Here is a 56,979-nt window from a genome sequence, read left to right on the forward strand (position 1 = left end):
AGTTCACCGAGCGGTCGCCGCTGCCGTTGGTGATCTCGCGGCCGTTGAACTGGGTGCTGCTGAGGAACGCGCCCAGGCCGCGGATGGAGATCTCCGAGGCGCCGGTCTTGTCGCGGGTGGAGGCCGCGCCAGTCAGGGTCTCGATCGCGTCGGCCAGCGACGGCGCCGGCAGGTCGCCGATGTCCTCGGCCGAGAGCACGTCGGAGATCACCGTGTCGTCGCGCTTCTTGTTGATCGAGGACTGGATCGAGCCGCGGATGCCGGTGACCTGGACCTGGTCCAGCGTCGTCGCCCCGCTTGCCGGCGCCGGCGCCGTGGCGGTCGTGGCCGCAGCGGCGGGCGGCTCCTGCGCCCAGGCCGCGCCGCTGGTCAACGAGGCCGCGATGGCGCACGCCAGGACGCTGCGCAACGAACGCGCGCCGGCGCGCTTGGCGGACGGGGCCGCATAGGGGTGCCGCATGGTCTCTCCTCCCGAGTGAACGCCGTAAGGGCTACGACTTGGGAGCGGAGCCTTCACCGGTCCCCGACCAATGTCAACAAATTGGTAGAAATATCCGTCCAGGCCAATTGGTACGTGCAATTGATCTTATTTTATGTGCGCTTGCAGCACGAATTCCGCGCCAAACTACCTTTCCAGATAAATGATTTTTGGTATGCAGATCTGGTTGACGAGCGTTCGACCTCTGCTACCATCCGGCCCACGGCGGCGCCGCCACGGCACGCATCGAGAGGAGGCAGACCATGGCATCGAACGCCCCGTGCAACCGCTTCGCCCTGCTATTGCTCGCCCTGGCCGCCGGCCAGGCCGATGCCGCCGACATCCTCGTCGCCACCCCGGCCGAGTACCGTGCCGCCACCGGCTCCCTGCAACCCGGCGACCACGTGATCCTGGCCAACGGCGAGTGGCGCGACTTCCAGATCGTGTTCGCCGGCACCGGCACCGCCGCGCAACCGATCCGCCTGAGCGCGCAGACCCCGGGCCAGGTCATCATCACTGGCCAGTCCAATCTGCGCATGGCCGGCGCCTATCTGGTGGTCAGCGACCTGGTGTTCCGCGACGGCTACAGCCCGACCGAGGCGGTGCTGTCCTACCGCGTCTCCAGCAAGGAGCGGGCGCGCCACAGCCGCATCACCCGGGTCGTGGTCGACCGCTTCAACCAGCCCGAGCGCAGCCGCTCGGACAACTGGGTGGCGATGTACGATAGCCACAACCGCTTCGACCATAACCAGCTGGTCGGCAAGAACAACGCCGGCCCGACCATGGTCGTGGTCCGCGATGCGGTGCAGGGCCTGGACAACCGCCACCGCATCGACCACAACTGGTTCGGCCCGCGGCCGAACCTGGGCGCCAACGGCGGCGAGACCCTGCGCATCGGCACCAGCAACGACGCCAGTTCCGATTCCAACTCGCTGGTCGAGAACAACTGGTTCGAAGGCTGCGACGGCGAAGTGGAGATCGTCTCCAACAAGTCCGGCGGCAACACCTACCGCGGCAACGTGTTCAAGCGCTCGCGCGGCGCGCTGGTGCTGCGCCACGGCGACGGCAACCTGGTCGAGAACAACGTGTTCTTCGGCGACGGCAAGGACGACACCGGCGGCATCCGCGTCATCAACCGCAGGCAGACCGTGCGCAACAACTACCTGGAAGGGCTGGCCGGCGACGGCTATTCGGCGGCGCTGAGCATCATGTACGGCGTGCCCGATTCGCCGGCCAACCGCTACGTGCAGGTGCAGCAAGCGCTGATCGAGCACAACACCTTCGTCGCCGGCAAGCAGCTGTTCTTCGGCGCCGGCAAGGACGACGAACGCACCGCCGCGCCGATCGACAGCGATTTCGCCGACAACCTGATCGTCGCCGAGCACGACCCGGTGCGCGTGCTCGGCGACCTGTCCGGCATCGCCTTCGCCGGCAACCTGCAGAGTCCGGCCGCCTCGCCGCGGCTGCCTGGTGGCGTGACCGGCCGTACGCTGACGATGACGCGCGCCGCGACCGGCCTGCTGGTCGCGGCGGACGCCGGCGGCATCGGCGCCGACCCTGCGCTGACCTATGTGCCGCGCGACGACGTCGGCGTGGCCTGGTATGCGAAGGAGACGGTGCCGGTGGCGCTGGACAGCGGCCGCCGCCAGCGCGTGCGGCCCGGCAACGACACGCTGGCGCACGCGGTGGCCGCCGCCGGTGCCGGCGATCGCCTGCAACTGGACGCCGGCCGCTACCAGGTCGACCAGGTGCTGGCGCTGCGCCATCCGCTCAGCGTCGAAGGCCCGGCCCGCGGCCAGGCGCAGATCGCGTTCTCGCGCGCCACGCTGTTCCAGATCGAGGCCGGCGGCGCGCTGAAGCTGGCGCGGCTGCAGATCGACGGCAGTGCCGCGCCGGACGAAGTGGGCAATGCGGTGGTCCGCACCGCGCCCGGTTCCAATGCCGCCAACTACGACCTGATCGTCGAGGACAGCCGCATCCACGGCCTCACCGTCAACCGCGGCTTCGACGTGATCGCGCTGGGCAAGGGCACCCTGGCCGAACGCATCGCGCTGCGCCGGGTGGTGGTGGAAGACGTCTCCGGCGCGGTGCTGTCGGCGCATGCGGAAACCGACGACCGCGGCACCTACAACGCCGCGTACGTGGAGATCGCCGACTCGCAGTTCCGCCGCATCGGCGGGCCGGCGGTCGATCTGTACCGCGGCGGCCGCGACGAGAGCACCTTCGGCCCGGTGTTGACGATCGACCGCTCGCGCTTCGAACGCGTCGGCGGCGCCGATGCGCCGTCGCTGCGCCTGCACGGCGTGCAGCGCACCTTCCTGCGCGACAACCACTTCATCGACAGCGCCGCGATCAGCGACGTGCGCACCACCGGCACACCGCACCTGATCGCCACCCGCAACCAATTCCTCGGCACCCCGGCCCTGCCGGCCGATGCCGGCGCGGAGCCTTTGCTATGACCCGATCCACTCGCCTGATGCTGCTGGTGCTGGCCGTCGCCGCCAGCGCGCCCGCCGCCTGGGCCGCGCCTGCCGCGACGCCCGCGGCCCGGGCCGCGAGCGACAATGCCGCCAGCGACGCCGCCCCGGTGCTGGTCACCGCCGCGCAATGGCGGCAGATGGCCAGCGATGGCGCGCGCTATCCGCTGTTCGCGCGCGAGCAGGCGCGCGCCGAAGCCAGCCTGCGCAAGGCGATGCAGGCCGGCATCGACGTGCCGCTGCCGAAGGACCCCGGCGGCGGCGCCAGCCACGAGCAGCACAAGCGCAACTACCAGGCGATCCAGGCCGCCGGCGCGCTGTACCGGCTCACCGGCGAGCGCGCCTACGCCGACTACGCGCGCGACCTGCTGCTGGCCTACGCCACGCTGTACCCGACCCTGGGCGCGCATCCGGCCGGGCGCGGCCAGGTGCCGGGCCGGCTGTTCTGGCAATCGCTCAACGACTCGGTGTGGCTGGTCTACGCCGCGCAGGGCTACGACGCGATCCGCGACAGCCTCACCCCTGCCGATCGCGACACCATCGACCAGCAGGTGTTCCGGCGCATGGCGCACTTCCTGTGCGACGAGAGCGCGGACAACTTCGACAAGATCCACAACCACGCCACCTGGGCGGTGGCCGCGGTCGGCATGACCGGCTACGTGCTGCGCGACCGGACGCTGGTCGACAAGGCGTTGCGCGGCAGCAGGCAGGACGGCAACGCCGGCTTCCTCAAGCAGATCGATCAACTGTTCTCGCCCGACGGCTACTACGCCGAAGGCCCCTACTACCAGCGCTACGCGTTGGCGCCGTTCGTGCTGTTCGCCAGCGCGATCGAACGCAACCAGCCGCAGCAGAAGATCTTCCAGCGCCGCGACGGCGTACTGCTGAAGGCGGTCGATACGCTGGTGCAGAGCAGCTACGCCGGCTACTTCTTCCCGATCAACGACGCGATCCTGGACAAGGGCCTGGACACCGAGGAACTGGTCGCCGGCCTCGGCATCGCCTACGCGCAGACCCACGACGCGCAGCTGCTGTCGATCGCGCAACGCCAGCAGCGCGTGCTGCTGACCCCCGAGGGCCTGGGCGTGGCCGTGGCGCTGGCGCAGGACAAGGCCAAGCCGTTCGCGTTCAGCTCCGCGCTGCTGCGCGACGGCGCCGACGGCGATCACGGCGCGCTGGCGATCCTGCGCGCCGGTGGCGAGGACGGCCAGACCCTGGTGATGAAGAACACCTCGCAGGGCATGGGCCACGGCCACTTCGACAAGTTGAACTGGCTGTTCTACGACAACGGCCAGCGCGTGGTCACCGACTACGGCGCGGCACGCTTCCTCAACGTGGAAGCCAAGTCCGGCGGCATCTACCTGCCGGAGAACACCAGCTGGGCCAAGACCACGGTGGCGCACAACACGCTGGTGGTGAACGAGCGCAGCCACTTCGATGGCGACTGGCGGGTGGGCGAGGACTACGCGCCGACGCCGCTGCTGTTCGCCCGCGACACCGACACCCAGATCGTGTCCGCGCGCATGGATCACGCCTACGAAGGCGTCAGCTTCACCCGCACCCAGGCGCTGCTGACGCATCCGGATCTCGGCCTGCCGATCGTGATCGACCTGCTGCGCGTGCACGGCGCCAAGCCGGCGCGTTACGACCTGCCGCTGCATTTCAACGGCCACATCATGCAGGTCGGCTTCGACGCCAAGCGCGCGCTGGCCGAACGCCCGGTGCTGGGCAAGGCCAACGGCTACCAGCACCTGTGGGTGGACGCGAGCAGCGACGCGTCGCCGGCGCCGCGCAGCCTGAGCTGGCTGCTGGACGGGCGCTTCTACACGTATCGCTTCAGCAGCAGCGCGCCGTCGCGCGCGATCCTGGCCGAGAGCGGCGCCAACGATCCGGACTTCAACCTGCGCCGCGAACCGATGCTGCTGCAGCGCGTGGACGGCCAGGCCGACGTGAGCTTCTTCGGCGTGCTGGAACCGCACGGCGAATACAACGGCACCGCCGAATACGTGCACGGCGCCGACAGCCGCATCCGCGCCATCGCCCGCGTGCGCGGCGACGATGCCGAGGTGATCGTGCTGACCCTGGCCTCGGGCAAGACCCTGGCGCTGGCGGTGGCCGACGATGCCGCCGCCGAGCGCGAACACAGCGTGCAGGCGCAGGGCCAGCGCTACACGTGGCGCGGCGGCTACGCGCGCTTCGACCGCGCGGCGGGCGGCAAATGAGCACGCCCATGTCCGGTGCAGGCGCGGCAAGACCAACCAAGCGCAGCGCGGTGCGCTGGATGATCGTGGGCCTGATCGCGGTGGCCACGGTGATCAACTACATCGACCGCAACGCGCTGGCGGTGATGTGGCCGGCGATCTCGCAGGACATCGGCGCGACCAAGGAAGACTACGCGCTGCTGGTGACCATCTTCATGCTGTTCTACGCCGCCGGCCAGTTCGTGTTCGGGCGCCTGTTCGACATCATCGGCACGCGCATGGGCTTCGCGCTGTCGATCGCGGTGTGGTCGATCTCGATCGCGCTGCATGCGCTGACCCATTCGATCGTCTCCTTCAGCATCGTGCGGGCGATGCTCGGCATCAGCGAGGCCGGCGCCTGGCCGGGCGCGGTGAAGGCCAACGCCGAGTGGTTCCCGGCGCGCGAGCGCGCGCTGGCGCAGGGCATCTTCAACGCCGGCGCCTCGATCGGCGCGATCGTGTCGGCGCCGCTGATCGCGCTGCTGTTCCTGTGGCTGGGCTGGAAGGGCACCTTCGTGCTGGTCGGCGCGCTCGGCTTCGTGTGGCTGCTGCCGTGGCTGGTGATCTACCGCGCCGGCCCCGACAAACACCCCTGGGTGGATGCCGCCGAACGCGCGCTGATCCTGGACGCGCCGGCCGACGGCAGCGCCGCGGACAAGCCGGCCTACCTGCCGAGCCTGCGCCAGATCATGTCGCACCGGCAGAGCTGGGGCATCGTGCTGTCGCGCTTCTTCATCGACCCGATCTGGTGGCTGTTCGTGTCGTGGCTGCCGATCTACCTGGCCGAGACCTTCCATTTCGACATCAAGCAGATCGGCGCGTTCGCCTGGGTGCCGTTCGTCGGCGCGATGCTCGGCAGCCTGTCCGGCGGCTGGCTGTCCGGGCGCCTGATCGCGGCCGGCTGGAGCGTGGATCGCGCGCGCAAATGGACCATCACCCTGGGCGGCGCAATCATGGCCCCGGCCCTGCTCGGCGCGGTCCTCGCCGCCGATCCGACCATCGCGGTGCTGACCATCGCCGCGGTGCTGTTCGGTTTCCAGATCGCGATCGGCAACATCCAGACCCTGCCCGGCGACCTGTTCGACGGCAAGTCGGTCGGCTCGCTGGCCGGCATCGGCGGCATGGCCGCGGTGGCCGGCACCCTGATCACCACCTGGCTGGTGCCGGTGATGACCGCCCACTCCTATGCGCCGATGTTCATTCTCGTCGCCGCGCTGGTGCCGGCCTCGCTGGCCGCGCTGTGGCTGGTGACCGGCCGCATCGAAAAACTCGACGATCCCGCCACCGGCGGCTGATCGCATCCCCTTTCCCCACAACGCAAGGACTCATCGCGCATGCAATTCCAAGACAAGGTGGCCATCGTCACCGGCGGCGGCCGCGACATCGGCCGCGAGGTTTCGCTGAAGCTGGCCGCGGCCGGCGCCAAGGTGTGCATCAACTACGCCAACGACGCGGCCAGCGCGGAGGAAACCCTGCGCCAGATCCAGGCCGCCGGCGGCCAGGCCATCGTGCACCGCGCCGACGCCGCCGACGCGCAGGCCGTGGCCGGGCTGGTCGCGGCGACGCAACAGGCGTTCGGCCAGCGCATCGACGTGCTGGTCAACGTCGCCGGCGGCATGCTCGCGCGCAAGCCGCTGGCCGACATCGACGAAGCCTTCTTCCACCAGGTCATGGACCTCAACCTGAAGTCGGTGTACCTGACCACGCAGGCGGTGGCGCCGCACATGGCCGAAGGCGGCGCGATCGTCAATTTCGCCTCGCTGGCCGGACGCGACGGCGGCGGTCCCGGCGCGGCGATCTACGCCACCGCCAAGGCCGCGGTGATGACCTTCTCGCGGGCGATGGCCAAGGAACTGGGCCCGCGCGGCATCCGCGTCAATGCGCTGTGCTGCGGCATGATCGCCACCCGCTTCCACGACGACTTCACCAAGCCGGAAGTGCGCGCCTTCGTCGCCAACGCCACCCCGCTGCGCCGCGAAGGCCGTGCCGAGGAAGCCGCCGACGCGGCGCTGTACCTGGCCTCCGATGCCGCGAGCTTCATCAATGGCGCCAATCTCGACGTCAACGGCGGCGTGTATTTTTCCTGACCCGAACGCGTAGGAGCCACGCTCATGTCGTTGCGATTCCCGCCCTTGCGGCCGTTGTTGTGGAGGGGCGCGGTCGCCGCCGCGCTCGCGCTGTGCATGGCGCTGCCGGCGGCGGCGCAGCAAGCCGCGCATTGGCTGCCGGCGTGGATCGCCTCGCCCACGCCGGACCGGCTCGACGGTCCGGCCGGCAGCTCCTTGCAGTTCGAGCGGCAGAGCGTGCGCCAGGACATGCGCCTGGGCACCGCCGCGCAGGCCTTGCGCTTCCGCATCAGCAACGAACTGGGCACCGCGCCGCTGAAGATCGGCGCGGCATCGGTGCGCCTGGCCGGTGCCGCCCGGCCGGCGCAGCCGGTCCTGTTCGACGGCCGCCGCGAGATCGTGCTGCCGCCCGGCGGCGTCCTGCTCAGCGATCCGGTGGCGCTGCGCGCGCCGGCCTTGGCCGAGATCGCGCTGACGCTGTATTTCCCGGAGGCCACGCGGCCGGCGGTGCGCCGCACGGCGGTGCGCGTGGCCGAGGGCGATGTCGACGTGAGCGACGCCACCGCGCTGAGCTACCGGCAGAACGTGGTGTCGGCGGTGTATGCGCAGACCACCGCAGCGCCGCGGGTGGTGGTGGCGCTGGGCGATTCGATCACCGAAGGCGCCACCGCCGCGCGCGGCAGCAACGGCGACTGGCCGGCGCTGCTGGGCAAGCGCCTGGAGCAGGCCTGCCCGGGCCAGGTGGTGGTGCTCAACGCCGGCATCAGCGGCAACAAGCTGCTCGACGCCGGCCGCAGCCCCAGCGCCCTCGCGCGCCTGGACCGCGACGTGCTGGCGCTGCCCGGCGTCGACCAGGTGCTGCTGTTCGAAGGCATCAACGACATCCGCCACAGCGGGCCGCCGGCGTTCGCGCCCGGACGCACCGCGGCGGACATGCAACTGGGCTACCGGCAAGTGGTCGAACGCCTGCGCCAGCACGGCATCGCCACGATCGGGGCGACGCTGACCCCGTTCGGCGCATCGGAACGCTACGAACCCGTGTCCGCCGCCACGCGCCAGGCCTTGAACGCCTTCATCCGCGACGGCAAGACGTTCGATGCGGTGATCGACTTCGACGCGATCCTGCGCATGCCCGACAACCCCGAATCGCTGCCGGCCGCCATCACCCGCGACCACCTGCATCCCAACGACGCCGGCTACGCGCGCATGGCCAACGCCATCGACCTGTCGCTGTTCGGCTGCAAGGTGCGCTGACGGCGGCGCCGCTTCCGCGACCGGGGCCTGTCGGCAAGCGTTTTTTTACAGAGATCCCCGACACTGTGGGAGCGACTTCAGTCGCGACGGGCATGACCGACCAAGCCCTTCGCGAGCGAAGACCCGAAATCACCGGCAGACGCCCGCACAGACGACATCGATCTGGATCGAGCAAGCGCTGAGGCCCGTCGACGCGATCGGGATAGGCTATGCGCATGACAATGCACACCCAGCCCTGCCCGCTCGGCCGCACTCACGTCGCGCTCCCGCCCCTCCCGCGTCGTCACGGCCCCTGCGCGAACGGAACGCGCCACCAGGCAGCCGCGTCATGAGCGCCGCGCACTTCCGCGTACTGGACCACGCCGCGCATGCCTGGTTCCTGCTGCAATCCGGCGCGGAGCGCTTTCTGGACGTGAACTGCAGCGCGTCCGCGTTCGGCTACTCGCTGTTGATCCGGCTCGACCCCGACGAATGCGCACAGGTGCAGCAGGGCGGACACGCCGCCTGCGACGCCCTGGCCACGCGCATCCGCGACACCGCGTCGCCGCGGCACCCGCGCGATGTGTCGCGCGATCACGGCGAAGCGGTATCCGATGCCATCGCCCGCTGGCGCGAGGAAAGCGGCCACTGAGGCCGCGCCGCGGCCGCCGCGAGCGGATCCGGTGGTGCATTACCATGCGCGTTCCCGCCCGCGGATCCAGCCCATGCCCGACAGCCTCCACGACCTGCAAGCCGCCCAGCGCGCGTTCGCCGACGCACGCGACTGGGGCCAGTTCCACACCCCGCGCAATCTGGCCGCGGCGCTGTCGGTCGAGGCGTCGGAACTGCTCGAGCATTTCCAGTGGCTCACCGACGAGCAGAGCCGGCAACTGTCGGACGACAAGAAGGCCCAGGTCGGCAGCGAAGTCGCCGACGTGCTGCTGTACCTGCTGCAGCTGTGCGACAAGCTGGGCATCGACCCGATCGAAGCGGCGCGGCAGAAGATGCAGGTCAATGCCGCCAAGTACCCGGTGGACCGCGCCAAGGGCCGCATCACCAAATACACCGAATTGTAGGCGCCGCCTCACGCCCGCCGTTGTAGGAGCGGCTTCAGCCGCGACAGGCTCTGTCCGTAGAGTCTGTCGCGGCTGAAGCCGCTCCTACAAGAGAGTGAGGAATTGAAAGAAGCCTCCGCCAAGGCCTTTGCCCCCTACCGCGCAGCGGCCTTCTTCGCAGCACGCTTGCGCGGCGCGCGCTTCGTGGCCGCCGTCTTCTTCGCCGCAGGTTTCCTTGCAGTGGAGGCACCGCTCGCGGCCTTCTTCGCCCGCGTCCGCGCCGCCTTCTTCGCCGCGCTCTTGCGCACGCTGGCGCCCTTGGTCTGTGCGGCTTTCTTCGCCGCGGCCGAACGGCTGCTGGCGGTGCGCTTCTTGGCCGCCGTCTTGGCCTGCGTGGACAAAGCCTTCTTGCCCACGGTCCGCGTGGCGGTCTTGCCCTTGCTGGCGGTCTTCAGGGCTTTCTTGGCACCGCGCGAACGCGTCGGCGACGGCGCGCCGGCCTTGCCGCCCTTCGCCTCTTCCTGCGCGACCTTCTTCTTGGTGGACTTGGAAGCGGTCTTGGACGCACCGGTCTTGACCCCGGCACGGCGCGCCTTGGACAGGCCGATGGCGATCGCCTGCTTGGTCGATTTCACCGTGGTCTTGCCCTCGCGCACCCGGTCGATCTCCTCGCGGACGAATTCGCCGGCCTGGGTGCTGCCCGCCTTGCCTTCGCGCTTGGCGCGCTTGGCGCGGGCGGTGGTGGATTGCGTCGGCATGTCGTTCTCCTGCATGCGGCCGGAACTGGCCATCGCCACAGGTGTAACAAGCAAAAAGTAAAGAACCGGCATAAACCATGCGAAGCCGATGTGCACTGCGCGTGGTGCGCTTTGCGGGTGCGCAGCGGTGCGATGCCGCGAGCACACGCCGGCCGACACGTGCGCGCGCGGCTCGACATGCCCGGACGATACGCAAGACAGACCGCACTTGCGTTCGAACGTGCCGCTCACCCGCCCTGGCAAGACGCGATACACGCCGCCATGTCGCCACCGCAGCGCGGTTCGTCAGATCCGGCGGCCACGCTGCGCGCGCATCGCATTGCCGGTGCCGCGCGACGTTTCCTGGGCGATGTTCCCGAAGTCGTCATCCCTGGCTGCCGGCAGATCTCGCGCTTCGTCCGCGCCGGACGTCGGCCAGCGCACCAAGCGCCTGGCATTGCCTGACGATCGGACTCCCGCGCGCCGCTGCCGGCGCGCGCACCGCTCCTGGTGCAGCGAGCTACTGGCGACGCACGCGTCGGGTTGGCGCATCGCCGGCGGCACTCGCCGCGTCGGCCGGAGCAGGCTCCCAGCCGAACACGCTGCGCCCGCCGTACCCGTGCGACGCGCGCCGCTCCTCGGCGATCAACGCCTCCACCGACGGCCCGCGCGCGTGCGGCTCGAGCAGGCGCGCCTGCGCATCCAGCCGGCGGATCGCCTCCAGCTTTTCCTCGCGGCCCAGCTTGGCCTGCGCCACCGCGGTCTTGAGCACACCGATGGTGTGGTCGTAGACGCGGGTCGGCACCGGGAACGGATGCCCATCCTTGCCGCCATGCGCCATCGAGAACCGTGCCGGATCGGTGAACCGGCACGGCGCGCCGTGCAGCACCTCGGCCACCAGCGCCAGTGCGCGCACGGTGCGCGCGCCGACGCCCGGGACCTGCAGCAGTTCGGTGAAATCCTGCGGCCCGCATTCGGCCGCCGCGGCCAGGTTGCCGTGCAGGCGCCGGGTCACGATGTCGCTGCCACGCACGTCGTGGTGGTCGGGCAGCGACAGGTGCGGCAGACCGGGCGGCCTGCGCGCCGGCATCGCCTCGGGCGTGGCGGCGAACAGGTCGCCGCTCGGCGCGAACAGCGCGTCGGCCGCCACGTTGCGCGCGCCCGGCGCCGCATGCGCGGCGGCCATCGCACCGTGCACCGAGTTCGCGCCGGCGACTGTCGGCGCACGCGGCGCGGACGCCGCCGCGTTCGCCGAAGACGCTTGCAACGCGCCGTATTCCTGCGCGATCCGGTCCGGCCCCAGCGCCTGCAGCAGTTCCACCTGCGCCGCCCGCGACGCGGCCGCGCGATGGTCGGCGAGATTGACGATGCGGCCCTGCCCCGGCCCGTCGATCGCCGCATGCGGCGCATCGACGAAGCTGCTCAGCCCTTCGGACAGCCAGTGATAGCGCCGTGCCTGCTTGCTGGCCCCGTTCATGCCCTGCTGCACCACCACCCACTGCCCGTCGTCGCTGACGATGAAACCGTGCAGATACAGATCGAACCCGTCCTGCACCGCGGCGCTGTCCACCTTCGCCACCAGCCGGCTGGCGCGCGCCAGGCCGACGCCGTCCAGCCCGGTACGCTCGCCCACCGCGCACAACTCATCGGGCGTGGCGCGCGAATGCCGCCCGCGCCCACCGCACACGTGGATGCCCAATTCGGCGGACAGCGGCGTCAGCCCGCGCTTCAGCGCGCCCAGCACACTGGTGGTGATGCCCGAGGAATGCCAGTCCATGCCCATCACCGCGCCCAGCGACTGGAACCAGAACGGATGCGCCAGGCGCCGCAGCAGTTCGTCGCGGCCATAGCTGTGCACGATGGCCTGGCACATCACCGCGCCGAGCCGGGTCATGCGCTCGCCCAGCCAATGCGGCACGCGGCCACCGTGCAGGGGCAGATCGGCGCTGCCGGAACGTCGGCTCATGCACGGAACTCCGAAGAAAAACGGATCGCCAGCGTAGCCAGGCCGCGTCTCATCGCGCGACTTGCGACCGCAGCAAGACTGAGCAATTCAGCGAAGAAGCCGCGCGATCCCCACCACCCTGCAGTCGGGGCTGAAGCCCCTCCCCCAATGCACACCGCCAGCCCACCGCAAGCCCCTGTAGGAGCGGCTTCAGCCGCGACAAACCAAGCAGCGCGCCTATCAGCCTGTGATGGATGAAAGACCGGCCGCGACTCCACCACAAACCTCCACCGCAACACAAAAGCCAGGAAGCCGCGCGACTTCCAGCCTCATGCAGTCGGGGCTGAAGCCCCTCCCACAGTGCACCCAGCCAGCTCGCCGCAAGCCCCCCTGTGGGAGCGACTTCAGTCGCGACGAACGAAGCGGCGCACTTCACGGCTTCGAACAGGATCGGCGCCGAAGCCTTGCTTACTCGAAGAAAAAGCCCGCAGCGCAGATCGCGATGATCCAACGCCCACCGACTCAGCCGCCGCCACGCTTCCGCTTCGCCGACGCCGACGCCGACGCCGACGCCACCACAGGCTTGCCTGCCCCCTCCCCCGCGCGCACCGTCGCCAGCGTCATCGCGATCAGCCCGCCGATCAAACGCCGCAAATCGCCCTCGTTGTCGGCCGAGGCCTTCAGGCTGGTGGTGGCCAGGCGCAGGATGTAGGCGATGTCCGCCGCCGACATCGCCGCTGGCGCATGCACTTCCGGCTGCAGCGTCGCCACCAGTTGCGCCTCCAGCTCTGCGTACAGCGCGGCCAGCGCCTCCGGCGCGTAGTCGCCGCACTTGGCCAGCAGTTCGATGCCGTTCTCCGAATCGATCACCGAGGCCGTCGGCTCCAGCACCCAGATGTCGAACAGCTGCCGCAGCCGCGCTTCCAGATCCTGTCCAGGCCGCAAGCGCGCAGCGGATTCGGCCAGGCAGCGGTCGCGCTGACGCAGCACCATCGCCGCGAAGATCGCCTCCTTGTTCGGGAACGACGCGTACAGCGACGGCCGCGACATCTGCGCCGCCTCGGCGATGTCGCCGATGCTGACCTTGCGGTAGCCATGGCGCAGGAACAGCTGGAAGGCGGCATCCATGATGCGCGTCTCCTTGCTCGGCAGAGCCGCAACGGGCGAAGCGGATTTTACACTTGACATAATTTGTAAAGTTGTCACTCTTACATTTCCAGCCAAATTGTAAAGCACCGGAGCCCCTCATGAACGCGATCGCCCTACCTGCCCAGCCCCGCCCCACCCGCGCCTACGCCGCCCTGGAAAAAGGCGGCGCGATGGTGCCGTGGCATTTCGAGCGCCGCGCGGTGCGCGAACGCGACGTGGCGGTAAAGGTGCTGTTCGCCGGCGTCTGCCATTCCGACCTGCACTCGGTGAACCACTGGGGCGGCGAATTCCCGCTGGTCCCCGGCCACGAGATCGTCGGCGAAGTAGTGGAAGTGGGCGCGGCGGTGTCCGAGTTCGCGGTCGGCCAGCGGGTGATGATCGGCACCATCGTCGACTCCTGCCGCGTGTGCGAACCGTGCCGCGCGCAGATGGAGGTGTACTGCCGCGAATTCCCCACCCTCACCTTCGACGGCACCGACCGCATCGACGGCAGCCGCACCCGCGGCGGCTATGCCGAGTACTACGTGGCCGACGCGCACTTCGTCTATCCGCTGCCCGAAGGCCTGGATCCGGCCGCGGCGGCGCCGCTGCTGTGCGCGGGCATCACCACCTACTCGCCGCTGCGGCACTGGCAGGTGGGTCCCGGCAGCACCGTGGGCGTGGTCGGCATCGGTGGGCTCGGCCATCTGGGGGTGAAGTTCGCGCGCGCGCTGGGCGCGCACGTGGTCGCCTTCACCACCTCGCCGAAGAAAGCCGCCGAAGCGCAGCGCCTGGGCGCGCACGAAGTGGTGCTGTCCACCGATCCGGCGCAGATGCAGGCGCAGGCGTACCGCTTCGATTTCATTCTCGACACGGTGTCCTCGGCCTACCCGATGGACGCGATGCTGTTGGCATTGAAGCTGGACGGCACCTTGTGCGCGCTGGGCATGCCGGACCATTTGGAATTCCGCCCGGTGATGTTGGCGATGGAGCAGATCAACGAAGCCTTCGCGCGGCTGCAGAAAGGCGACGTGCACTATCGCTTCGTGATCGACATGGCGCGCTCGGCGCTGTAGTCGGGGGTGGCCTGCGGCGGCGGCGTTGCACGGCAAAACGTCGTAGCGGGCCGGACGCGCGAGCGGGCGCCCCCAACACTGTCCGCGCGGCAGCGCCAGCGCGGGGAAATCGGAGCGCCCGCGCCTGGCTTGACCGCCCCCGCCACGCAGGCGATGCTCGACGCGGCGGCCGATGCCGCCGCACCGCACCCGCGCAGTCGACCACGCTGCGCGACCGTCCTGGGCCACGCCAACAAGGAAGAATCCTGATGTCCGCCAACAAAACCGTCGCGCCCGCTCTCTCCGGCGCCATCAGCCTGTTCGTGGTACTCGGCCTGTGCGTTAGCCCGCTGTACTTCAGCGCGGCCCTGGTCTGCCTCGCCATCCTGGCGCTGCACAACGACACGCGCCAGGGACAGCTGTACGCCGGGCTCGTGCTCCTGTTCCTGCTCGTCGCCTTCGGCTACGGCATCGGCAAGGACCTGGCGCAACGCGACAATGCGCGCGACGCGCAGGTTGCGGCAAACGACCGGCGGTAGCGCGCGCCAACGCGCCAGGTCGCCGCGCGAGGCACCTGCGTGGCGGCACGCGATCGCGCGCCAAGTTCGCGCGCCCGTGACCAGCGCAATCGCCCCCGGCAGCGCATCTGCGTACACTTCCGCAGTGATGAAACAAGCAACGTACGTGGCATTGCAAGCCACCTGGCCGCGGCAGGGCCGCCACATCCTGGCGCACTTCGACGCCGAGTCGATCGTCGTCTACCAGGCGTACCGCCCGTCGATCGCGCAGTTTGCGGTCGCGCAGCAACGCTTCGGCGGGGAATTCAGCTACGAACGGATGAGCTGGATCAAACCGAACTTCCTGTGGATGATGTATCGCTCGGGATGGGCGCAAAAGGAAGGACAGGAACGGATCCTGGCGGTGCGTCTGCCGCGTGCGTTCTTCGATGCGCTGTTGCGCGCGGCGGTTCCTTCCGCGTTCGATCCGTCGCGCTTTTCCAGCCACGGCGAGTGGCAGGCCGCGATCCGCCATTCCGACGTGCGCCTGCAATGGGACCCCGACCATGCGCCCGACGGCACCCCACTGGAACGTCGCGCATTGCAACTGGGCCTGCGCGGCGAGGCGCTGCGCCGCTACGGCGCGCAGCAGGCCATGACGATCGCCGACATCACCGACTTCGTGCACGCACAGGCCGCCAACTTGCGCCACGGCGAGGCGTCGCTGTGCTTGCCGCACGAACGGGTCTATATGCCCGAAGCGAGCGCCGCGCGCGCCGTCGGCCTCGACTTCTGAGGGAAGCGGATAGCCGCGGCGTACGCCACGCGCGGCGCGGATGCACGCAGCGCGACAATACGGCGCTGCACGACCGCGCACCGCGCCTGGCACACCGCGTGCGCGGGCATACTGTCGGCCATCCCGACTGCCGCAGGAAACCGATGTCCTACACCGCGCTTCGCACCCTGCTCGCCCCCTGGGGCGAGCTACGCCCGCAACCGGCGTCCGACTGGCAGGGACCGATCCCGCTGCCGGCGACGCTCGCCGATTTCTATGCGCAGGTGGGGCCGTGGGGCGAGACCTACCACGCGCACGTGGGCCCGACCGGCGTGTCGCTCGACATCGGCGGCAACCCGGTCGACATTCCGCCGCTGCACAAGCTCTGGCAACTGCAAGCCGGATACCGGTGGAATGCCGTCAGCGGCGAACGCCTTGCGGACTGGAGCGAACAGTGGCTGGTGGTCGCCGACCAGGGCGCGGATCCTTTCATTCTCGACGTCGCCAGCGGCGAGGTGCTGTTCGCGTTTCACGGTGCCGGCGCGTGGCAACCGAAGCGGCTGGCGGCCAGCCTGGACAGCGCATTCGGCGGCCTGGCCACCATCGCCAACGCCATGGCGGAACTGGGCGACGACGCGTTCGACGACACCGACGAACTGCTCGCAACGGCGCGAGCGGCGGTCGTCTCGTCCCTGGCGTCGTATCTGGGCAGCGCCGCGCAGGCCGCGCAATTTCTGGATGCGTTGGAGTGGTACCAGGCTTGAACCCGCCCGAAAGAGGGCTGTTGCGAGACCGCATCGCAAATGCCGGCGACAGCAGCGAGCCCTGGTGCAGCGAACCACACATCGTCGTGGCGCTTCCGGGCCAATCGCCCAGCATCCTGGGACCGCCTGACGCCGCTGCCCATCGTGCACCGCATCACAGCTTTTCCTGGTCGATCCGTTAGCGTTGCGTCTGGACTGACGGGGAGTCGCACATGGCGTTTCGCACCACGCGGCGCGGGCTGTTGCTCGGCGCCGGTTCGTTCGCGTTGCTGTCGCAGGTGCCGATGGGCTTCGCCTTGCCGCGCAACGCGGCGAAGACCCCGGCCTTCATCGATGCGCTGATCGCGCGCATGACCGTGGAGGAGAAGGCCGGGCAGCTGACCCTGTCCGGCTCGGCGCAGCAGACCGATGCCGCGGCGGCGGCCAATCCGGTCAACGTGCGCCCCACCGCCGAAGGCCAGCTGGCCGCGGCGCGCGCCGGGCGCCTGACCGGCATCTTCAACGGCTCCAATGTGCGCTGGCACCAGCAGCTGCAACAGGCCGCGCTGCAGAGCCGGCTGCAGATCCCGCTGCTGTTCGCCGCCGACGTGATCCATGGCTTCACCACCGTGTTCCCGGTGCCGCTGGCCGAAGCCGCCAGCTTCGAGCCGGAGCTGGCGCAGCGCACCGCGCGCGCGGCGGCGCTGGAAGCCAGCGCGGTCGGCATCGACTGGACCTTCGCGCCGATGGTCGATATCGCCCGCGACGCGCGCTGGGGCCGCGGCGTGGAGGGCAGCGGCGAGGACGTGCTGCTCGGCCGCCGCTTCGCCCAGGCACGGGTGCGCGGCTTCCAGGGCGAGGGCATCGGACACGCCGATGCGCTGGCCGCCTGCCCCAAGCATTTCGCCGCCTACGGCGCGGCCGAGGCCGGGCTCGACTACAACACCGTCGACATCTCCGAGCGCACCCTGCGCGAGGTGTATTTCCCGCCGTTCCAGGCCGCGTTCGACGCCGGCGCGGTGACCACGATGGCCGCGTTCAACGAGATCGCCGGCATTCCCGCCACCGCCAACACCTGGCTGTTGAGCGAGGTGCTGCGCGGCGAATGGAATTACCGCGGGCTGGTGGTGTCCGACTACACCGGCGACCAGGAACTGATCGCGCATGGCTTCGCCAAGGATGCGCGCGATGCGGCACGGCTGGCGTTCCTGGCCGGGGTGGACATCAGCATGCAGAGCGGACTGTACCTGCAGCACCTGCCCGGCCTGGTCGCCGATGGCGCGGTGACGATGGCGCAACTCGACGCCTCGGTGCGCCGCGTGCTGCGGTTCAAGGCCGACCTCGGCCTGTTCGACGACCCGTTCCTGCGCATCGTGCCCGAGCGCGCGCAGGCGCGGCAGCGGCGCCCGGAAACGCTGGCGCTGGCGCGCGAGGCGGCGCGCAAGTCGGTGGTGCTGCTGAAGAACGACGGCGAGCTGTTGCCGCTCAAGCGCCGCGGCCAGCGCATCGCGCTGATCGGGCCAATGGCCGCCAACTGGGTGGACAGTGCCGGCCCGTGGACGTTGTTCGGCGGCGACGACAGCGGCAACGACCTGGCCACCGCGCTGCGCGCGCAACTGGCCGACCACGACGCGCTGCAGGTGGTGGAAGGCTGCGCGTTCGAACACAGCCTGCCCGGCGGCGTGCAGGCCGCGGTCGCCGCCGCGGTCGGCGCCGACGTGGCGGTGCTGGCGATCGGCGAACCGCTGCGCTATTCCGGCGAAGCGCAGTCGCGCACCGAGATCGTCATTCCGCCGGCGCAGCAATCGCTGCTGGCCGCGGTAGCGGCGACCGGCACGCCGGTGGTGGTGGTGCTCAGCAACGGCCGCGCGCTGGTGCTCGACGGCGCGGTGCTGGAAGCGCCGGCGATCCTGGTGAGCTGGTTCCTGGGATCGGCTTCCGGCACGGCGCTGGCCGACATCCTGTTCGGCACGCACGGTCCGTCCGGGCGCCTGCCGGTGAGCTTCCCGCATGCAGCCGGGCAAGTGCCGTACAGCTACACGCACAAGCCCAGCGGCCGCCCCGACCCGCGTCCGGACGCGCTGCAGCCGTACAAGACCCACTACCGCACCGCGCCCAACGCCGCGCTGTTCCCGTTCGGCCACGGCCTGACCTACGGCCGCATCGAATACGGCGAACTGGCGCTGAGCGATGCGCGACTCGCCGCCAACGGTACGCTGCGGATCAGCGCGCGCATCCACAACCGCGGCACGCGCGATGCGGAGGAAGTGGTGCAACTGTACGTACGCGACCGCAGCGCCAGCGTCACCCGCCCGGTGCGCGAACTGAAGGATTTCCGCAAGGTCGCGGTGGCGGCCGGCGGCAGCGTCGCCGTCGAATTCGTGCTGCGCCGCGAGGATCTGCTGTTCGTCGGGCAGGCGTTGAAGCCGACTGTGGAGCCGGGACTGTTCGATGTGTGGGTAGCGCCATCTGCCGAAGCTGCTGGCGTGTCCGCCAGCTTCGAATTGATAGGCTGAGAAGCGGGAGCGTTTCGCGACGGTGAACCCTGTAGGAGCGGCTTCAGCCGCGACAGACACCATCCGTAAAGCCGGTCGCGGCTGAAGCCGCTCCTACAGGATGCAACGTGGAAGATCTGCTGTTCTTCGGGTAGACGCTAAAGCCGACTGTGGAGCCGGAACTATTCGATCTGTGCGTGACCTGATCGGCCGAAGCCGCCGGCGTGTCCGCCAGCTTCGAATTGGTAGGCTGAGAAACGGGAGCATTTCGCAACAGTGAACCCTGTAGGAGCGGCTTCAGCCGCGACAGACACCATCAGTAAAGACCGTCGCAGCTGAAGCCGCTCCTACAGAGGCAACGCGCTATCACTGCAACGCCTGCGCCAAGAACGGCGCAGTGCGACTTCCCGCATGCCGCCCGAACAGCATCGGTTGTGCATGTCGGCGGCAGCTGCGTTGGCGATGCGATGCACTTGCGCTAGTCACTTGCGCGAGCCATCCGCAGCAGACACACCATTGTGGGAGCGACTTCAGTCGCGACGGGCTCTACCGGTAACGCCCGTCGACTGAAGTCGCTCCCACAAGGTTCACCGCCTGCAACAAATGAGAGAGAAGGCGCGCTAGCCTTGCATCGCCTCGGCGAGAAATGGCGCAGTCCGGCTGCCCGCATGCCGCGCCACCGCTTGCGGCTCGCCGGCGACGACCACCTTGCCGCCTTCATCGCCAGCACCAGGCCCCATATCGATGATCCAGTCGCTGGCCGCGGCCACGCGCATGTCGTGCTCGACCGCCACCACCGTATTGCCCGCCTCCACCAGACCATGCAGCTGACGCAGCAACGTGTCCACGTCGGCCGGATGCAGGCCCGTGGTCGGCTCGTCGAGCACGTAGACGGTGTCGCGGCGCTGCGCGCGCTGCAGCTCGGTGGCCAGCTTGATGCGCTGCGCCTCGCCGCCGGACAGCTCGGTGGCCGGCTGGCCCAGGCGCAGATAGCCGAGCCCCACCTCGCCCAGCACCTGTAACGGCCGCGCGATCGCCGCATCGTCGGCGAAGAAGTCCGCCGCCTGCGCCACGGTCATGCGCAAGACTTGCGCGATGTTGTGCCCACGCAATTCGATCTCCAGCGTCTTGGCGTTGTAGCGCGCGCCATGGCAGGTGGGGCACGGCGCGTACACGCTGGGCATGAACAGCAATTCCACGAACACCGCGCCCTCGCCTTCGCAGGTCTCGCAACGGCCCTTGGCGACGTTGAACGAGAAGCGGCCGGCGTCGTACTTGCGCTTGCGCGCCGCGGGCGTCGCGGCGAAGCGCTTGCGCACATGGTCGAACAGGCCGGTATAGGTGGCCAGGTTCGAGCGCGGCGTGCGGCCGATCGGTTTCTGGTCCACCTGCACCAACCGCCGCACGTGTTGCAGTCCATCGGCGATGCGTCCATCGGTCGCCGCTTGCGTGCTGCGTTCCAGCGGATCCACGCCTTCTTCCGGATCGACGCGCTCCTGGCCGAGATGCGCGCCGAGCAGTTCCACCAATGCCTGGCTGACCAGCGACGATTTCCCGGAGCCGGACACACCAGTGACCGTGGTGAACACGCCCAGCGGGATATCCACGTCCAGTGCGGCGACGTTGTTGCGGCTGATCCCGCGCAACTGCAGCCACGCGCCCGGCGCGCGCGGCGCATGCGCGATCGGCGCCTGCTCGGCGAACAGGTAGCGGCGCGTGGACGAGGCGGCGATCTGCGCCAGCCCCGCCGGCGGACCGCTGTACAGCACCTGCCCGCCCTGCTCGCCCGCGCCGGGACCGACATCGACGATCCAGTCGGCATGGCGGATCACGTCGATCTCGTGCTCGACCACGAACAGCGAATTTCCCGCGGCCTTGAGCTGGTCCAGCGCGGCCAGCAGCGCCTGCGCGTCGGCCGGATGCAGGCCGGCGGACGGCTCGTCCATCACGTAGACCACGCCGAACAGCTGCGAGCGGATCTGCGTGGCCAGGCGCAGCCGCTGCAGTTCGCCCGGCGACAGCGTCGGCGTACTGCGTTCCAGGGTGAGATAGCCCAGGCCCAGCTCCTGCAGGATCTGGATCCGCGCCAGCAGATCCTGGGCGATGCGCTGCGCGGCGATGGCCTGCTCGGGATGGCGCTTGGCGCCGCGGGTGCGTCCCTCTGCAGCGGGATGCAGCAGTTCGGCCACCTGCGTGAGCGGACGCTGCGACAGCGCGCCGATGTCGAGTCCGGCGAAGGTCACCGACAGCGCCTCGCGGCGCAGGCGCTTGCCGTCGCAGGTCGGGCATGGCGTGCTCAGCAGATACTGCGACACGCGCTTCTTGATCAACGCGCTCTGGGTGCTGGCGAAGGTGTGCAGCACGTAGCGGCGCGCGCTGCTGAAGGTGCCCATGTAGGCCGGCTCCTGCTTGCGCCGCAGCGCGCGCTGGGTCTCGGCGAGGGTGAAGCCCGGATACACCGGCACCGTCGGCTGCTCGTCGGTGTACAGGATCCAGTCGCGGGTCTTCTTCGGCAGCTTCGCCCACGGCACGTCGACGTCGTGGCCGAGCGTGGTGAGGATGTCGCGCAGGTTCTGTCCGTGCCAGGCCGGCGGCCACGCGGCGACGGCGCGCTCGCGGATGCTCAGCGTGCGGTCCAGCACCATCGACGCCTCGGTGGCATCGTAGATGCGGCCCAGGCCGTGGCAGGTCGGGCAGGCGCCGGCCGGCGTGTTCGGCGAGAAGCCGTCGGCATAGATGATGGCCTGCCCCGGCGGATAGTCGCCGGCGCGCGAGTACAGCATGCGCAACGAATTGGAGATGGTGGTGACGCTGCCGACCGACGAGCGCGTGCTCGGCGCGCCGCGATGCTGCTGCAGCGCCACCGCAGGCGGCAGACCTTCGATGGCATCCACTTCCGGCACGCCGGCCTGGTCGATCAGGCGCCGCGCGTAGGGCGAGATCGAATCCAGATAGCGCCGCTGCGCCTCGGCGAACAGCGTGCCGAACGCCAGCGAGGACTTGCCGGAGCCGGACACGCCGGTGAACACCACCAGCGCATCGCGCGGCAGCTCCACGTCCACATCCTTGAGGTTGTGTTCGCGGGCGCCGCGGACGCGGACGAAACCGGAGGCGGGGGAAGCAGGCGGTTTTGGCATTGGCTGGAAGACACATCTGCGAGAACGCGGACAAGCTTAGCGGGTCGGTTGGCTGTGCCGTGTATGGGCCGGCGCGGTGCATGCGGCATCGCCTCCAACATGATGCCCACCAGCCAATCGAGACGCCGCTGTAGGAGGGCGTCGGCCCCCAACACTATCGGCAGTCGTCAAATGCACCGCTTCGCTCGTCGCGACTGAAGTCGCTCCCACAGGGACTTGCGGTGAGCCGGCTGGGTGCACTGCAGGAGGAGCTTCAGCCCCGACCGGGATTGTCGACATCCACGCTGCCTGTCGCGGCTGAAGCCGCTCCTACAGGGACTTGCGGCGAGCCGGCTGGGTGCACTGTAGGAGGGGCTTCAGCCCCGACCGGGATTTGTCGGCACTTCATGCGGCCTGTCGCGGCTGAAGCCGCTCCTACAGGGGACTTGCGGCGAACTGGCTGGGTGCGCTGTGGGAGGGACTTCAGTCCCGACGCTGTCCGCAGCCGTCAAGTGTCCCGCTTCGCTCGTCGCGACTGGAGTCGCTCCCACAGGGATTTGCGGTAATTCGGCTGGGTGCACTGTAGGAGGGGCTTCAGCCCCGACCGGGATTGTCGACACCCACGCTGCCTGTCGCGGCTGAAGCCGCTCCTACAGGGGACTTGCGGCGAACTGGCCGGGTGCACTGTGGGAGGGACTTCAGTCCCGACGCTGCCCCCTTCCGCTACACGTAGCGCGGAATCGGCCCCAGCTGCGGGGTCTGGTCCGGCAGTTCCACTTCGGTGTCGTCCACATAGCACCAGCCCCAGCCTTCGGGCGGGTCGTAGCCTTCGATGATCGGGTGTGCGGTCTGGTGGAAATGCTTGGTCGCGTGGCGATTGGGCGAATCGTCGCAGCAACCGACGTGACCGCAGCTGCGGCACAGGCGCAGGTGCACCCAGGGGCTGCCGATCTTCAGGCATTCCTCGCAGCCGCGCGCGCTCGGCGTGACCTCGACGATGGTGGAAAGGTGGGAACAACGCGCACTCATGGGCTGGCCCTCTCGATGGGGGCGGGCGCACTGCGCCGCGCCAGGAACTGATGGATCTGCGCGACCACCGCCGCGCCCTCGCCGACCGCCGCGGCCACGCGCTTGACCGACCCGGCGCGCACGTCGCCGATCGCGAACACGCCCGGCCGGTCGGTCTCCAACGGCAGCGCAGGCACCTGGCCCGCCATGGGGTCGGCGCCGGTGACGACGAAGCCGGCGTGGTCCAGCTGCACGCAGCCGTCCACCCAGGCGCTGTTGGGATCGGCGCCGACGAACAGGAACAGATGGTGCAAGGCGCAGCGATGCGTGGCGCCGCTGGCGCGATCGCGGAACTCCGCGCTCTCCAGCCGCTGCGCGGCATCGCCCTGCAGCGACACCACCTCGGTGCCGGTATGCAATTCCACGTTCGGCAACGCGGCGATGCGCTCGATCAGGTAGCGCGACATCGACGCCTCCAGCCCCGCACCGCGCACGATCAGGTGCAGGCGCTTCACCTTCGGCGCCAGGAACACCACCGCCTGGCCCGCGGAATTGCCGCCGCCGACCAGGGCCACCTCCTCGCCTTCGCACAGCCGCGCTTCCACCGGCGAAGCCCAGTACGACACGCCATTGCCCTCGAACGCGGCCAGGTTGGCGATGTCCGGGCGCCGGTAGCGCGCGCCCGACGCGATCACCACGGTACGCGCCTGCACGCGCAGGCCGTCGCGCATCTGCAACTGCAGCGGCGCGGCACTGCAGTCCTCGGCGGTGGCCGCGTCGCAATGCAGCTGCGCCACTTCCAGCGGCAACGCCAGTTCGGCGCCGAACTTCAGCGCCTGGTTGTAGGCGCGCCCGGCCAGCGCCTGGCCGGAGATGCCGGTGGGAAACCCCAGGTAATTCTCGATCCGCGCCGACGCACCGGCCTGGCCGCCGATCGCGCGCTGGTCCAGCACCAGCACCGACAGCCCTTCGGACGCGGCATACACCGCGGTCGCCAGGCCGGCCGGGCCGGCACCGACGATCACCACGTCGTAGCGCTTGTCGGGGTCCAGCTCCGGGGTCATGCCCAGGCAATGCGCGGCCTCGGCATCGCTGGGACGGCGCAGCACGGTGCCGCTGGGGCAGACCATCAGCGGCAGTTCGTCGTGATGGATGCCCAGGCGCTCGACCAGCGCGCGGCCCTCGTCGTCGTTGGCCGCATCCAGGAAGGTGTTGGGATAGCCGTTGCGGGTCAGGAAGCCCTGCAGGCGGGTCAAGCGCGCCTCGCCCGGCTCGCCGATCAGCACCGAGCCGGCGGTATCGCCTTCGATCAGTCCGACCCGGCGCAGGATCAACGCACGCATCACGATCTCGCCGACGTCGGCCGAACTGATCATCAGCGAGCGCAGATGCGCCGCATCGAACGGCACCGCCACGCAGCCCTGCGCTCCGGCACGTCCGCCGGCCAGCGACGCACGGCCGGCCAACTGGCTGACCTCGCCGGTGAACTGCCCGGCGCCATGCTCGGTGACCGGCTTCTCATGGCCCAGTCCATCACGGCGCACCACCGCGATCGTGCCCTGCAGCACCAGCCACACCGGCGCCGGATGGTCGCCGACGGCGAAGACTTCCTCGCCCGGCGCGAACGTGCGCGGCGCGCCGCTGGCGAAACGGCGCGCGGTCTCCACCTGCGCCGGCTCGAGCACCGGGAACATCTGATGGCGACGGGTATCGGCCAGGCTCATCGGCATCCTTGTGGGCAGCGGGCGACAACGCACAGCATGCGACGCGTGGGCGCGGCGGGCAATCACCCATTCTGGGAAGAGGCGCGTGCGCGGCAGCGGTGCGGCTACGCTCTCGGCGAGGGCGGAGGGGCGCGTCTCGCGCACTTGGTCGGCGAGGCGCTTCGCGCCCGTACCCTCACCCCAACCCCTCTCCCGAGGGGAGAGGGGCTCAAGCGCTGCGGCTGTTCCCTTCTCCCGCCGGGGCCATGGCCCCCCTTTTGGGCGAGGATGGTCCGCAGAGCCGGATGGGGCGACGGACGAAGCCTCGCGATCACCGCACACGCCTATCTTTCGTCGCGACGCAGCACCGCCATCGCGCAGCCAGTACGCGCGGGTATGGCGCGCGCCGCACCCGGCTGCCGCGATGGCGGCCCTTGTGTTCGATCCGCAATCCCCCATCCAGTTCGTGCTGCGCCGTCTTCGGCGTCCGTCCCGCCCCTATCGTCCTCAAGGAAACCGCCCATGTCTGTCTCGATGTACCGCCTTACCGTCCCGGTGTTCCTGCGCGGCTTGGACGTGCTGCAGCACTACGTGGACCTGGCCGAGCGCCATGCGCAGGACCAGGGCCTGGATCCGCAGACGCTGGTCGACGCACGCCTGGCGCCGGACATGTTCGGCTTCGCCGCGCAGATCCAGCGCGCCTCGGACACCGCGAAGAACACCATCGGCCGCCTCAGCGACATCGCGCCGCCGAAGATGGCGGACGACGAAACCACCCTCGCACAGCTGCGCGAGCGCATCGCCGCCACCCAGCGCTTTCTGCACAGCGTGGAGGCTGCCGCCCTGGATGGAGCGCAGGACCGCGCGGTGTCGCTGAGCGCCGGCAAATTGAAGGCCGACTTCAACGGCAGCGACTACCTGCTGACCTTCGCCCTGCCGAACTTCTTCTTCCATGTCGCCACCGCGCACGCGATCCTGCGCCAGCAAGGCGTGGCGGTGGGCAAGCTCGACTACCTGGGACCGTTCGACACGGCAGAAACCGAGCGCGCATAAGCCCCTCTCCCGTCGGGAGAGGGGTTGGGGTGAGGGTACGGCGCGAAAGCGACTCGCGGATCCAGACGCACGAGGCTTCGCCCGTACCCTCATCCGCCCCTGCGGGGCACCTTCTCCCGACGGGAGAAGGAACAGCCACAGCGCCTGAGCCCCTCTCCCCTCGGGAGAGGGGTTGGGGTGAGGGTAAGGCGCGAAAGCGACTCGCTGATCCAAGCGCACCAGGCTTCGCCCTTACCCTCATCCGCCCCTGCGGGGCACCTTCTCCCGACGGGAGAAGGAATAGCCGCAGCGCTTAAGCCCCTCTCCCCTCGGGAGAGGGGTTGGGGTGAGGGTACGGCGCGAAAGCGACTCGCGGATTCAGACGCACGAGGCTTCGCCCGTACCCTCATCCGCCCCTGCGGGGCACCTTCTCCCGACGGGAGAAGGAACAGCCGCAGCGCCTGAGCCCCTCTCCCCTCGGGAGAGGGGTTGGGGTGAGGGTACGGCGCGAAAGCGACTCGCTGAGCCAAGCGCACGAGGCTCCGCCCGTACCCTCATCCGCCCCTGCAGGGCACCTTCTCCCGACGGGAGAAGGAACAGCCGCAGCGCTTGAGCCCCTCTCCCCTCGGGAGAGGGGTTGGGGTGAGGGTACGGCGCGAAAGCGACTCACTGATCCGAGCAAACGAGGCTGTACCTGTCAGCGTCGGAGGCCGCGCCTGTCGGCGCCAGGCGATTAGGCCAACGAAGGCACCGCAAACGCCCCAGCATCGTCCGCCGCAAACGCCACGCCAGCCAACGCATGCATCCGCGCCACCGTCGCCGCGAACGGCCGCAGCACCGCCACGCCGCGTTCGGCGAACACCGCATGCAGGGCGGCGTAGTACCACAACGTCCCCTCGCGGCCGGCAGTGAAACGCGCGAACACCTCGGTGCCCACCGCGGGGTCTTCCAGATCCGCGACGATGCTGCGCGCGTTGTAAAGCTTGTCGCAGGCCGACACCAACAACACCGCATCCGGCGCCTCGCGCAGATGCGCCAGATACGCCTGCTTGCGGGTGCGCCAGTCGCGGCGCCTGGCCGGCACGTCTTCCTGCGCCGCCTTGTGCTCGGCGCTGGCGTCGGTGCAGCCCATCACGATCGCCGCCACCGCATCGCCGAACTGCGCGCGGATCACCGCCTCATGACCCGCGCCGCAGTCCTCGACCACGTCGTGCAGCAACGCCGCGATCGCCTGGTCTTCATTGCCTCCAGCCTCCAGCACCAGCGTCGAGACCCCCAGCACATGGCTGAAATACGGCACCGTGCCGCCCTTGCGGAACTGGCCGGCGTGGGCGATGCGCGCGTAGTCCACGGCACGCGCATAGAGTTCGGTGAGAGCGGTCATGCGGTCTTCCTGACGGGGCAGACCCACATTATTGCGGAATCCGCATGCCGTAGCGGCGCGAACGGTTCAGCCCGACGGCGGCCGTACCCGGAACACCACGCTCATCCGCGGCGCCACCGGCCTGGCGGTCTTGGGGATGCCGTGTTCGTGGGTGAGTTGCGACGCATGGCTCATCGCCAGCGGGCTGCCCGGCGCCAATTCCACGCCGATGGTCCTGTGCGCGCCGGCGGTGGCGCGAAGGTTCATGCGCCGCGGCGCGCCCAGCGACACCAGCGCGATCGGGTGCGGCGCCAGCAGCGTATGCAGCTTATCGTGATGCATCGCCACGCTGTCGCGGCCGTCGCGGTACAGGTTCAGGCCCACGTCGGTGTACGGCGCCGGCAGCCGCGCCTGCACCGCCGCATGCAGTGCGCGCAACGGCAGCGCCTCGGGCAGCTCGTGTAGCCCGTACGCCGCCACCAGCCGCGGCACGTCCACCACCCGGTCGTACATCGGCCGGCGCAGCTGCTGCCACTGCGCGCCGTCGCGCAAGGCGGCGAACCACGCCTGCGCCAGCTCCGGATCGAGCAGTTGCGGCCAATAGCGGATACCGCCCTCGGCATCGGGCACCAGGCAATGCGGCGCGTCGTCGGGCTGGGCGAACAGGTCCATGGGCACAAGATGGGAGCGCGGCAAAGGAGGCACCATTCCAGCATCTGAACGGATCAGCGGCTGCGACGCGGCCAAATGTCGCAGCTCGCGATGGGAATTCTTACTTTTCGCCCGCGCTGCGTTAACGTTCCGCTTGGGAGCATGCAAAATGTCCCTACACCACAGCACAGGCGATACGCCCGCATGACAGCAGCGCGCAGGACGACGGAAAGCATGACCACAGCAGCCGCCACGCCCCTCCACAGCGCCCATGGCGCCGATGCCTCCGCCAACAACGGCGTGCAGGCACCCGCCGCACGCGGCGCACGGTCCAACCGCAGCGAGGTGTTCCAGTCGCCGCTGTCCGCGGGCAGCGCCGACAGCGATCTGCGCCGACGCGCGGAGCGTGTGCAGTCGGCGACCCGGGTGGCCGCGGTCGGCACGATTGCCGCCGTGGCGGCGGTCGCCGCGTTGATCGCATGGCGGCGCGCGCGGCGCTAGCCGATTGCGACGACGGGGCGCTGCTGCCTAGCGGCAGCAGCATGCAGAAGCGCCCGAACGTGTCCATCCGCTCGCAGCATGATGCCGGGATGCCTTGCTTGCTCGGGCGCTAGAGGACACCGGCTATTCCAATAGCCTTTAGCCATCCCGAGCCGCCGCCACGCGATCGTCCCAAAGCGGCCGCCGCCGCAGCACACTCATGAATGACCCCTAGCGCGCCATCGACACCGTGAATTGCGTGGCGGCGCCCACGCCCTCGCGCGGCAGCGGCATGATCCGCACCAGGCTATAGCGGCACACGTCCAGATCCTGATAGACCAGGGTGCGGCCATCGTCGAACGCGAAACGCAGGTCGTAGCGGCAGCCGGCACCGTGGACGCCGACGGTGGCCGAGTCGCCACCGCCGCGCAGCGGATCCACCACCACGTCCCGAAATTCACCGCTACCGGGGTCGGCGACCGACAGCTTGGTCACGCTGTCGTGCGCGCGGTTGACCAGCATGACGTAGTGCGTGCGGCTCGCGTCCTGCGCGTGGGCGCTGGCCGCTGCGGCGAGCAGCACACTGGCCAGACAAACGGTACGAAATGAAGGCATGGCGGGGCATCTCCAGCAGGAAGGGATACCGCCCGGCGCGCATCGCGCAACGGCAGCGGTGCGCATATCTGGCGCGCCTGCCCTGCCCCGCGCCCAGCGATCCGGGACGAATCGTCGTACCGGCGTGACCAATCGTCGCCATTGGCCGCCGCGCTTCTCAGCGCGCACGACCGCGCTTAGGATCGCCGCATCCCGTTCGAGCATCGCCCGATGAAGATCCGCCTGGGTTCCACGGAAATCGGCCTGACCCGATACCTGACCCTGTGGACGGCCGTCGTCGTGGCGTTCACCGTGCAGGGCTATCTCTACGACGCCGTCAACAACGGCCACAGCTGGCAACTCGGCGACTACCTGCGCTGGTCGATGATCCAGTGGTACACCTGGGCCGCGCTGGCACCGCTGGTGTTCCGCCTGGGCGAGCGCTACCCGATCCCCACGCCGTTGCAGCTGCGTTCGCTGGGACGGCAGCTGCTTGCCAGCATCGGCGTCACAGCGCTGGCGATGTTCATCGGCGCAGTCGTCTCGCCGGGCGCGTTCTTCGACCAGCTCGGGCAGTTCATCGGCAAGCACTTCGCGATCGGCCTGCTCACCTACTGGGGCCTGCTGGCGATCCAGCAGGCGCTGCACTACCGCAGCGAGAGCGACCGTCGCGAACTGGAAGCCAGCCGCCTGGCCACGGAACTGGCGCAATCGCGGCTGCAGGCGCTCAAGACCCAACTGCAACCGCATTTCCTGTTCAACACCCTGCACGCCATCGTGACCCTGCTCGACGACGACGTCGCCTCGGCCGAGGACATGCTGCTGCGCCTGAGCGAACTGCTGCGCGCGCTACTGGAAGAATTCGACGGCCAGGAAATCACCCTGCGCCACGAACTCACCCTGCTCGACCTGTACCTGGGCATCCAACGCAAGCGCTTCGGCGACCGCCTGACTACGCGCCTGTACATCGATCCGGCCACCCTGGACTGCGCGGTGCCGAGCCTGCTGCTGCAACCGATCGTGGAGAACGCCATCCAGCACGGCATCGGCCGCCATGCCGGCGCCGACTGCGTGGAGATCGAGAGCCGGCGCGAAGATGGCCAGCTGCGCATCGAAGTGCGCAACCGCAACAGCACCCTGGGCGACGGCAGCGGCAACGCAGGCCACGGCATCGGCCTCTCCAACACCCGGCTGCGGCTGCAGGAACTGTATGGCGATGCCGCCGAGATCCGCCTGGACATGATCTGGCCGCAAGGCGTGGCGTGCCGTATCCGCATGCCATTCCGCGAACTGGAAGACGCCGAAGGCGCGCCGGAGCACGTGCCCGCATGACCATCGCCACGCTGGTCATCGACGACGAACCGATCGCCCGCCACGCCATCGTGCGCCTGCTGCGCGAGCACGCCGACATCGCCCTGCTCGGCGAATGCGGCGACGGCGCCGCCGCGGTGGCGGCGATCCGCGAACACTCGCCGGACCTGGTGTTCCTGGACATCCAGATGCCGGAAATGACCGGCATGGACGTGGTCGCGCAGATCGGCGCCGAGCGCATGCCTGCCACCGTGTTCGTCACCGCCTACGAGCAGTACGCCGTGCGCGCATTCGAAGCCAACGCGCTGGACTACCTGGTCAAGCCCTTCAGCCGCGAGCGCTTCGCCGCCACCCTGCAACGCGCCAAGGCGCGGCTGGGCGGCGCCGGCAACAACCCCGCGCACCTCCTGCAGGCGCTGGACGCACTGCGCCAGCGCGACGCCTACCTGCAGCGCATCGCCGTGCGCGTGGACGAACACGTGGTATTCGTCGCCGTGGACGACATCGTCTGGATCAAGGCCAACCGCAACACCGTGCAACTCCACGTGGCCGGCGCCGTGCACGAACTGCGCGAGACCATGGCCGCCCTCGGCGCGCGCCTGGACCCGCGCCACTTCGCCCGCGTGCACCGCTCGGCGATCATCAACGTGCGCCGGGTCAAGGCCATCCACCCCTGGTTCAACGGCCACCACGTGGTGACCATGGACAACGGCCAGCAGTTGCGCATGAGCCGGTATCAGCATGAGGTGTTCCTACGGTTGGTGACCAACGGCAGTGGGGAATGAGCGAGCGCGGTAGGCGATAGAAATCTGCGCCAGCGGTTCTGCCCCACTGGATCGACAGGCACGGTCTACCCAACTACATTGGGTGTCTCGCTTCGCGCCGCGCCACCGCAGCGCCACGCGCAGGACATCCCAGGAGAAGCACATGAAGCCGTGGCGCGTCGCCTTGCAGATCGCAGGCCTCTTGTTTGCCGCAGGCGCATGCAGCATGGCCGAAGCCGCACCCAAGACTCCGATGGCCTCCGACGTCCTGGCCATCCCCGCCGACCTGCCGACCCAGCGCCTGTTCGACTGCGCCGAGACCAGCATCGCCCAATTGTCCGAGACCAGCAGTTCCTGGCCCAAGGTCACGCGCAAGGACGCCGCCAAGGGTGTGCTGGAATCGGGCAACTTCGAAGACGCCAACCGCAGCGGCTTCCGCATGCGCATCGAGCGCGCGCAAGGCGCCGGCCAGGCCAGGATCGCCCTCAAGGGCGCCGGCGCCTACTTCGCCGACCTGGGCGTGGCGCAGGCGATGCAGGACCTCAAGACCGCGCTGGGCAGTTGCATCGCCACCCCACCGCGCTAGTCTCGAGCAGACGGAAAGAAGAGCCCATGCGCGACCATTCGATCGAAGCACGCTTGCTCTGCATTGCCGGCATCGCCGGCCACGCCTACTGGGTGCTGCGCGACGCGCGCGGCAACGCCCTGGCCGAACTGCACGGCCTGGCCACCGACCGGCACACCGGCACGCCGATCCCGATCGGCACCGACGCACGCAGGCACGCGCTGCGCGCCTGGCACTACCCGCACGACGCGGACTATGCCAGCGCCATCGGCGCCCAGCCCGACCGCACCAGCTACCTGCGCGACGGCCAGCCAACGCGCACCGCCGCCAGCGGCGACAAGCACGAAATCCTGGCGCGCTGGCACGCGGCGCTACGCGCCATGCCCGAACTCAACGCCCAGGACCTGGACTACCCCAACTACGGCTTCAAGCTGTTCGGCGCCACCATCAACAGCAACTCCGCCTTTCGCACCCTCGGCGAACTGATGGGTGTACCGGTGCCAGGCTTCTCCCGCAGGCTGCAACCGGGCATCGGCAACTGCATGCTGCCGCGCGAGCGCATCGCGGCGCTGTGTTTCCGCGAGCGGACGGCGCAGGACCGGCAGCGGGTCGAAGTGGCCACATGCGACCTTCATGTCAGAACCGAACGTCTGCTCGCGGACGGGCAATCGATCACTTGACGGATGGCGCGACGGCCGGGACGGCGGCTGTCTCTTTGACCGCCTCGACCCTGCTCCAACTCAGCACTTGGCTTGCAGGAATCAAGAAGCGCGGCTTGTGCTCATCGCTGATTCCACCAGGCGGAGACACGTAGAAATCCGCCCCCAATCGGGTCAAAACATCGACGGACGGCAGCACATATACGTTCGATCCGGGTTGCGCTGGTTTACAGCTCGCTTCCAGCCAGGTTGCCTTGACGATCTGGCAACCCTGCTCCGTCAATTGCAGTTGCACGCCTGGTAGCATGCCGATGCCGAGCTTGCGCACTGTGATATCTACTGTGCCGAGCAATGAACCGCTATACAAAATCACCATAAACATCACAGATCCAAAGACCCTAAGGCGCTTAGAAAACTCAATGCGATGGGTAACGTAAATACCCCAATGGGAAATGACGACCATTAATGCCGCAAAGAAGAGATAAATCCAATCCAAGGGCCTAGTTGGAGGTGCCATGTAGCTGACGGCAACTCCCGCAAGCGGCCAAAATAGCTGGTATATCATCAGAAATAGCAACAGCGAACCGAGGCGCTTTCGAAAGAATGGCCCGAGCCGACGGACCCAATCCACTTCCGAGAAAGCAAGAAGTAATGCCAAGGGAAGCGATCCGATGCACAATCCAACTCCAACCCCATAAGTTACCAAACTGCCAAATTTCCAATGTTCAAGCCCTAAAAAGATGGCGTAATACAAAGCACTGATCAACGCTGCTAAAGCGAATATCCAAAAGCTGCCAAATACACGCTTTCCTTGCTTTCCTAAGACAAGCTGAGTACGACTACGATTAGATTTCAATCCCTTGCGTGGCGCATCGTCTTGTCTTGGTCTCGGCGGCACTGGCAGCAGATGCTGATGAACCAGAAATCCAATACTCCAGGCAGGTAACGCAAGCACTGCCAGAAGGCTAAAAAGCGCAAGCCCACCCAATAGCGCCACTGCACTCAACACTACGCCCAGATCGCCGAGCGACAACGACGGCACGTAGCCGATGCGCAGGAAGTGGGCCAGCACCATGCCACCGCCCCAACAAGGTACCCACCACTTCAGATCCACCCCGAAGGTCTGGCGCAACATGCGCCACAGTGGCACGGCCGGCGCATTGCGCTTCTCCGGCCGCTCGCCAGCCTCGCCGCCGCTGGGTACATCCACCTTACTCTGCTGCATCATGGCTCCTTAGCGTCTGGCGCCTCGCTCCCAAGCCGGCAAGCATAATGGCGCCGCCGCACCGCGATCACATTACGGGCGAAGCCACGGCGCCTCCCTACCGGCGCCATCCCCGTGCGCCCAACGCTAATACTGGCGTCGTGCCGGCCACGACACCTCGCGCAACACCATGTCCACTTGCTCCGCCAGCAGTTCCATGCACACTGCCAGCTCGCTCGCACGCACCTTCGGCGCAGCTTCGCGCTCTTCGTCTAAAGTGCGTGGCTGCGCTAGTCGCGCTAGGAACCGCATATGATCGCGCAGCTGCTGCAGGCGGTACTGCGCTTCTTCTGGCAGGTAATAGCCAGGATCCAAATCGGGATGACGGGCGGCCTCGGTCATAGCATCTCTCGCCAAACGGCATGAAGATCCACCCGTTGTCGGAGGTGGTAGCCCGCTGTACGAGGAGTTCCTAGGCTCCGTGTAGCAATCCTGCTATCGCTGGCGCGACGCGTCAAGTCGTCTCATCAACTGGGTCTTGCATGCTGCAAGCGATGACTAGCATGTGCCAACTTTGTATACGAATTACTCCAAAGCACCCTTGGTGCTGCGAACCGATGGCGCGTCCAAATGTAAAGACTTGCCAGCCACCCCACATCGGTTCAAAGTCCGGTCGAGATACGGAAGGCATTCAGGGGGAACGCCGAGCGTGATCGTTTATCAGTCGACCCGTGCCGCGTTCCTGCAAGACTCGGAACAGCAGGCAATCGAGGACATCATCTCCACCGCCTTCCTCAAGAAGACGGGCCGATACGCACCGGAGAGCGAGTTCCGTGCCTGGCGCCACTCGCTCACCCAGATGGCCGACGTCCTCAGCGACGACAGCCTGCCCGCAGACATGGGCGTCGGCATCGAGTTCGGCATCCCGCAGACCGCCAAGCGCATCGATTTCATCCTGAGCGGGCTTGGCGAGGCCGAAGAACCGCGGGCGATCATCGTCGAACTCAAGCAATGGTCCACGTCTACCGTTACCGACAAGGACGGCATCGTCAGGGCGCAACGCGGCGGACCGACCGAGACCGAAGGCCCGCACCCGTCCTACCAAGCTTGGTCGTATGCGGCCCTGCTGCAGGGCTTCAACGAGGCGGTGCACGAAGGTGGCGTCCAGCTACAGCCTTGCGCCTACCTGCACAACCACTTCCGCGACGGAACCATCGACGATCCGCGCTACACCGCCTACACCGACAAGGCGCCGCTGTTCCTGCGCGGCGTGGAAGAGAAGCGAAAGCTGCGCGACTTCATCCGCCAGCACGTGCGCAAAGGCGACAACGGCGAATTGCTTTACAAGATCGAGAACGGCCGTATCCGCCCTTCCAAGATGCTCGCCGACAGCGTGGTCGGCATGCTCAAGGGCAATCAGGAATTCGTGCTGATCGACGAACAGAAGCTGGTCTACGAAACCTGCCTGGCGCGCGCCGCGCAGGCCAGCGCCGAACGCAAGCAGGTGGTGATCGTCAAAGGCGGCCCCGGCACCGGCAAGTCGGTGGTAGCGGTGAACCTGCTTGTCGAGTTGACCAAGCGCGGCACCACCACCAAGTACATCTCCAAGAACGCGGCGCCACGTGCCGTTTACGCGCAGAAGCTGGCCGGCCACATTCGCAAAATCGAGATCGGCAACCTGTTCTCCGGCTCGGGCAACTTCCACCAGACCGAACCGAACGTATTCGGCACGCTGGTAGTGGATGAAGCTCACCGCCTCAACGAGAAAAGCGGCCTGTACAGCAACCTCGGCCAGAACCAGGTCATGGAGCTGATCCGCAGCGCGCACTGCACCATCTTCTTCGTCGACGACGACCAGATCGTCACCCTCTCCGACATCGGCCACACCGGCGAGCTTCGCCGCTGGGCCGCCCACCTCGGCGCCGAAGTGACCGAGCTGGAGCTGGCCTCGCAGTTCCGCTGCGCCGGCTCGGACGGCTACATCGCGTGGCTGGACAACTTCCTTGGCATTCGCGAGACCGCCAACACCGATTTCGACCGCGACGCCTTCGACTTCCGCATCGTCGACTCGCCTGTAGAACTGCACAACCTGATCCGCGAGAAGAACAAGCGCAACAACAAATCACGTGTAGTGGCCGGCTACTGCTGGGACTGGAAGAGCAAGAACAACCCGGATGCCTGGGACATCGAGATCCCGGAACACGACTATCGCGCGCAATGGAACCTGGGAAGCGATGGCAGCTTGTGGGCTGTCGCCGAGAACTCCGTCGAGCAAGTCGGATGCATCCACACCTGCCAGGGACTGGAACTGGACTACGTGGGTGTGATCATCGGGCCGGATCTGGCTTGGCGCGAGGGTCAGGTGTTCACTGATCCAAGTCAGCGCTCTAAGCAGGATCGCTCTATCCGCGGATACAAGTCGCAATCCAAGCACGATCCCGAGGTCCATGACCGCGCGGATCGGATCATCCGAAATACCTACAAGACCTTGATGAGCCGAGGCATGAGGGGGTGTTATGTCTATATCAGCGACCCGGGATCTAGAGCCGCAATGCAAAAGTGAATATTTTCGACGCAGAGCAGACGTTCGATTCCCGGGGAATGCTGGCCGGTTCAGGATGTCTCCCCCGAGGATCGGCAGCTCACATCACCTGTCGATCGCCTGCACTTGAGGATACAGCTTGCCTCAATATCACCAACGGACAGGAGTCTCTGTCCTGACTTGACTAAGGGAAGTCAGCATGACTAAGGGGGAAGACGCGAGCCATAGCAACGCAGCTCGGCCGCAACTGAATGAAGTAAAGCCACGTGAGCTCACAGGACGGGACGTGCTCGCTCGGTTTCAGTGTCAGTTTCGAGGGGCTGCGCTGGCCTGCCTAGGTATCCTGGAGGGAAAGGCTCTAAACCGAGTCTATTGCGACTATCAAGACGACTTTGTCACCCGAGAATCTCTTGATGGCATGTCGGTCTATAATTTTGTGCAGGTTAAGACGAAGGGCTCGAAGAAGCATCAATGGAGTCGCCTTGAACTCTTTGGCCTCCCACTCAAGCTTCCTACAATCATCAAAGGCACTCATGCGCCCGGTGGCTCCGTAGCCAAACCAGCAACTCCTGAACAGTTGGCAAGAATCAAGGGGAGCTTTGTTGGCAAGCTGTTGGAACACACAGTGAATTTTGGCGATGCCTGCAAAACCGTTACGTTCCTCACCAATGTGTACCTGTCAGACGATGTAGAGGAGATCGCGACAGCAATCTACTCCGGAGACGTCAGTGAGCGCACGGTACGGTATTTGGCCGACAACTATGTTGCCATTTTTGGAATCGCGATATCTCCTGCACTGAGAAGTGTGCATGCCAGCATAGGAAAGCTCACGCTTTCCGCTGGACATGATTATCTCGATCCTCACCATCCCGATTTCGAAGCCAAGGCTGTTAAAGCAGTATGGGAATATAGTGAGATCGACCTCTCTCACACGGAAGGTATTGAGCTGGTCGAAAAACTATTGGCCCTAATTCAGAAGAAGTCGAACCGTAAGCTCTTGTCTGAGCTTACTGCCGCTGATCTAGATGACGCGGTAGGGGTCGGCGTCGACGATCTGCTCGACCTCCTACCCATTTCTCGAGGCGCCTACTATCATTTCCTCAACGATGGAGATGCAAGCGCACTAAAAAATGCGTCCATTCTTCAACGGAAGCTTAGCAAAGCTGGTGCCATGCCGGAGCTAATTGAGACAGCATCACGCTGGAAAGTGGCATGGGATAATTGGTTTCGCACGTACCGGCATACCTATGAGCGAGAAATAACCTTTTTGCAGCACGATTTAAACGGAATCTATGGCCGTTGGGCACGCGGGGAGGTGTCATTTCCTGGGTTGCAGGAAGAGGTCAACAAATTGAAAAGCAGCCTATCTACCGGGGCGCTGGGTGCAGTTCTTACAGAAGAGATGCTCACTGGCGGTATATTGGCTGAACTTGTCAGGAGTGAATCTCGATGAAGTTCGCTGACTTCTTCAATCAGATCAGAGCCAGCGAGATCGAGATCGAGTTCGACTATGCCTATGAGTCGCCACCTCCGCGGCTCAGCAATGAAGCCATGTTCCATCTTCCACTTATCGCCATCACTATTTTGATGATTGCGAAAGGTCACGTCAAACCTGCTGTGGACGAGATTGGACAGCTCGTCGGCGATTGCTATGAACAGACTTTTCCAGGATTTCGCGGCTCAGCCCAGCATCTTGGTTGGTCCGCATCACTAAGGGTTAGGACAGTACAGGCTCTAGCATTCTTAGAGCATGCGCGTCTAGTGGAAGTAGATGCGGCCAATAAGAAGATTTCTGCAACACCAATTGGCCGCACTGTAATTGATCACGCAATTTCAGCGGGTGGTGATCTAGCTTCAAATCTTATAGTAGTCGAAAGAAGCTATCGCAACATTCGAATCGAACGACAACTAAGGTTAAGTCCGGCATGAAACTGATTAGCCTCCAAATATTAGGACTGGGCACAACCGCCTGGTCTTCGAATAAGCTTAACTTTGGCAAACGCATCACTCAGTTATTTGGGCCAAATGGGTGCGGCAAGACACCCATTGTTCAATCGATTGTTTTCGCACTTGGATATAAAGTTGAATATCGTGATGACATTATCGAACGGTGTGATTATGTGATCCTGGAAGTGTTAGTCGGCGGCCGAGAATTCGCTATAAAAAGGAAGTTAAAAGGTTCTTTTGACGTCACGGTCGAGGAGCGTGGCGGGGCAACAGCAGAGTTCATTAATGAGCGCGAGTACAGCAGATTCCTGCTGTCGCTGTGGGGGTTGGAGGATCCTGTTTTAACTACTGTCGGCGATGCGGCAACTCATATCTATAGCGCCCAGATATTGCCCTTATTTTACCTTGATCAAGATCATGGCTATGCGGATGAGTACTACGCGGCGCCTAAGTTCATCAAGAGCCAGTATGCAGAGTCCATGAGACTCGTCTGCAAACTTGGTCCAAAGAACTCTTTCGACAAGCGACGTGCGAAAAGCGAGCTAAAAGACAAGCTTGAGTACCTAGATCGAGCAGTGGTCAGGTCAGAAAAGTTGATGGAAGAACTGACGTCTGACCTAGGCGGAGCTCGTCGTCCGGCTCAGGACATAGATCACGAGCTTCAGACTTCCATTGACGGCTTGGAGGCGCTACGCGAAAGCGGGGGCGTCTCGGAACAAGTCAATGTTGAGCTTGACACCCGTATTGCACAGCTGCAGCAGCAGGAGCGTACATTAGGGCGTGAGCGGTCCGACCTGGAAGCTCGTGTTCGCGGTTTTGGACAAATAAAGCATGAGATTGAGGTAGAAGCTGACACTCTATCTTTGAATGAGGAAGCCCGACGGATCTTTGCTTCTTTTGATGCAATTTGCGCAAATGAAAATTGCGGTCTATTCGTAAGAAGTTCCGTAACATATGGGAAAAGCCTACTCTATCTGAAGGACCAGATTAAGGATCTTGAAAGAACTAATTTTGCTCATCAGCGAAGAATTGACGGAATCTCAGCAGAGCTATCGGCATTAGTTTCGCAAATTTCAGCAGCTAGGGCAGCACGAGCTGAATCTACGACTCAATCGTCTGTTTCCTCTTTGGTTGAAGTCGTATCTAAACTTACCGAAAAGGTCATAAAACTAAGGCGCGCTCGACAAATCGAGGGTGAGTTGGTCCGTGAGGAGACCGAGTATGTTGTGCGCCTTGACGAGAGATCAAAAATTCAAGCTCGTCTGGCGGATTTAGAAGGATATGCGAGCGCCACCAACCTTGACCTTTTGAGAATCCGCCATGCCATTTGTGAGCGAATCAGATTTTGGCTTAGTGTTCTGCGCACGCCAAACGTTAGTTTAGATGTCCAAATGGATAGCGACTTCAATGTGACCTTCGGCGGCCAAAAGGTGGCGAAATTCAAGGGGAGCACACTGACTCGAATCATCCTATCCATTCGAACTGCTGCGTTCGACATCGTGACACAAGCCGACGGTACGGGTCCGCGATTCTTTATATTGGATACGCCTAGGCAACAAGACATTTCTCGCGATGACCTTGCGGAATACATTAGGAAAATTCAACTTCTCGCATCCGAACGATCAGCACAGGTGATTTTTTCCACCACGAATCATCGCTACGATCTGGGTGAGGATGATGCAGAGTGGACGCCCGAGTTCCCCGGGGCGGACCATTTGATGTTTTTAGGAGCACGATCAAACGAAGTACATGATGCTGAGCAGTCGTCGTAAGCCTATTAGTGGGCCGGCCAGTCTTCCGTAGAAGGCCAACGTCAGCTTCTGGCCAAAAGGTGACCTCGCGCTAGGCCCACAGTTCATCAAAGAAGAAAGCTCGGATGTCCTCTTGGGCCTAAAGCGACCAGCCAACCGGCCTTCACCGGCGCCACGGTACTGAACGGCACGATCTTCTCGAAGCGGCGGCCACCGGTTGTGCAACCTGCGCCGCATGATAGTCGCGTTCACCGCTTGCGATCAGGCGGCGCCTTGGCATGACGCACCCGCGCGGCGTCCAACCGGGACTGCAGTTCGGCCAGCACGTCCTTTGCGGCGACATAGCGGCCTGACTTGCGGGCGATTTCGCGCGACGCCAGCCCGCGCGCGACGAAAGCTTGCAGGACTGGGGCCTTGCTCATGGCTGTTCCACGACGAACCGGTCCGCGCCGGTATCGGGCGGATGCAGACACCCAGCCTCATCTGGCGGCATCGGCTGGCACGGCCACTGCGCGCGAGGCACGCGTGCGACACGCTCGAAGCGTTCGCCCGTCCAGCGTACGAAGCCGAAGTGGGCGTAACTGTCCGCGCGCCTTGGGTCGCTCTTGGCTAACGGTTGGTCCGGATCGAACTCCATCAGCCAGCGCAGTGTTGCGACATAGGGCAGCTTGTTCGGCAACAGATACATATCATTGCCGCCGTGTTTCTCTTGCCGTGCGCGATCTGCGGCGGTCAGCACGGGATCGCGCGGGAGTACCTCGGCGCTGACGTCGTATGCGGCGCCGTCGGCACCGAGACGGAAAGCCTTGTACCCCGTACCAGCGCTACAGGCCATGCCGGCGTCGCCTGCACCGCACCGCACCGACCAAACCAGGTAGACGGTCTTTTGCGGGTCGGGACTCTCGAAGGAGCGAATCTTGATATCACCGACCACGACGGTGAAATCCGGGCGGCGCCCCTGCCCTGGCGCCGCCAGGTAGATCGCATCGCGCAGGCCTGCGGTGCGTGCGTCCTGGCTCATGGTGAGCGCGTCGGATGGGATGCCGAGCAGCGCGCGTGCCATGTGTGCGGGTGCGGGGCCGCGGCAGTACGCGTCGCGCAACAGCAATGCCGGCGCACGGGCGCGCGCCTGCTCGCCATCGACGCAGACCGCGCCCAGTTGCCGCTCAACCTCGAACGGCCGCCATGGCTGCGGCATACCTGCCGGCACCACCGGGAAGCCGGCCATGGCGTCCGCCGCACCTCCCGAAGCCGCGGCCTGCGCGCACGCATGCACTCCACCGAGTGCAGCCAGGAACAGCATCCATCCCACCATCGTGCAACGTCCGTAGCGCGCCATATCGCCTCCTCCATGAATTGCGTTGTGTTTGGATGATCCGGCCAAAGCCGTTTTCCGCGCCCGCTCCGCCTCTACCCCTCGCGCCCAAGCGCCACCCGCACCGCATCGCACGCCTCAATCAGATCCACCACCAGCCGCTCACTCACATCCAACTCGCCCTCGTACTCGGCGACGTTGCGCTGGTGGTGGCACTTGTCCAGCACCCGCCACACCTCCGGCCCCAGGCCCAAGGTGTGCGGCAACACCTGGAACACGATGTAGCGGTTGTTGGCGCGGTAGCCCTTGGCGCGCAGCGCGGCCAGGCATAGCGCATGCGCGGCGTTGTAGGCCAGGTCGAAGCGGCTTTCCAGGGCCAGCGTGGCGTTCTTGGCGTCGCCCAGGCGGGCCAGGCCCGAGCGCGTCAGGCCTTCCAGTTCGCGCGGGTCGGTCGGTTCGGCGCTGAGTTGCTTGCCGGGGCCGGACAGGTTTTCAAGTGGCGAGGTCATCCATTCCTCCAATCACCCAGATCTTGGGTTGCTGCAGCACGCGCTGCAGGAATGCGTTTTCGTCGCGCAGCCGCTTGAGGTAATCGGCACGCGTGTACAGGGTGGGATTGACCGGGCGGCCCAGCCGCGCCTGCATGCCATCCAGCGCGCGCATCAGGTCGGCATAGCCCAGCGTGTCGGAGATCACCATCAGGTCGATGTCGCTGCGCGCGGTGTCGCTGTGCTTGGCGACCGAGCCGTAGACGAAGGCGGCCACGATGTCCGTGGCGATGGGCTGCAAGGCCTCGCCGAGAGGGCCGGCCAGGCCGATGGTCTTCTGCACGATGCCGAGCAGTTCGTCGTGAATGGGCGAGTGCGGATTGGCCTGGTAGCGCTTCTGGTTGCCGGTGCGCTGCACCGTGAGCAGGCCGGCGTCGGCCAGCTTGGCCAGTTCGCGCTGCACCGCGCCGGAGCCGGACCCGGCGGCGGCGATCAGTTCGCCGACTCCGAAATCGCGCTGCGGCTGGCCGTACAGCAGGGCCAGCACGCGTTGCTGGGTGCGGGTGAACAAGGCATCGGCCAGGCCCGATGGCCGCGTGGTTGCTGCACGCGGCGCTTCGGTCTTTGCAGCGGCGGTGGCGGCCTTGTTACCCATAATGGGTAGGTTATTACCCAATCTGGGTATTTGCAAAGCCTTTTGGCTGGGCCGTGCGAAGGCTCCCTGGTCGGGAGCCAGCCGCACTCGACCAGCCACCCACCCTCACCCCTTCCGCCCCGCCAACCACGCCTTGATCTGCGGCACCCGCTGCGCACGCAGCTTCACCCGCGTGCGGATGTCGGCGATGGCCGCGTCCGCATCGCGGCGCGAGGTCGCGGCGAGATAGCGCTGCGCATACGCCTGGATCTTGTCGACCATCTTCAGGTCGACGGAGCCGGCGCCCAGGCGCGGGTAGTAGCGGGCGCGCGAGGTGGTGTCGATCAGGGTGTCCACCTGGTCGCGGTGGGCCACGGCGAAATCGAAGGCCAGGTCCGGATGCTCGCCCGCGACCGCCGAGATCATGGAGGCGCTGTTGGTGGCGCCGGGTTCGTCGGTCAGCGCCATGTCCAGGGCGCGTTGCGCGAGGGTGGTGTCCTTGGCGGCGGCCAGCAGCAGGTAGTCCTGGTCGCGGATCATCGAGGACGTCTCCTTCTGCGCCATCCGATGCAGCGCGTCCCAGGTGGCGGCGTCGGCATGGCGCGCGACGATGCCCAGCACGCTGTTGCGCAGTTCCGGCGACAAGGCCTTCGGGTCGGACTGGAATGCGGCGAAGCGGTGGCGCGCTTCGGCGATCACCTGGGCGTCGCCCAGGCCGCCGAGCGTGTCGATCAGGTGCGCGCGCAATTGCTTGGCCTGGGCGGCGTCGCTGGCGCGGTCGTCCCAGCCCAGGGTGGCGAACTCCGGCGCCAGCCGCGACAGCGCGTAGCGGCGCCAGGCGGCCTGGCTCTGCGGGTCGTCCTGGAACAGGTCGTCGATGCCGGCGTAGACCGTGGCGACGGTGACCCACAGGTCCGACGCCGCGCCCACCGGCACGGTGTCGGCCAGACCGAGCAGGTCCGCTTGCGGCTGCAGGCCGACCGTGGCCAATGCGCTGGTGTCCAGCAGCACGCCGAGCTGATCCACCACCGGCAGCGTGGCGAAGCCGGCGGTCAGCGCCTTGAATTGCGCGGGCGCGTACAGCGTGCGGTAGTAGCCCTTCTGCCCGGCGTTGACCAGCACCGGCGCGGTGCAGCCGGGCAGTTGCAGCTGCGCGCTGCCGTCCACCAGCACGCGCACTTCTTTGTCGCCGCTGCGCACGGCGACCGGCACGTGCCAGTGCAGCGGTTGTTTGTCGGGGCGGTCGAGGGTGTATTCGCCCTGCTCCAGGCGCACGACGGTGGTGCCGGCGTTGCAGCTGGCGGCGACCTTGATCAGCGGCACGCCGGGCTGCAGGGTGAAGTCGTGCGCCACCTGCAGGAACTGCTTGCCGGGCGCGGCAGCGTCGATTTCCTGCCACAGGTCGCCGGTGACGGCGTTGCCGTAGGCGCGCTTCTTGATATAGCGGCGCACGCCGTCGCGCCATGCGTCGGCGCCGACGTAGTCCTCCAGCATGCCGATCACCGCCGAGCCCTTTTCGTAGGTGATGCCGTCGAAGGCCTGGCTGGCCTGTTCGACGGTGTCCACTTTCTGCACCACCGGGTGGGTGGTGGCGTAGGCGTCGCGGCCCATGGCGGCGCGGCTGACGTAGGCCGGGCCGGTCTTGTCGATATCCCATTCCGGGTGCAGCTTGGCGGTGGTGCGGCCTTCCAGCCAGGTGGCGAAGCCTTCGTTGAGCCACAGGTCGTCCCACCAGGCCATGGTCACCAAATCGCCGAACCATTGGTGCGCGATCTCGTGCGCGGCGGTGGTGAACACGCGCTGGCGGTCGGTCACGTCCGACACCGCCGGGTCCAGCAGCAAGGAATGTTCGAAGGTGAAGATGGCGCCCCAGTTCTCCATGGCGCTGAAGAACTGACTGCCGCCCGGCGCGGCGATGTTGTCCAGCTTGGGCAGCGGATAGCGCACGCCGAAGTAGTCGTTGTATTCGCGCAGCACGTCGCGGCCGGACTCCAGCGCGAAGCGCGCCTGCTCGGCCTTGCCCTGCTGGGCGATCACGCCGATCTCGGTGCCGTTGTCGCCCTTGAGCGCGGTGCGCTGGAAATCGCCCACCCCCAGGAACAGCAGGTAGGTGGACATCTTCGGCGTGGTCTGGAACGCGACGCGCTTGAGGCCGTTGCCGAGGTCGGCGGTGGCGGCCACGGGCATGTTGCCGACCACCATCTGCGCGGCCGGCGCGTTCACCGTCAGGTCGAAAGTGGCCTTGAAGTCGGGTTCGTCCCAGGACGGCAGGAAACGGCGTGCGTCGGAGTTCTCGAACTGCGTGTACAGCGCGCGACGCTGGCCGTGCGGGGTGGCGTAGTCCAGCGCGAACAGGCCGTTGGCCTGGGTGTTGATGACGCCGCTGTAGTCGATGGACAGCACATAGCTGCCCGGCGCCAGCGGCTTGGCGAACACGAAGCTGGCGGTCTGCGCGTCGGCGTCGGTGGCGACCTTGGCCACCAGCGCCGCCTTGGCCTTGCCGCCGGTCAGGGTGCTGCGGCCGAAGCGCAGGTTGGCGGCCTGCAGCACGATGCGGTCGGTGGGCTGCAGCACGTCGAGCGCGATGCGGACCTTGCCGCCGAACGTCATCGTGTCGGCGTGCGGGGTGATCTCCAGCGCGTAATGGCGCGGCCTGGCGGTGCGCGGCAATTGCGTGGTGACCGACGCGACCGGCGCGGCGGCGACGCTGGGCGCAGGACGTTCCGGCTGGGCGAACGTGCACGGCGAGACGCTGGCCAAGGCCAGGGCGATGGCGGTCGTGAGGATCTGGCGCATGAGGGCTCTTCGAAGGGGCCGGCGCAGGATACAGACGGCGCGGCGCGTTCGACGCGGCCGCCTGCAACGCAGACAGCGGGCAATCAGCTCACGCCGCCAGGGCCCCGTCCTGCCGATCCGATGGCAGCGGCTAGGTCACGCCAGCTGCCTGAGTTGCGCCTCGCTGGGAAAGTCACGCACGCGAAAGCGCGGTGGATAGAAATCCGGTTCCTGCTCCATCAGTTCGGCGACCACCGCGACGGCCTTGTCCCAGTCCGCGACCACCATGTCGGCATCGCCCTCGTCCTTCGGCACGACGAAGGCGATGCGATCGGCTTTCGGCAAGGAGGTGTCGACATCGCGGGTCCAGGTCGCCAGCGAGAACTGCCGGCCGCTGCCGTCGTTCTCCTCGAACACGCGGTAGGAGGCGACGAAGATGTCGGTGTGGTTCGCGGCGTGGATCTTTTCCAGCAGGTCCTTCTGCAGGGAATAGGCCGGCGCATCCATCATGCGCTGCAGATCGGCCTGGCGGCGCCGGTGCTCGGGCTGCGGCAGCGCGAACGACACGATGCGGCGCGCGTCGTCATAGGCGAAGGCCACCGAGGAGATGCAGCGGCCATTCGCGGCCGCGTCCAGGCTCAGTTCCAGCATGCCCGCCATCGCGGTTTCGTCGCGGTCGCCCACTACCAGCAGGCAATCGCGGGTGGGCAGCATGAACACCGGCCGCCCCTTCACCGGAACGCGCTGCAGCACGTCGGGCAGCACCACGCGGCTGGTGTCGTAGGCGTCGTGCCAGGCACCCTGGAAGATGCCTGGGGCGACCTCGACGAAGCGGTCCGGCGTGGCGTCGCGCAGGTTGTCGTGGGCGATGGCCAGGGCTTGCTCGAAGGTGATGCCCCATGCGTCCTTCGGCCCAGCGAGCAGGGTCGAGGTCGAATCGGGGCGGTCGATCGCCAGCAACTCGACGCAGTCCTCGCTCAGCTCGCGCCAGACGGTGGTAAAAGGCGTCTCCCACCCATGCGCGCGGACATGCTCCAGGCGCATCTCCTCGAACATGGCGCGATGGCGCACGACGGGCATCAGCATCGGCCGCGCCTGCTCCAAGGTCTCGATCTGGTTGTCTGCGCCGCCCTCCTCCACGAAGGCCGCGGCATAGCTGCGCAGCACCTCGGCGCGGCGCTGGCGATCGGCGGTGGTGTAGTCGTGGTAGGCGTTGTGCAGATTGATGATGCGCCCGCGTGGCGCGACAAGGCGGAATTCGTCCGGCCGGTACGTTAGCTCCTCCCGGTAGCCCTGCGCGCGCAACGCGCCCTCGAACAACGTGGCGAACGCATCAGGAGGACTAGGTTTGCGATTGAACAGCTTGTCGAACAGGGCTGTGAGCATCAGCGGTCTTCCTTGGTGAAGTGGCGTCGTGCTTGTTGCGCGCAGAACGCTAGCACAGCTGCAGCGGCCACCAGGCTTCACCGGCAAGAAAGCCCCGCCGGAGCAGGGCGCGTCTCGGCCGCATTCCTTGTTCCGGAATGTGGAATGCCTCTCCTGCAGCCCGACACACAGACGCAAGAAAGGCCCCTTGCGGGGCCTCTCTGCACCTCAAGTCCCGGCATGCGCCGGGACGCCGGATCAGGCGAACGGATCCTGCAGCACCATCGTGTGGTCGCGGTCCGGGCCGGTGGAGACGATCGAGATCGGACAGCCGGCCAGTTCCTCCAGCGCGCGCAGGTAGGCGCGGGCGGCGGGCGGCAGTTCGTCCCACACGGTGATGCCGTGGGTGTTCTCGGTCCAGCCGGGGAACTCCAGGTACACCGGGGTGCACTCTTCCCAGCCCTGCGCGTCCAGCGGCGCGTATTCGGTGCGCTTGCCGCGGTATTCGTAGGCGATGCAGATCTTCAGCTTCTCCATGCCGTCGAGCACGTCGAGCTTGGTGATGCACAGGCCGGAGATGCCGTTGATGGCCACGGCGCGCTTGAGCGCGACGATGTCCATCCAGCCGCAGCGGCGCGGGCGGCCGGTGGAGGCGCCGTACTCGGCGCCGCGGTCGCGGATGCCCTGGCCGACTTCGTCGTCCAGTTCGGTCGGGAACGGGCCGCCGCCGACGCGGGTGGCGTAGGCCTTGGCGATGCCGAGCACGTAGTCGATCGCATCGGCGCCGACGCCGGTGCCGGCCAGCGCGCCGCCGACGGTGGTGTTGGAGCTGGTGACGTACGGGTAGGTGCCGTGGTCGATGTCCAGCAGCGCGCCCTGCGCGCCTTCGAACAGCACGCGCTTGCCCTGCTTGCGCAGCTCGTGAAGGATGCCGGCCACGTCGTACTTCATCGGCTGTACGTAGTCGCCGAAGGCCAGGGCCTCGTCGAAGGTCTTCTGGAAATCGACCGCTTCCACGCCCAGGTACTTGGTCAGCACGAAGTTGTGGTAGTCCAGCGCGGTGCGCAGCAGTTCTTCCAGCTGCGGCGGGTAATGCAGGTCGGCGATGCGGATGCCGCGACGCGCCACCTTGTCTTCGTACGCCGGGCCGATGCCGCGACCGGTGGTGCCGATGGCCTTGCCGCCGGCCGCCTTCTCGCGGGCCTGATCCAGGGCGATGTGGTACGGCATGATCAGCGGCGCGGCCGGGGAGATCTTCAGGCGCGAACGCACTTCCACGCCCGCTTCCTCCAGTTCGCTGATTTCCTTGATCAGGGCGGCCGGGGAAATCACCACGCCGTTGCCGATCAGGCACAGCGCGTCTTCGCGCAGGATGCCCGACGGGATCAGGTGCAGGACGGTCTTCTTGCCGTTGATGACGAGGGTGTGGCCGGCGTTGTGGCCGCCCTGGAAGCGCACGACGGCCCCGATTTCCTCGGTGAGCAGATCGACGATCTTGCCTTTGCCTTCATCGCCCCACTGGGCGCCGAGCACGACAACTGACTGACCCATGGCTGGGTAACTCCTGGTTTGCTGCGCAGCCATCGGGGCCGCACGGATGTGGTGGCCATGCACGGGTCTTGCCGGCGCCGGTACGGCCGCTCCATCGGGGAGCGTCCAGGCGGCGGCAGGCCCTTACACGGAAAAAGCCGGTCGAGGCGCTCGTGTGGAGCGGGCCCGGCCGGCTTTTGTGCATTATCCGGGTTTTGGGTGGCGGTCACCACCCCTTCCGCGGCCGCGTTCAGCGACGTACCCGGCTGGAGCGAACCGGATGCGGATCAGGCGCGGACCCACAGCAAGGCCAGCAGCCCCACCGCCAGGGCCACGCCGCCGGCGATGCGCAACTGCGCGGCCGGCATGGCCAGCATCTGCTGCACCAGCCGCTTCCAGGCCTCCGGCGCCACCAGCAGGACCAGGCCCTCGAAGACGATCATCAGGCACACCGCGGCGATCAGATCGTGCATGGGGTCTCGGGCAAAGGGGAATGGGCGAACGCGCCAGCGCTGGAGCGCCTTGAACCACCTGTAGGAGCGGCTTCAGCCGCGACATTTACCTTGCCGGAGAGTACCTGTCGCGGCTGAAGCCGCTCCCACAACAGGGGACTGTGGGGACCGGGATCCGCTCTTGCGAATCCCGAATCCCCAATGCCCAATCCCGGCTCGATCAGCGCTCGCTCTTCAGGTACTGCAGGAACGGATCGTTCTTGTCCAGCACGATCACCGCGTTGCCGTCGGCCATGGCGCCGCGATAGGCCTCCAGGCTGCGGTAGAACGCGTAGAACGACGGGTCGGCGGAGCCGGCCTTGCCGTAGATGCTGGCGGCCTCGGCGTCGCCTTCGCCGCGCAGCTTCTGCGCGTCGCGCTCGGCCTCGGCGACCAGCACGGTGCTCTCGCGGTCGGCCTGGGCCCGGATGGTCAGCGCCTGCTCTTCGCCTTCGGCGCGCAGCTTGCTGGCTTCCTGCTTGCGCTGCGCGCGCATGCGCTCGTACACGTCGGTGATCACCTGGCTGTCGGTCGGCAGGTCGATCTGCTTGATGCGCAGGTCGGTGATCTGCATGCCCAGGGTCTTGCCGGCGGCGTTGATCGCGCTCAGCTGCTGCGCGATCAGTTCGCTGCGGTCGCCGGACACCAGCTGCTGCAAGGTGCGCGAATTGATCTGGTTGCGCAGCGAATCGATGATGATCGGCGCCAGGCGCGCGTTGGCCACCTTCTCGTCGCCGCCGGTGGCGCGGTAGAAGGCGCGCACGTCGGAGATGTAGCCGATGGCGAAGAAGTCGACGCTGACGTCCTTCTGCTCGGCGGTGAAGTAACGCGCCGGCGGCGTGTCCAGCACCTGGAAGCGGCGATCGAACACGCGCGTGGTCTCCACCAGCGGCAGCTTGAAGTGCAGGCCCGGCTTGAGGTCGGCACGGGCCACGCGGCCCAGGTTCAGCACCATCGCGGTCTGGTCTTCGCGCACCACGAACACCGAGCTCAGCAGCGCGAACAACGCGATCACCGCAACGCCCGCCCACAGGGAAATTCTCATGGCTGCACCTCCTCGCGGCCGTTCGGGCGCGGCGTGCGCTCCGGACTGCGGATACTCTCGGCCGGGCTGCTGGACAGCGACGGCATCAGGACCTCCTGCGGCAACGTCGGCACGCCGCCGCTGCTGGACGGCGCCGGCGCGGCGCTGGCGCCGCTCTTGCCGCCATCGGCCGGCATCGGCACGTAGATCAGCTGGCGGCCGTCGCCGCCGATGACCTTGCGGTTCTCCGACAGCACCTTCTGCACGGTTTCCAGCCACAGCCGCTTGCGGGTGACGTCCGGCGCGTTCTGGTACTGCTGCTGCAGCAGGGTGAAGCGCTCGGCATCGCCCTGCGCGCGGGCGATCGACGCTTCCTTGTAGCCCTCGGCGACGGTACGGGTGCGCGCGGCCTGGCCGCGGGCTTCCGGCACCATCTTGGCGGCATAGGCCTGGGCCTCGTTGATCAGCCGCTCCTTGACCTGCTGGGCGCCGTTGACCTCGTCGAAGGCCGGCTTCACTTCTTCCGGCGGGCGCGCGTCGGGCAGGGTCAGCCCGGTCACGATCAGGCCGGTGCGGTAGGCACTGAGCGCGGCCTGCAGGCGGTCGCGCGCGGCGGTGGCCATCGGCCCGCGGTTGTTCAGCACCACGTTGAGGTCGGCGCGGCCGACCTGTTCGCGCACCGCGCTCTGCGCCGCCTGCTCCAGCACCTGGTCGGCGTTGCGCGAGCCGAACACGTACATGCGTGGGTCGTCGATGCGGTACTGCACGTTGAGCGAGACGCTGACGATGTTCTCGTCGCGGGTCAGCACCGGCACCTGGTTGCTGAAGGTCTTGATCTCGGTGGCGTTGACCTTGCGCACCGATTCGATCGGCCACGGCAGCTTGAAGTTCGGGCCTGGCTGCAGGATCCGCGAGAACTGGCCGAAGCGCAGCACCACGCCGCGCTGCTGCTCGCCGATCAGCTGGAAGCAACTGAACAGCAGCAGCAGCACCACCGCCGCCAGCACCCAGCGGCCGATGTTGGCGCCGTCGCCGCCGAACAGGTCCTTCAACGGACCGGGCAACCCGCCCCACTTGCCGCCACCATTGCCGCCACGAGGCTTCCAGGGATTGCGCCCGTTATTGTCCGGGCCATCTCCGCCCTTGCCGCCGGGTGTATTCCAGGCCATGCATGCTCCAAGAAGGTAGGTGGCGGCGCGTCGGTCCGCGCCGGTCACCGTAAGTGAGTCGCCGATTCTACAAGATGGGGCAGATCCGACGTTTCGAAAGGGCTATCTTGGTGCATTCCTTCGCGCCGACCAAGGTTTTCGCCATGTCGCTCCCCGCCAGCTTCCCCGCCTTCCGCATCCACCAGGACGATGCCGGCTACCGCGCCGCGGTCGAACCGGTGGGGCTTGACCAGCTCAGTCCCGGCGAAGTGGTGATCCGCGGCGCCTGGTCGTCGGTGAATTTCAAGGACGCGCTGGCCGGCACCGGCCAGGGCAAGATCCTGCGCCGGTTCCCGCTGGTCGGCGGCATCGACGTGGCCGGGCACGTGGTCGCCTCCAGCGATCCGGGCTTCAAGGAAGGCGATGCGGTGCTGGTCACCGGCTGCGGCCTCAGCGAGACCCGCGACGGCGGCTACAGCCGGTACGCGCGGCTGGAGGCCAAGTGGGTGGTGCCGCTGCCGGCCGGGCTGAGCCTGCGCGAGAGCATGGTGCTGGGCACCGCCGGCTTCACCGCGGCGCTGGCGCTGCTGCGCCTGCTCGACAACCGGCAGACCCCGGACCACGGCCCGCTGTGCGTGACCGGCGCCACCGGCGGGGTCGGCTCGCTGGCGATCGACATCTTCAGCCGCGCCGGCTTCGAAGTGCATGCGGTCAGCGGCAAGGCCGACCGCGCCGAGCACCTGAAGGCGCTGGGCGCCAGCCAGGTGCTGGGCCGCGACGCGCTGCAGACCAAGCGCCCGCTGGAGTCGGTGCGCTTCGGCGGCGGCCTGGACAACGTCGGCGGCGCGATGCTGACCAGCCTGCTGGCGCAGACGGCCCCGTACGGCAACGTCGCCAGCGCCGGGCTGGCGGCGACCCCGGAGCTGGACATGACGGTGATGCCATTCATCCTGCGCGGCGTGTCGCTGCTGGGGATCGGCTCGGCCGGCACCGCGCGCGACCTGCGCGACCTGATCTGGCAGCACCTGGGCAGCGACTGGAAACCGCGCCACCTGGACGCGATCTGCACCCGCGAAGTGGACCTGTCCGGCCTGCCCGAAGTGTTCGCGACGATGCTCGCCGGGCAGTCGTTCGGGCGCACCGTGGTGCGGCTGGATCCGGCGGCGTAGACGTGCCCGGGGGTTTGTGACGCGCACCGCTTTCCGGGTGCGCGCCGCTGCCACTACACTCGTGGCTCCAAGGGGGAAACACATGGCACGCATCCTGATCGTCGACGATTCGCCGTCGCAGTTGCTCGGCATCCAGCGCATCGTGGAGAAGCTGGGCCACGAAACGCTCACCGCCACCGACGGTGCGGCCGGCGTGGAAGCGGCCAAGGCGGCGCTGCCGGACCTGGTGCTGATGGACGTGGTGATGCCCAACCTCAACGGTTTCCAGGCCACCCGCACGCTGCGCCGCGAGCCGAGCACGCAGAACATCCCGGTGATCCTGGTCACCACCAAGGACCAGGACACCGACCGCATGTGGGGCATGCGCCAGGGCGCCCGCGCCTACATCACCAAGCCGTTCTCCGAAGATGAGCTGTCTGAGGTGATCGAGCGGGTGTTCAGCGGCGAGGATGTGCCGAAGGGCTGAAAGGCCGGGATTGGGGATTCGGGATTAGGGATTGAGGTGCAGCCGAGGCCGCCATGCGCTCTCGCCCTGCGCTTTTTGTAGGAGGGGCTTCAGCCCCGACGCCTTACCGGTAACGCGCCGGGGCTGAAGCCCCTCCTACAGGAAAGCACAAGCTGCGGCAGGCCTGGGAAACTCGAATCCCCAATGCCGAATCCCGAATCCCGGCTTCACACTGCCTCGCCGAACGCCTTGGCCAGACTGCGATAGGCCTTGCGCTGCGCCTCGGTCTCCGGCGCCGGTGCCAGCACTTCCAGTTCCACGATCTGGTCGCCCGCCGGGGTGCCCGGCAGGCCGCGGCCGCGCAGGCGCAGCTTGCGCCCGGCGTCGGACTCCGGCGGGATCTTCAGCTCCACCGCACCGCCCAGGGTCGGCACGCTGATGCTGGTGCCCAGCGCCGCCTGCCACGGCGTCACCGGCAGGGTGTACAGGATGTTGAGCCCGTCCACCTCGAACTGCGGGTGCGCGGCGTATTCGATCTCCAGCAGCAGGTTGCTGCCGCCGTTGCCCTGCCCGCTCAGCCGGATCACCTGGCCGGGGCGCACGCCCTTGGGCACGCGCACGTCCAGCTGCTTGCCGTTGATGGTGATGCGCACGCTGTCGCCGGCGTACACCGCCTCCAGCGGCACCGCCAGCTTGGCGCGGGTGTCGCCGCGCGGCGCCGCGCCCGGGCCGGGACCGGGGCCGGCACCGCCCTGGCGCGCGCGCTGCTGGCGCGCGAACAGGCTCTCGAAGAAATCGCTGAAGCCGCCGCCGGCGCCGCCGTTGCCGAACACTTCCTCGAAGTCGTAGCCCTGCGCGCCGCCGTAGTTGGGCGGGGCCTGGAACTCTTCGCCGGGCCGGTAGCCCTGCGCGCGCAGCTGATCGTAGGCGGCGCGCTTGGGCGGATCGCGCAGCGCTTCGTAGGCCTCGTTGATGGCCTTGAACTTGTCCTCGGCGCCGGCCTCCTTGCTGACGTCGGGATGGTACTTGCGCGCCAGCCGCCGGTAGGCGGTCTTGATCTCGGCGTCGCCCGCGCTGGGCTCCACGCCCAGGGTCGCGTAGTAATCCTTGAATTCCATCCATCACCTCAAAAAGAGTCGGCCCGCCGCCTTGCGGCAACGGGCCGGTTGCATGCTGCGCACCATCGCCCGGCCATTCTACTGGCCGGCCGCGAAGGCGCGGCGACGCCGCGGCGTCGCCGGCGCGGGCGGGCGCTTACTGCACGATCGTGGCCCCGGTGTCGACCTGGATCCGGCGCGGCGTGCTCGCCGGGCGCTTGGGGATGCGCACTTCCAGCACGCCATGGTAGCCGGTGGCGGAAATGTTGTCGGGATCGGCGCTGTCGGGCAGCGCGAAACGGCGGTGGAAGCTGCCGTAGCGGCGCTCGATGCGCGAGAAGCGCTCGCTGTCGGCGGTGGACTCGCTCTTGCGCTCGCCCTTGATCGACAGGATGCCCTTGTCCATCGACACCTCGATCTCGGCCGGGTCGATGCCGGGCAGGTCGGCGTACAGCACGAAACGCTCGGCTTCCTCCTTGATGTCCACGCGCGGCACCCACTGCGCGGTGACGACGGCCGACTCGTCGGTGCCGCCGTTGGGGTCGAAGAAGCGGTCGAACACCTGCTTGATCTCGTTCTGGAAGGCGGCCTGGGCCGGCAACGGGCGATAACGGACGATGCTCATCTCGTAGTCTCCTGCAACGTGAATGGGATAAACCCTGACGGGTGGTTAGCGGCGCCGGGCCAGGCCCGCCGCCATGCCTGCCAGATAGGAATGGCCCTGCGCTTTTCAAGGGGCCTTGACGCTGCCTTCCCATTCCGATTTCTAGACTCGATTCATCCAAGGAGCCCGATATGCCCATCCAGCCCGGCGAACGCATTCCCGAAGTGGTCCTGCAACGCATCCGCGAGGGCGTGGAGCAGGTGGACACCCGCAGCCTGTTCGACGGCCACCGCGTGCTGCTGTTCGCGGTGCCCGGCGCGTTCACCCCGACCTGCTCGGAGAAGCACCTGCCCGGCTATGTCGAGCACTTCGAGGAATTCCGCAAGCGCGGCATCGAGGTGTACTGCATGGCGGTCAACGACCCGTTCGTGATGCAGGCCTGGGGCAAGAGCCAGCTGGTGCCCGACGGCCTGCAGATGCTGTCCGACGGCAACGGCGCACTGGCCAAGGCGCTGGGCCTGGAAATGGACGCCAGCAGCTACGGCATGGGCGTGCGGGCGCGGCGCTTCGCGCTGTACGCCGAGGACGGCGTAGTGCGCGCGCTGTTCGTCGAGGCCCCGGGCGAATTCAAGGTCTCCGCTGCCGACTACGTGCTGCAGCACCTTCCCGACCCGCAGCATCTCCCCACCTAATCTTTCTTTCACCCACCACACAGGAACCGGCCAGCCATGTCCAACAAGCCAGCCAACGACGCCAAGCCGCTGCAGCACACCGCCGGCCTCACCGATACCGCTACGCTGCGCGCCAATGCACGCCAGAGCATCGAGGACGGCGCGATCACCAAGAGCTACAGCGCCGACCGCGAGGCGGTGATCAAGCTGCTCAACGATGCGCTCGCCACCGAGTACGTGTGCGTGCTGCGCTACTACCGCCACTACTTCATGGCCTCGGGCATGCTCGCCGACTCGGTCAAGGCCGAGTTCCTGGAGCATGCGCAGCAGGAACAGGAACACGCGCACAAGCTGGCCGAACGCATCGTGCAGTTGGGCGGCGAGCCGGACCTCAATCCCGACACGCTGACCGCGCGCTCGCATGCCGAATACAAGGAAGGCGAAGACCTGCGCGACATGGTCAAGGAAAACCTGATCGCCGAGCGCATCGCCATCGACAGCTACCGCGAGATGATCAATTTCATCGGCGACAAGGACACCACCACCAAGCGCATCCTGGAGCACATCCTGGCCCAGGAAGAAGAGCATGCCGACGAGTTCTCCGACATGCTGGAAGGCTGGATCGGGAAGTAATCCGACCAGTCGCATGCATGACATCAGCGCCCGGCACTGCCGGGCGTTTTTTTCGCGGCAACCGCGGTGGGATTGGCCGGTAACGCGCGGCGCGGCCGGAACAGGATCGTGCGTCCGCGTGACGCGCCGAGCGCCCCGCCTCTTCGGGCGCCCTCCCCGCTCGAAAGGATGCCGCGACAATCTCCGCGACGTTCGCAGGCGCTGGCCTTTTGCAGGCAACCGCAGCACACCGTGCAGGAGCGGCTTCAGCCGCGACAGGGACCTTCGGCAAGTTCATGTCGCGGCTGAAGCCGCTCCTACAGAAGGCTGAGCCCGAGCAAGCCCCTTGGGGCTTCCCTGGCCGATGTCGTCGCAGGGGACGCACATGCTGTGGGAATCCGGGGCTGCGCGCCGCGCCGTCCGCCGCCGACCGCCCCGCGCAAGTGCACTCAATGCAGCACGCGGAACCGCACCTGGGTCCACGCGCCATTGCTGGCCAGCGCGGTCAGGGTGTGGTCGCCGGCATCGGCGAAATCGCGCTGGAAGTTGCGCGCGCCTTCGGTGCGGGCGATCCAGCGGCCGTCCAGCAGCCAATCCACCGGCGCGGTGGTGCCCAGCGCACGCACCTGCAGGCGCACGCTGGGGCTGCCCGGCGCGCGCGCCAGGGTGGCACGGTCGTTGAGCCCTTCGATGCGCAGCACGTCGTTGCCGCCGCGGCCGTCGTCGCGGCAGTCCGGCGCCAGCGCCGGCAGTTGCCCGGCCTGGCGTTCGCTGGCGTGCAGCCATGGCGTCAGCAACGCCGGCCAGCGCGCGAGTTCGCGCTGCACCGCCTGGTGCGGCCGCGCGCAATCGGGCGACAGGCGCAGGCCGCTGCGCGCGTCCACCTGCACCGTGTCGCGGCCGGCGCTCCATAGCCGCGCGTCGCGCTCGGCGAAGCTCGGCGGCACCGCGCCGTCCAGCGCGTAGGCGGAGAAGCGCCGCTGGCACAGCGCGGGCGGGGTCTGTTCGGCGGCGATGCCCAGCGGCCAGCACACGTCCAGCTGTTGCACGTTGTCGGGCATCGGCCGCGGCGCGTTGTCGCCGCGCGCGCGCGGCAGGCTGTCGATGGTCTCGAACATCAGCGGCAGCGCGGTCACCGCGCCGTACTGGCCGGGCAGCGGGGTGCCGTCCGGGCGCCCGACCCAGACCCCGACCGTGTAGCGGCGGGTGCTGCCGATCGCCCAGGCATCGCGGTAGCCGTAGCTGGTGCCGGTCTTCCACGCCACGCGCGGGCGCGTGCCGACATCGAAGGTGCCGATGCCGTAGCCGGGGCGCGGGTTGGCCTCGAGGATCTCGCGCACGATCCACGCCGCGCCGGGCGACATCAGCCGCCGGTCGATGACCTTGTCGGTGGCGGTGTAGCGCACGTGCCCGGCGATGCCGTCGCGGTTCAGCGCGGCGAACGCGCCGACCAGTTCTTCCAGCTGCGCGCCGGTGCCGCCGAGGATCAATGCCAGGTTCGGCGTGCTGCCGCGCGGAAACTTCAGGCCGATACCGGCATTGTTCAGGCGCGCGGCGAAACGCGCCGGGCCGACCCGCTCGAGCAGGTCCACCGCCGGCACGTTCAACGACAGGCGCAAGGCGCTGGCGGCGCCGACCGGACCGTTGAAGGCCTCGTCGAAATTGCCCGGGCGGTAGTCGCCGAAACTCTGCGGCGCGTCCACCAGCAGGCTTTCGGAGTGGATCAGGCCGTCGTCCAGGGCCATGCCGTACAGGAACGGCTTGAGCGTGGAGCCGGGCGAGCGCCAGGCCTGGACCATGTCCACGTCGCCGAGCCGCTTGCGATCGCCGAACAGCACCGAGCCGATGTAGGCGCGCGCCTGCAGGTCGCGGTTGTCCACCACCAGCAACGCCGCGGAGGTGCGCTCGGGCAGCTGCGAGAAATACGCGCTGACCCGATCCTCCAGGGTGCGCTGCAGATCCGCATCGAGGGTGGAGACGATGTGCGCGGCGCGCGG

At 67.3% G+C, this 56,979-nt stretch carries 50 protein-coding genes and 1 pseudogene (2 of these 51 cut by a window edge); 26 read left to right on the forward strand and 25 right to left on the reverse strand.

All coding sequences use genetic code 11. From position 1 onward, the window contains the following. Positions 1-460, reverse strand: partial view of a TonB-dependent receptor gene (locus H9658_RS07780; protein ID WP_191824957.1) — the start only. 2,468 nt of this gene lie to the left of the window's left edge; 460 of the gene's 2,928 nt are visible here — the first part of the coding sequence; the start codon lies at positions 458-460; its stop codon lies off the left edge, out of view. A 281-nt stretch (positions 461-741) separates the two neighbouring features. Here H9658_RS07780 and H9658_RS07785 point away from each other — a divergent pair, with 281 nt between their 5' ends. The 7 genes from H9658_RS07785 (at position 742) to H9658_RS07815 (ending at position 9,570) form a co-directional block, all read left to right on the forward strand. Beyond that, entirely contained in the window at positions 742-2,937 is a 2,196-nt protein-coding gene (locus H9658_RS07785; RefSeq protein WP_191824958.1) for a polysaccharide lyase 6 family protein, read from the forward strand. After that, positions 2,934-5,177 carry an oligoalginate lyase gene (locus H9658_RS07790; protein ID WP_225209818.1) on the forward strand — a complete coding sequence of 748 codons (2,244 nt, stop codon included), beginning with the start codon at positions 2,934-2,936 and terminating at the stop codon, positions 5,175-5,177. The genes H9658_RS07785 and H9658_RS07790 overlap by 4 nt, the downstream gene beginning before the upstream one ends. Beyond that, positions 5,174-6,490, forward strand: coding sequence for an MFS transporter (locus tag H9658_RS07795; protein ID WP_179570740.1), 1,317 nt, complete (start codon positions 5,174-5,176; stop codon positions 6,488-6,490). The genes H9658_RS07790 and H9658_RS07795 overlap by 4 nt, the downstream gene beginning before the upstream one ends. Positions 6,491-6,529: 39 nt before the next feature. Beyond that, positions 6,530-7,282: an SDR family NAD(P)-dependent oxidoreductase gene (locus H9658_RS07800; RefSeq protein ID WP_191824959.1), complete on the forward strand. Its 753-nt coding sequence runs from the start codon at positions 6,530-6,532 to the stop codon at positions 7,280-7,282. A 57-nt stretch (positions 7,283-7,339) separates the two neighbouring features. Beyond that, complete coding sequence (locus H9658_RS07805; RefSeq protein ID WP_406848115.1) at positions 7,340-8,515, forward strand: SGNH/GDSL hydrolase family protein; 1,176 nt, start codon at positions 7,340-7,342, stop codon at positions 8,513-8,515. Positions 8,516-8,843: 328 nt separating this feature from the next. Continuing rightward, complete coding sequence (locus H9658_RS07810; RefSeq protein WP_191824960.1) at positions 8,844-9,146, forward strand: hypothetical protein; 303 nt, start codon at positions 8,844-8,846, stop codon at positions 9,144-9,146. Positions 9,147-9,219: 73 nt separating this feature from the next. After that, entirely contained in the window at positions 9,220-9,570 is a 351-nt protein-coding gene (locus H9658_RS07815) for a nucleotide pyrophosphohydrolase (RefSeq protein ID WP_185813564.1), read from the forward strand. Between the two features lie 224 nt (positions 9,571-9,794). Here H9658_RS07815 and H9658_RS07820 read toward each other — a convergent pair. From H9658_RS07820 to H9658_RS07830, 3 genes and pseudogenes are all read right to left on the reverse strand, one after another. Then, positions 9,795-10,307, reverse strand: a pseudogene (locus tag H9658_RS07820) (DUF6496 domain-containing protein); the annotation flags it as partial. A gap of 499 nt (positions 10,308-10,806) precedes the next feature. After that, positions 10,807-12,252 carry a DUF763 domain-containing protein gene (locus H9658_RS07825; protein ID WP_191824961.1) on the reverse strand — a complete coding sequence of 482 codons (1,446 nt, stop codon included), beginning with the start codon at positions 12,250-12,252 and terminating at the stop codon, positions 10,807-10,809. 501 nt (positions 12,253-12,753) lie between these two features. After that, complete coding sequence (locus H9658_RS07830; RefSeq protein ID WP_263604319.1) at positions 12,754-13,359, reverse strand: TetR/AcrR family transcriptional regulator; 606 nt, start codon at positions 13,357-13,359, stop codon at positions 12,754-12,756. 119 nt (positions 13,360-13,478) lie between these two features. Between H9658_RS07830 and H9658_RS07835 the strand changes: the two genes are divergently transcribed. The 5 genes from H9658_RS07835 (at position 13,479) to H9658_RS07855 (ending at position 18,945) form a co-directional block, all read left to right on the forward strand. Further along, a complete protein-coding gene (locus tag H9658_RS07835; protein WP_191824963.1) occupies positions 13,479-14,435 on the forward strand; it encodes an NAD(P)-dependent alcohol dehydrogenase in 957 nt (318 codons plus the stop codon). Positions 14,436-14,683: 248 nt separating this feature from the next. Beyond that, entirely contained in the window at positions 14,684-14,953 is a 270-nt protein-coding gene (locus H9658_RS07840) for a hypothetical protein (RefSeq protein WP_191824964.1), read from the forward strand. Further along, positions 14,913-15,707 (forward strand): DUF4291 domain-containing protein, encoded by a 795-nt coding sequence (locus H9658_RS07845; RefSeq protein ID WP_225209820.1) that lies wholly within the window; start codon positions 14,913-14,915, stop codon positions 15,705-15,707. Before H9658_RS07840 ends, H9658_RS07845 begins: the two co-directional genes overlap by 41 nt. A gap of 143 nt (positions 15,708-15,850) precedes the next feature. Beyond that, positions 15,851-16,450, forward strand: a complete 600-nt coding sequence (locus H9658_RS07850; protein ID WP_191824965.1) for a hypothetical protein — start codon at positions 15,851-15,853, stop codon at positions 16,448-16,450. Between the two features lie 212 nt (positions 16,451-16,662). Further along, the gene (locus H9658_RS07855; protein ID WP_191824966.1) at positions 16,663-18,945 is read left to right on the forward strand and encodes a glycoside hydrolase family 3 N-terminal domain-containing protein; all 2,283 of its coding nucleotides are present in this window, start codon (positions 16,663-16,665) and stop codon (positions 18,943-18,945) included. A gap of 599 nt (positions 18,946-19,544) precedes the next feature. Here H9658_RS07855 and H9658_RS07860 read toward each other — a convergent pair. The 3 genes from H9658_RS07860 to H9658_RS07870 all read right to left on the reverse strand — a co-directional run bounded on the left by H9658_RS07860 (position 19,545) and on the right by H9658_RS07870 (position 24,772). After that, on the reverse strand, positions 19,545-22,061 hold the full coding sequence (locus tag H9658_RS07860; RefSeq protein ID WP_191824967.1) for an excinuclease ABC subunit UvrA: 2,517 nt from the start codon (positions 22,059-22,061) through the stop codon (positions 19,545-19,547). Between the two features lie 702 nt (positions 22,062-22,763). Then, positions 22,764-23,069 (reverse strand): UBP-type zinc finger domain-containing protein, encoded by a 306-nt coding sequence (locus H9658_RS07865; protein WP_179570728.1) that lies wholly within the window; start codon positions 23,067-23,069, stop codon positions 22,764-22,766. Next, on the reverse strand, positions 23,066-24,772 hold the full coding sequence (locus tag H9658_RS07870) for an FAD-dependent oxidoreductase (RefSeq protein WP_191824968.1): 1,707 nt from the start codon (positions 24,770-24,772) through the stop codon (positions 23,066-23,068). The genes H9658_RS07865 and H9658_RS07870 overlap by 4 nt, the downstream gene beginning before the upstream one ends. 501 nt (positions 24,773-25,273) lie before the next feature. On the opposite strand from H9658_RS07870, the gene H9658_RS07875 reads away from it, so the two are divergent. Beyond that, positions 25,274-25,804: a DUF1993 domain-containing protein gene (locus H9658_RS07875; RefSeq protein WP_191824969.1), complete on the forward strand. Its 531-nt coding sequence runs from the start codon at positions 25,274-25,276 to the stop codon at positions 25,802-25,804. 712 nt (positions 25,805-26,516) lie between these two features. Here H9658_RS07875 and H9658_RS07880 read toward each other — a convergent pair. Beyond that, positions 26,517-27,167: an HD domain-containing protein gene (locus H9658_RS07880; protein WP_191824970.1), complete on the reverse strand. Its 651-nt coding sequence runs from the start codon at positions 27,165-27,167 to the stop codon at positions 26,517-26,519. Positions 27,168-27,233: 66 nt separating this feature from the next. After that, positions 27,234-27,818 (reverse strand): alpha-ketoglutarate-dependent dioxygenase AlkB, encoded by a 585-nt coding sequence (locus H9658_RS07885; RefSeq protein WP_191824971.1) that lies wholly within the window; start codon positions 27,816-27,818, stop codon positions 27,234-27,236. Positions 27,819-28,031: 213 nt separating this feature from the next. Between H9658_RS07885 and H9658_RS07890 the strand changes: the two genes are divergently transcribed. Next, the gene (locus tag H9658_RS07890) at positions 28,032-28,298 is read left to right on the forward strand and encodes a hypothetical protein (RefSeq protein ID WP_191824972.1); all 267 of its coding nucleotides are present in this window, start codon (positions 28,032-28,034) and stop codon (positions 28,296-28,298) included. A gap of 210 nt (positions 28,299-28,508) precedes the next feature. On the opposite strand, the gene H9658_RS07895 is transcribed toward H9658_RS07890, so the two are convergent. After that, positions 28,509-28,892 carry a hypothetical protein gene (locus tag H9658_RS07895; protein WP_191824973.1) on the reverse strand — a complete coding sequence of 128 codons (384 nt, stop codon included), beginning with the start codon at positions 28,890-28,892 and terminating at the stop codon, positions 28,509-28,511. 210 nt (positions 28,893-29,102) lie between these two features. On the opposite strand from H9658_RS07895, the gene H9658_RS07900 reads away from it, so the two are divergent. From H9658_RS07900 to H9658_RS07915, 4 genes are all read left to right on the forward strand, one after another. Further along, the gene (locus tag H9658_RS07900; RefSeq protein ID WP_191824974.1) at positions 29,103-30,203 is read left to right on the forward strand and encodes a sensor histidine kinase; all 1,101 of its coding nucleotides are present in this window, start codon (positions 29,103-29,105) and stop codon (positions 30,201-30,203) included. Continuing rightward, positions 30,200-30,967, forward strand: coding sequence for a LytR/AlgR family response regulator transcription factor (locus H9658_RS07905; RefSeq protein WP_191824975.1), 768 nt, complete (start codon positions 30,200-30,202; stop codon positions 30,965-30,967). Before H9658_RS07900 ends, H9658_RS07905 begins: the two co-directional genes overlap by 4 nt. Before the next feature lie 232 nt (positions 30,968-31,199). After that, positions 31,200-31,532: a hypothetical protein gene (locus H9658_RS07910; protein ID WP_225209821.1), complete on the forward strand. Its 333-nt coding sequence runs from the start codon at positions 31,200-31,202 to the stop codon at positions 31,530-31,532. Further along, positions 31,508-32,191: a hypothetical protein gene (locus H9658_RS07915; protein ID WP_225209822.1), complete on the forward strand. Its 684-nt coding sequence runs from the start codon at positions 31,508-31,510 to the stop codon at positions 32,189-32,191. The genes H9658_RS07910 and H9658_RS07915 overlap by 25 nt, the downstream gene beginning before the upstream one ends. On the opposite strand, the gene H9658_RS07920 is transcribed toward H9658_RS07915, so the two are convergent. Both H9658_RS07920 and H9658_RS07925 read right to left on the reverse strand, forming a co-directional pair. Then, positions 32,184-33,395, reverse strand: coding sequence for a hypothetical protein (locus H9658_RS07920; RefSeq protein WP_191824976.1), 1,212 nt, complete (start codon positions 33,393-33,395; stop codon positions 32,184-32,186). The genes H9658_RS07915 and H9658_RS07920 overlap by 8 nt on opposite strands. A gap of 126 nt (positions 33,396-33,521) precedes the next feature. Continuing rightward, complete coding sequence (locus tag H9658_RS07925; protein WP_191824977.1) at positions 33,522-33,776, reverse strand: XAC0095 family protein; 255 nt, start codon at positions 33,774-33,776, stop codon at positions 33,522-33,524. A 307-nt stretch (positions 33,777-34,083) separates the two neighbouring features. Here H9658_RS07925 and H9658_RS07930 point away from each other — a divergent pair, with 307 nt between their 5' ends. The 4 genes from H9658_RS07930 (at position 34,084) to H9658_RS07945 (ending at position 39,635) form a co-directional block, all read left to right on the forward strand. After that, positions 34,084-35,937, forward strand: coding sequence for a DNA/RNA helicase domain-containing protein (locus H9658_RS07930; RefSeq protein ID WP_191824978.1), 1,854 nt, complete (start codon positions 34,084-34,086; stop codon positions 35,935-35,937). A 178-nt stretch (positions 35,938-36,115) separates the two neighbouring features. Next, the gene (locus H9658_RS07935) at positions 36,116-37,369 is read left to right on the forward strand and encodes a dsDNA nuclease domain-containing protein (RefSeq protein WP_191824979.1); all 1,254 of its coding nucleotides are present in this window, start codon (positions 36,116-36,118) and stop codon (positions 37,367-37,369) included. Further along, positions 37,366-37,845: a hypothetical protein gene (locus H9658_RS07940; RefSeq protein ID WP_185824150.1), complete on the forward strand. Its 480-nt coding sequence runs from the start codon at positions 37,366-37,368 to the stop codon at positions 37,843-37,845. Before H9658_RS07935 ends, H9658_RS07940 begins: the two co-directional genes overlap by 4 nt. Continuing rightward, positions 37,842-39,635: an AAA family ATPase gene (locus tag H9658_RS07945; protein WP_191824980.1), complete on the forward strand. Its 1,794-nt coding sequence runs from the start codon at positions 37,842-37,844 to the stop codon at positions 39,633-39,635. The genes H9658_RS07940 and H9658_RS07945 overlap by 4 nt, the downstream gene beginning before the upstream one ends. A gap of 227 nt (positions 39,636-39,862) precedes the next feature. Here the strand turns inward: H9658_RS07945 and H9658_RS07950 are convergent, their stop codons facing one another. The 10 genes from H9658_RS07950 to hflK form a co-directional block, all read right to left on the reverse strand. Further along, positions 39,863-40,036: a hypothetical protein gene (locus tag H9658_RS07950; protein ID WP_191825099.1), complete on the reverse strand. Its 174-nt coding sequence runs from the start codon at positions 40,034-40,036 to the stop codon at positions 39,863-39,865. Continuing rightward, a complete protein-coding gene (locus H9658_RS07955) occupies positions 40,033-40,953 on the reverse strand; it encodes a hypothetical protein (protein WP_191824981.1) in 921 nt (306 codons plus the stop codon). The genes H9658_RS07950 and H9658_RS07955 overlap by 4 nt, the downstream gene beginning before the upstream one ends. A gap of 71 nt (positions 40,954-41,024) precedes the next feature. Then, positions 41,025-41,438: a hypothetical protein gene (locus H9658_RS07960; RefSeq protein ID WP_191824982.1), complete on the reverse strand. Its 414-nt coding sequence runs from the start codon at positions 41,436-41,438 to the stop codon at positions 41,025-41,027. Beyond that, positions 41,422-42,072: a MarR family transcriptional regulator gene (locus H9658_RS07965; RefSeq protein ID WP_191824983.1), complete on the reverse strand. Its 651-nt coding sequence runs from the start codon at positions 42,070-42,072 to the stop codon at positions 41,422-41,424. The genes H9658_RS07960 and H9658_RS07965 overlap by 17 nt, the downstream gene beginning before the upstream one ends. 105 nt (positions 42,073-42,177) lie before the next feature. Further along, positions 42,178-44,847 carry a M1 family metallopeptidase gene (locus H9658_RS07970; RefSeq protein ID WP_191824984.1) on the reverse strand — a complete coding sequence of 890 codons (2,670 nt, stop codon included), beginning with the start codon at positions 44,845-44,847 and terminating at the stop codon, positions 42,178-42,180. Between the two features lie 135 nt (positions 44,848-44,982). Next, positions 44,983-46,212: a hypothetical protein gene (locus H9658_RS07975; protein ID WP_191824985.1), complete on the reverse strand. Its 1,230-nt coding sequence runs from the start codon at positions 46,210-46,212 to the stop codon at positions 44,983-44,985. 237 nt (positions 46,213-46,449) lie between these two features. Then, a complete protein-coding gene (locus H9658_RS07980) occupies positions 46,450-47,742 on the reverse strand; it encodes an adenylosuccinate synthase (RefSeq protein WP_191824986.1) in 1,293 nt (430 codons plus the stop codon). Between the two features lie 266 nt (positions 47,743-48,008). Next, positions 48,009-48,194, reverse strand: a complete 186-nt coding sequence (locus H9658_RS07985) for a DUF2065 domain-containing protein (RefSeq protein ID WP_191824987.1) — start codon at positions 48,192-48,194, stop codon at positions 48,009-48,011. 199 nt (positions 48,195-48,393) lie between these two features. Then, positions 48,394-49,257 carry a protease modulator HflC gene (hflC, locus tag H9658_RS07990; protein ID WP_191824988.1) on the reverse strand — a complete coding sequence of 288 codons (864 nt, stop codon included), beginning with the start codon at positions 49,255-49,257 and terminating at the stop codon, positions 48,394-48,396. Then, positions 49,254-50,405 (reverse strand): FtsH protease activity modulator HflK, encoded by a 1,152-nt coding sequence (gene hflK, locus H9658_RS07995; protein ID WP_191824989.1) that lies wholly within the window; start codon positions 50,403-50,405, stop codon positions 49,254-49,256. Before hflK ends, hflC begins: the two co-directional genes overlap by 4 nt. 143 nt (positions 50,406-50,548) lie before the next feature. On the opposite strand from hflK, the gene H9658_RS08000 reads away from it, so the two are divergent. Together H9658_RS08000 and pilH are read left to right on the forward strand one after the other, a co-directional pair. Next, a complete protein-coding gene (locus H9658_RS08000) occupies positions 50,549-51,553 on the forward strand; it encodes an acrylyl-CoA reductase family protein (RefSeq protein ID WP_191824990.1) in 1,005 nt (334 codons plus the stop codon). A gap of 82 nt (positions 51,554-51,635) precedes the next feature. After that, positions 51,636-52,019, forward strand: coding sequence for a twitching motility response regulator PilH (gene pilH, locus H9658_RS08005; RefSeq protein WP_191824991.1), 384 nt, complete (start codon positions 51,636-51,638; stop codon positions 52,017-52,019). A gap of 206 nt (positions 52,020-52,225) precedes the next feature. Here pilH and H9658_RS08010 read toward each other — a convergent pair whose 3' ends face one another. Further along, positions 52,226-53,116, reverse strand: a complete 891-nt coding sequence (locus H9658_RS08010; protein ID WP_179570701.1) for a DnaJ C-terminal domain-containing protein — start codon at positions 53,114-53,116, stop codon at positions 52,226-52,228. Positions 53,117-53,252: 136 nt separating this feature from the next. Then, complete coding sequence (locus H9658_RS08015; RefSeq protein WP_179570700.1) at positions 53,253-53,720, reverse strand: Hsp20/alpha crystallin family protein; 468 nt, start codon at positions 53,718-53,720, stop codon at positions 53,253-53,255. Between the two features lie 170 nt (positions 53,721-53,890). Between H9658_RS08015 and H9658_RS08020 the strand changes: the two genes are divergently transcribed. Further along, positions 53,891-54,391, forward strand: a complete 501-nt coding sequence (locus H9658_RS08020; RefSeq protein WP_179570699.1) for a peroxiredoxin — start codon at positions 53,891-53,893, stop codon at positions 54,389-54,391. A 36-nt stretch (positions 54,392-54,427) separates the two neighbouring features. Next, positions 54,428-55,003, forward strand: coding sequence for a ferritin-like domain-containing protein (locus H9658_RS08025; protein WP_179570698.1), 576 nt, complete (start codon positions 54,428-54,430; stop codon positions 55,001-55,003). A 428-nt stretch (positions 55,004-55,431) separates the two neighbouring features. Here the strand turns inward: H9658_RS08025 and pbpC are convergent, their stop codons facing one another. Continuing rightward, positions 55,432-56,979 carry the 3' portion of a penicillin-binding protein 1C gene (pbpC, locus tag H9658_RS08030; protein ID WP_191824992.1) on the reverse strand. The gene runs 876 nt beyond the window's last position, so the window shows 1,548 of its 2,424 coding nt (coding positions 877-2,424); its start codon lies off the right edge, out of view; it ends in the stop codon at positions 55,432-55,434.

The organism is Xanthomonas bonasiae, from assembly GCF_014836395.1.
In the GTDB taxonomy this organism is placed as follows: Bacteria; Pseudomonadota; Gammaproteobacteria; order Xanthomonadales; family Xanthomonadaceae; genus Xanthomonas_A; species Xanthomonas_A bonasiae.

Excerpts from the sequence above, each read along its gene's own strand:
- H9658_RS07785 (WP_191824958.1), top strand. The coding sequence starts at position 742 with ATGGCATCGAACGCCCCGTGCAACCGCTTCGCCCTGCTATTGCTCGCC.
- H9658_RS07790 (WP_225209818.1), top strand. The coding sequence starts at position 2,934 with ATGACCCGATCCACTCGCCTGATGCTGCTGGTGCTGGCCGTCGCCGCC.
- H9658_RS07795 (WP_179570740.1), top strand. The coding sequence starts at position 5,174 with ATGAGCACGCCCATGTCCGGTGCAGGCGCGGCAAGACCAACCAAGCGC.
- H9658_RS07800 (WP_191824959.1), top strand. The coding sequence starts at position 6,530 with ATGCAATTCCAAGACAAGGTGGCCATCGTCACCGGCGGCGGCCGCGAC.
- H9658_RS07810 (WP_191824960.1), top strand. The coding sequence starts at position 8,844 with ATGAGCGCCGCGCACTTCCGCGTACTGGACCACGCCGCGCATGCCTGG.
- H9658_RS07815 (WP_185813564.1), top strand. The coding sequence starts at position 9,220 with ATGCCCGACAGCCTCCACGACCTGCAAGCCGCCCAGCGCGCGTTCGCC.
- H9658_RS07825 (WP_191824961.1), bottom strand. The coding sequence starts at position 12,252 with ATGAGCCGACGTTCCGGCAGCGCCGATCTGCCCCTGCACGGTGGCCGC.
- H9658_RS07830 (WP_263604319.1), bottom strand. The coding sequence starts at position 13,359 with ATGGATGCCGCCTTCCAGCTGTTCCTGCGCCATGGCTACCGCAAGGTC.
- H9658_RS07835 (WP_191824963.1), top strand. The coding sequence starts at position 13,479 with ATGAACGCGATCGCCCTACCTGCCCAGCCCCGCCCCACCCGCGCCTAC.
- H9658_RS07840 (WP_191824964.1), top strand. The coding sequence starts at position 14,684 with ATGTCCGCCAACAAAACCGTCGCGCCCGCTCTCTCCGGCGCCATCAGC.
- H9658_RS07845 (WP_225209820.1), top strand. The coding sequence starts at position 14,913 with ATGCGCGCGACGCGCAGGTTGCGGCAAACGACCGGCGGTAGCGCGCGC.
- H9658_RS07850 (WP_191824965.1), top strand. The coding sequence starts at position 15,851 with ATGTCCTACACCGCGCTTCGCACCCTGCTCGCCCCCTGGGGCGAGCTA.
- H9658_RS07855 (WP_191824966.1), top strand. The coding sequence starts at position 16,663 with ATGGCGTTTCGCACCACGCGGCGCGGGCTGTTGCTCGGCGCCGGTTCG.
- H9658_RS07860 (WP_191824967.1), bottom strand. The coding sequence starts at position 22,061 with ATGCCAAAACCGCCTGCTTCCCCCGCCTCCGGTTTCGTCCGCGTCCGC.
- H9658_RS07865 (WP_179570728.1), bottom strand. The coding sequence starts at position 23,069 with ATGAGTGCGCGTTGTTCCCACCTTTCCACCATCGTCGAGGTCACGCCG.
- H9658_RS07870 (WP_191824968.1), bottom strand. The coding sequence starts at position 24,772 with ATGAGCCTGGCCGATACCCGTCGCCATCAGATGTTCCCGGTGCTCGAG.
- H9658_RS07875 (WP_191824969.1), top strand. The coding sequence starts at position 25,274 with ATGTCTGTCTCGATGTACCGCCTTACCGTCCCGGTGTTCCTGCGCGGC.
- H9658_RS07880 (WP_191824970.1), bottom strand. The coding sequence starts at position 27,167 with ATGACCGCTCTCACCGAACTCTATGCGCGTGCCGTGGACTACGCGCGC.
- H9658_RS07885 (WP_191824971.1), bottom strand. The coding sequence starts at position 27,818 with ATGGACCTGTTCGCCCAGCCCGACGACGCGCCGCATTGCCTGGTGCCC.
- H9658_RS07890 (WP_191824972.1), top strand. The coding sequence starts at position 28,032 with ATGACCACAGCAGCCGCCACGCCCCTCCACAGCGCCCATGGCGCCGAT.
- H9658_RS07895 (WP_191824973.1), bottom strand. The coding sequence starts at position 28,892 with ATGCCTTCATTTCGTACCGTTTGTCTGGCCAGTGTGCTGCTCGCCGCA.
- H9658_RS07900 (WP_191824974.1), top strand. The coding sequence starts at position 29,103 with ATGAAGATCCGCCTGGGTTCCACGGAAATCGGCCTGACCCGATACCTG.
- H9658_RS07905 (WP_191824975.1), top strand. The coding sequence starts at position 30,200 with ATGACCATCGCCACGCTGGTCATCGACGACGAACCGATCGCCCGCCAC.
- H9658_RS07910 (WP_225209821.1), top strand. The coding sequence starts at position 31,200 with ATGGCCTCCGACGTCCTGGCCATCCCCGCCGACCTGCCGACCCAGCGC.
- H9658_RS07920 (WP_191824976.1), bottom strand. The coding sequence starts at position 33,395 with ATGCAGCAGAGTAAGGTGGATGTACCCAGCGGCGGCGAGGCTGGCGAG.
- H9658_RS07925 (WP_191824977.1), bottom strand. The coding sequence starts at position 33,776 with ATGACCGAGGCCGCCCGTCATCCCGATTTGGATCCTGGCTATTACCTG.
- H9658_RS07935 (WP_191824979.1), top strand. The coding sequence starts at position 36,116 with ATGACTAAGGGGGAAGACGCGAGCCATAGCAACGCAGCTCGGCCGCAA.
- H9658_RS07940 (WP_185824150.1), top strand. The coding sequence starts at position 37,366 with ATGAAGTTCGCTGACTTCTTCAATCAGATCAGAGCCAGCGAGATCGAG.
- H9658_RS07945 (WP_191824980.1), top strand. The coding sequence starts at position 37,842 with ATGAAACTGATTAGCCTCCAAATATTAGGACTGGGCACAACCGCCTGG.
- H9658_RS07950 (WP_191825099.1), bottom strand. The coding sequence starts at position 40,036 with ATGAGCAAGGCCCCAGTCCTGCAAGCTTTCGTCGCGCGCGGGCTGGCG.
- H9658_RS07955 (WP_191824981.1), bottom strand. The coding sequence starts at position 40,953 with ATGGCGCGCTACGGACGTTGCACGATGGTGGGATGGATGCTGTTCCTG.
- H9658_RS07960 (WP_191824982.1), bottom strand. The coding sequence starts at position 41,438 with ATGACCTCGCCACTTGAAAACCTGTCCGGCCCCGGCAAGCAACTCAGC.
- H9658_RS07965 (WP_191824983.1), bottom strand. The coding sequence starts at position 42,072 with ATGGGTAACAAGGCCGCCACCGCCGCTGCAAAGACCGAAGCGCCGCGT.
- H9658_RS07970 (WP_191824984.1), bottom strand. The coding sequence starts at position 44,847 with ATGCGCCAGATCCTCACGACCGCCATCGCCCTGGCCTTGGCCAGCGTC.
- H9658_RS07975 (WP_191824985.1), bottom strand. The coding sequence starts at position 46,212 with ATGCTCACAGCCCTGTTCGACAAGCTGTTCAATCGCAAACCTAGTCCT.
- H9658_RS07980 (WP_191824986.1), bottom strand. The coding sequence starts at position 47,742 with ATGGGTCAGTCAGTTGTCGTGCTCGGCGCCCAGTGGGGCGATGAAGGC.
- H9658_RS07985 (WP_191824987.1), bottom strand. The coding sequence starts at position 48,194 with ATGCACGATCTGATCGCCGCGGTGTGCCTGATGATCGTCTTCGAGGGC.
- hflC (WP_191824988.1), bottom strand. The coding sequence starts at position 49,257 with ATGAGAATTTCCCTGTGGGCGGGCGTTGCGGTGATCGCGTTGTTCGCG.
- hflK (WP_191824989.1), bottom strand. The coding sequence starts at position 50,405 with ATGGCCTGGAATACACCCGGCGGCAAGGGCGGAGATGGCCCGGACAAT.
- H9658_RS08000 (WP_191824990.1), top strand. The coding sequence starts at position 50,549 with ATGTCGCTCCCCGCCAGCTTCCCCGCCTTCCGCATCCACCAGGACGAT.
- pilH (WP_191824991.1), top strand. The coding sequence starts at position 51,636 with ATGGCACGCATCCTGATCGTCGACGATTCGCCGTCGCAGTTGCTCGGC.
- H9658_RS08010 (WP_179570701.1), bottom strand. The coding sequence starts at position 53,116 with ATGGAATTCAAGGATTACTACGCGACCCTGGGCGTGGAGCCCAGCGCG.
- H9658_RS08015 (WP_179570700.1), bottom strand. The coding sequence starts at position 53,720 with ATGAGCATCGTCCGTTATCGCCCGTTGCCGGCCCAGGCCGCCTTCCAG.
- H9658_RS08020 (WP_179570699.1), top strand. The coding sequence starts at position 53,891 with ATGCCCATCCAGCCCGGCGAACGCATTCCCGAAGTGGTCCTGCAACGC.
- H9658_RS08025 (WP_179570698.1), top strand. The coding sequence starts at position 54,428 with ATGTCCAACAAGCCAGCCAACGACGCCAAGCCGCTGCAGCACACCGCC.